The 57,627-nt window shown below is 56.8% G+C and carries 42 protein-coding genes and 1 pseudogene; 14 read left to right on the top strand and 29 right to left on the bottom strand.

The genetic code is table 11. The features are described from left to right. Nucleotides 1-604, bottom strand: a pseudogene (locus ACK1VC_RS19355) (glucose-6-phosphate isomerase); the annotation flags it as partial. Between the two features lie 512 nt (nt 605-1,116). Between ACK1VC_RS19355 and ACK1VC_RS19350 the strand changes: the two are divergent. Then, a complete protein-coding gene (locus ACK1VC_RS19350) occupies nt 1,117-1,728 on the top strand; it encodes a lipopolysaccharide kinase InaA family protein (protein WP_231995318.1) in 612 nt (203 codons plus the stop codon). Between the two features lie 109 nt (nt 1,729-1,837). On the opposite strand, the gene ACK1VC_RS19345 is transcribed toward ACK1VC_RS19350, so the two are convergent. The 10 genes from ACK1VC_RS19345 to ACK1VC_RS19300 form a co-directional block, all read right to left on the bottom strand. Further along, nucleotides 1,838-3,856, bottom strand: coding sequence for a polysaccharide biosynthesis protein (locus ACK1VC_RS19345; RefSeq protein WP_016485397.1), 2,019 nt, complete (start codon nt 3,854-3,856; stop codon nt 1,838-1,840). Nucleotides 3,857-3,961: 105 nt separating this feature from the next. Then, nucleotides 3,962-4,966: an MraY family glycosyltransferase gene (locus ACK1VC_RS19340; RefSeq protein ID WP_016485396.1), complete on the bottom strand. Its 1,005-nt coding sequence runs from the start codon at nt 4,964-4,966 to the stop codon at nt 3,962-3,964. Beyond that, nucleotides 4,963-5,934 carry a UDP-glucose 4-epimerase family protein gene (locus ACK1VC_RS19335; RefSeq protein ID WP_191087371.1) on the bottom strand — a complete coding sequence of 324 codons (972 nt, stop codon included), beginning with the start codon at nt 5,932-5,934 and terminating at the stop codon, nt 4,963-4,965. The genes ACK1VC_RS19340 and ACK1VC_RS19335 overlap by 4 nt, the downstream gene beginning before the upstream one ends. A 71-nt stretch (nt 5,935-6,005) precedes the next feature. Beyond that, nucleotides 6,006-7,115, bottom strand: a complete 1,110-nt coding sequence (locus ACK1VC_RS19330) for a glycosyltransferase family 4 protein (RefSeq protein ID WP_070087013.1) — start codon at nt 7,113-7,115, stop codon at nt 6,006-6,008. Continuing rightward, a complete protein-coding gene (locus ACK1VC_RS19325; RefSeq protein WP_191087370.1) occupies nt 7,112-8,254 on the bottom strand; it encodes a glycosyltransferase family 4 protein in 1,143 nt (380 codons plus the stop codon). The genes ACK1VC_RS19330 and ACK1VC_RS19325 overlap by 4 nt, the downstream gene beginning before the upstream one ends. Continuing rightward, on the bottom strand, nt 8,251-9,147 hold the full coding sequence (locus tag ACK1VC_RS19320) for a GDP-mannose 4,6-dehydratase (protein ID WP_016485392.1): 897 nt from the start codon (nt 9,145-9,147) through the stop codon (nt 8,251-8,253). Before ACK1VC_RS19320 ends, ACK1VC_RS19325 begins: the two co-directional genes overlap by 4 nt. Beyond that, complete coding sequence (gmd, locus tag ACK1VC_RS19315) at nt 9,147-10,178, bottom strand: GDP-mannose 4,6-dehydratase (protein ID WP_016485391.1); 1,032 nt, start codon at nt 10,176-10,178, stop codon at nt 9,147-9,149. The genes ACK1VC_RS19320 and gmd overlap by 1 nt, the downstream gene beginning before the upstream one ends. Before the next feature lie 397 nt (nt 10,179-10,575). Further along, a complete protein-coding gene (locus ACK1VC_RS19310) occupies nt 10,576-11,991 on the bottom strand; it encodes a TolC family outer membrane protein (RefSeq protein WP_031311952.1) in 1,416 nt (471 codons plus the stop codon). Beyond that, nucleotides 11,988-13,313 carry an HlyD family type I secretion periplasmic adaptor subunit gene (locus tag ACK1VC_RS19305; protein ID WP_023047784.1) on the bottom strand — a complete coding sequence of 442 codons (1,326 nt, stop codon included), beginning with the start codon at nt 13,311-13,313 and terminating at the stop codon, nt 11,988-11,990. The genes ACK1VC_RS19310 and ACK1VC_RS19305 overlap by 4 nt, the downstream gene beginning before the upstream one ends. Before the next feature lie 12 nt (nt 13,314-13,325). Beyond that, a complete protein-coding gene (locus tag ACK1VC_RS19300; RefSeq protein WP_191087848.1) occupies nt 13,326-15,137 on the bottom strand; it encodes a type I secretion system permease/ATPase in 1,812 nt (603 codons plus the stop codon). A 533-nt stretch (nt 15,138-15,670) separates the two neighbouring features. On the opposite strand from ACK1VC_RS19300, the gene ACK1VC_RS19295 reads away from it, so the two are divergent. The 8 genes from ACK1VC_RS19295 (at nt 15,671) to ACK1VC_RS19260 (ending at nt 27,387) form a co-directional block, all read left to right on the top strand. After that, the gene (locus ACK1VC_RS19295; RefSeq protein WP_096425728.1) at nt 15,671-16,552 is read left to right on the top strand and encodes a hypothetical protein; all 882 of its coding nucleotides are present in this window, start codon (nt 15,671-15,673) and stop codon (nt 16,550-16,552) included. A gap of 17 nt (nt 16,553-16,569) precedes the next feature. Continuing rightward, nucleotides 16,570-17,997 carry a DUF4214 domain-containing protein gene (locus ACK1VC_RS19290; protein WP_016485386.1) on the top strand — a complete coding sequence of 476 codons (1,428 nt, stop codon included), beginning with the start codon at nt 16,570-16,572 and terminating at the stop codon, nt 17,995-17,997. A 145-nt stretch (nt 17,998-18,142) separates the two neighbouring features. Next, entirely contained in the window at nt 18,143-20,614 is a 2,472-nt protein-coding gene (locus ACK1VC_RS19285; RefSeq protein ID WP_191087369.1) for a glycosyltransferase family 2 protein, read from the top strand. Beyond that, nucleotides 20,614-23,043 carry a glycosyltransferase family 2 protein gene (locus ACK1VC_RS19280; RefSeq protein WP_197884501.1) on the top strand — a complete coding sequence of 810 codons (2,430 nt, stop codon included), beginning with the start codon at nt 20,614-20,616 and terminating at the stop codon, nt 23,041-23,043. Before ACK1VC_RS19285 ends, ACK1VC_RS19280 begins: the two co-directional genes overlap by 1 nt. A 41-nt stretch (nt 23,044-23,084) precedes the next feature. Next, complete coding sequence (locus ACK1VC_RS19275) at nt 23,085-24,689, top strand: aldolase catalytic domain-containing protein (protein ID WP_016485383.1); 1,605 nt, start codon at nt 23,085-23,087, stop codon at nt 24,687-24,689. Next, the gene (locus ACK1VC_RS19270; protein WP_191087367.1) at nt 24,686-25,381 is read left to right on the top strand and encodes an acylneuraminate cytidylyltransferase family protein; all 696 of its coding nucleotides are present in this window, start codon (nt 24,686-24,688) and stop codon (nt 25,379-25,381) included. The genes ACK1VC_RS19275 and ACK1VC_RS19270 overlap by 4 nt, the downstream gene beginning before the upstream one ends. After that, the gene (locus ACK1VC_RS19265; protein ID WP_191087366.1) at nt 25,378-26,061 is read left to right on the top strand and encodes an HAD family hydrolase; all 684 of its coding nucleotides are present in this window, start codon (nt 25,378-25,380) and stop codon (nt 26,059-26,061) included. The genes ACK1VC_RS19270 and ACK1VC_RS19265 overlap by 4 nt, the downstream gene beginning before the upstream one ends. Nucleotides 26,062-26,307: 246 nt before the next feature. Next, entirely contained in the window at nt 26,308-27,387 is a 1,080-nt protein-coding gene (locus tag ACK1VC_RS19260; protein WP_191087365.1) for a hypothetical protein, read from the top strand. 149 nt (nt 27,388-27,536) lie between these two features. Here ACK1VC_RS19260 and ACK1VC_RS19255 read toward each other — a convergent pair whose 3' ends face one another. Next, the gene (locus ACK1VC_RS19255; protein WP_023047793.1) at nt 27,537-28,547 is read right to left on the bottom strand and encodes a hypothetical protein; all 1,011 of its coding nucleotides are present in this window, start codon (nt 28,545-28,547) and stop codon (nt 27,537-27,539) included. Continuing rightward, nucleotides 28,544-31,987, bottom strand: coding sequence for a glycosyltransferase (locus ACK1VC_RS19250; protein ID WP_191087364.1), 3,444 nt, complete (start codon nt 31,985-31,987; stop codon nt 28,544-28,546). Before ACK1VC_RS19250 ends, ACK1VC_RS19255 begins: the two co-directional genes overlap by 4 nt. Nucleotides 31,988-32,567: 580 nt before the next feature. Here ACK1VC_RS19250 and rfbB point away from each other — a divergent pair. Genes rfbB through rfbC form a run of 4 tightly spaced genes read left to right on the top strand, consistent with a single transcriptional unit; the run spans nt 32,568 to nt 36,008 of the window. After that, the gene (gene rfbB / locus ACK1VC_RS19245) at nt 32,568-33,668 is read left to right on the top strand and encodes a dTDP-glucose 4,6-dehydratase (RefSeq protein ID WP_016485376.1); all 1,101 of its coding nucleotides are present in this window, start codon (nt 32,568-32,570) and stop codon (nt 33,666-33,668) included. Next, on the top strand, nt 33,665-34,567 hold the full coding sequence (gene rfbD / locus ACK1VC_RS19240) for a dTDP-4-dehydrorhamnose reductase (protein ID WP_016485375.1): 903 nt from the start codon (nt 33,665-33,667) through the stop codon (nt 34,565-34,567). Before rfbB ends, rfbD begins: the two co-directional genes overlap by 4 nt. An 11-nt stretch (nt 34,568-34,578) precedes the next feature. Next, nucleotides 34,579-35,460, top strand: a complete 882-nt coding sequence (rfbA, locus tag ACK1VC_RS19235) for a glucose-1-phosphate thymidylyltransferase RfbA (protein WP_191087362.1) — start codon at nt 34,579-34,581, stop codon at nt 35,458-35,460. Further along, nucleotides 35,460-36,008 carry a dTDP-4-dehydrorhamnose 3,5-epimerase gene (gene rfbC / locus ACK1VC_RS19230; RefSeq protein ID WP_016485373.1) on the top strand — a complete coding sequence of 183 codons (549 nt, stop codon included), beginning with the start codon at nt 35,460-35,462 and terminating at the stop codon, nt 36,006-36,008. Before rfbA ends, rfbC begins: the two co-directional genes overlap by 1 nt. 312 nt (nt 36,009-36,320) lie before the next feature. On the opposite strand, the gene ACK1VC_RS19225 is transcribed toward rfbC, so the two are convergent. Further along, on the bottom strand, nt 36,321-36,620 hold the full coding sequence (locus tag ACK1VC_RS19225; protein ID WP_016485372.1) for a YceK/YidQ family lipoprotein: 300 nt from the start codon (nt 36,618-36,620) through the stop codon (nt 36,321-36,323). A 149-nt stretch (nt 36,621-36,769) separates the two neighbouring features. Between ACK1VC_RS19225 and ACK1VC_RS19220 the strand changes: the two genes are divergently transcribed. Then, entirely contained in the window at nt 36,770-37,915 is a 1,146-nt protein-coding gene (locus tag ACK1VC_RS19220) for an acyltransferase family protein (protein ID WP_083283720.1), read from the top strand. Nucleotides 37,916-38,078: 163 nt separating this feature from the next. Here ACK1VC_RS19220 and ACK1VC_RS19215 read toward each other — a convergent pair whose 3' ends face one another. The 15 genes from ACK1VC_RS19215 to ACK1VC_RS19145 form a co-directional block, all read right to left on the bottom strand. Then, entirely contained in the window at nt 38,079-38,471 is a 393-nt protein-coding gene (locus ACK1VC_RS19215) for a GtrA family protein (RefSeq protein ID WP_016485370.1), read from the bottom strand. Further along, a complete protein-coding gene (locus ACK1VC_RS19210; protein ID WP_016485369.1) occupies nt 38,468-39,412 on the bottom strand; it encodes a glycosyltransferase family 2 protein in 945 nt (314 codons plus the stop codon). Before ACK1VC_RS19210 ends, ACK1VC_RS19215 begins: the two co-directional genes overlap by 4 nt. Further along, complete coding sequence (locus tag ACK1VC_RS19205; RefSeq protein WP_095117075.1) at nt 39,409-41,049, bottom strand: DUF6311 domain-containing protein; 1,641 nt, start codon at nt 41,047-41,049, stop codon at nt 39,409-39,411. The genes ACK1VC_RS19210 and ACK1VC_RS19205 overlap by 4 nt, the downstream gene beginning before the upstream one ends. A gap of 40 nt (nt 41,050-41,089) precedes the next feature. Further along, nucleotides 41,090-43,621 carry a glycosyltransferase family 4 protein gene (locus ACK1VC_RS19200; protein ID WP_095117073.1) on the bottom strand — a complete coding sequence of 844 codons (2,532 nt, stop codon included), beginning with the start codon at nt 43,619-43,621 and terminating at the stop codon, nt 41,090-41,092. A 6-nt stretch (nt 43,622-43,627) separates the two neighbouring features. After that, nucleotides 43,628-45,019 (bottom strand): class I SAM-dependent methyltransferase, encoded by a 1,392-nt coding sequence (locus ACK1VC_RS19195; protein ID WP_016485366.1) that lies wholly within the window; start codon nt 45,017-45,019, stop codon nt 43,628-43,630. Next, nucleotides 45,019-46,233: an ABC transporter ATP-binding protein gene (locus tag ACK1VC_RS19190; protein ID WP_016485365.1), complete on the bottom strand. Its 1,215-nt coding sequence runs from the start codon at nt 46,231-46,233 to the stop codon at nt 45,019-45,021. The genes ACK1VC_RS19195 and ACK1VC_RS19190 overlap by 1 nt, the downstream gene beginning before the upstream one ends. Further along, nucleotides 46,230-47,024, bottom strand: coding sequence for an ABC transporter permease (locus tag ACK1VC_RS19185; RefSeq protein WP_016485364.1), 795 nt, complete (start codon nt 47,022-47,024; stop codon nt 46,230-46,232). The genes ACK1VC_RS19190 and ACK1VC_RS19185 overlap by 4 nt, the downstream gene beginning before the upstream one ends. 2 nt (nt 47,025-47,026) lie before the next feature. Then, nucleotides 47,027-48,388, bottom strand: coding sequence for a phosphomannomutase/phosphoglucomutase (locus tag ACK1VC_RS19180; protein WP_016485363.1), 1,362 nt, complete (start codon nt 48,386-48,388; stop codon nt 47,027-47,029). Between the two features lie 134 nt (nt 48,389-48,522). After that, nucleotides 48,523-49,965 carry a mannose-1-phosphate guanylyltransferase/mannose-6-phosphate isomerase gene (locus ACK1VC_RS19175; protein ID WP_016485362.1) on the bottom strand — a complete coding sequence of 481 codons (1,443 nt, stop codon included), beginning with the start codon at nt 49,963-49,965 and terminating at the stop codon, nt 48,523-48,525. 315 nt (nt 49,966-50,280) lie between these two features. Then, nucleotides 50,281-51,714, bottom strand: a complete 1,434-nt coding sequence (locus tag ACK1VC_RS19170) for an MBL fold metallo-hydrolase RNA specificity domain-containing protein (protein WP_191087360.1) — start codon at nt 51,712-51,714, stop codon at nt 50,281-50,283. A gap of 102 nt (nt 51,715-51,816) precedes the next feature. Beyond that, nucleotides 51,817-52,080: a lipopolysaccharide assembly protein LapA domain-containing protein gene (locus ACK1VC_RS19165; RefSeq protein WP_016485360.1), complete on the bottom strand. Its 264-nt coding sequence runs from the start codon at nt 52,078-52,080 to the stop codon at nt 51,817-51,819. Between the two features lie 19 nt (nt 52,081-52,099). After that, the gene (ihfB, locus tag ACK1VC_RS19160; protein ID WP_016485359.1) at nt 52,100-52,396 is read right to left on the bottom strand and encodes an integration host factor subunit beta; all 297 of its coding nucleotides are present in this window, start codon (nt 52,394-52,396) and stop codon (nt 52,100-52,102) included. A 510-nt stretch (nt 52,397-52,906) separates the two neighbouring features. Beyond that, nucleotides 52,907-54,583: a 30S ribosomal protein S1 gene (gene rpsA / locus ACK1VC_RS19155; protein WP_003252673.1), complete on the bottom strand. Its 1,677-nt coding sequence runs from the start codon at nt 54,581-54,583 to the stop codon at nt 52,907-52,909. 124 nt (nt 54,584-54,707) lie between these two features. Next, nucleotides 54,708-55,394: a (d)CMP kinase gene (gene cmk / locus ACK1VC_RS19150; RefSeq protein ID WP_016485358.1), complete on the bottom strand. Its 687-nt coding sequence runs from the start codon at nt 55,392-55,394 to the stop codon at nt 54,708-54,710. Continuing rightward, on the bottom strand, nt 55,391-57,627 hold a 2,237-nt coding region (locus ACK1VC_RS19145), incomplete at its 5' end, for a bifunctional prephenate dehydrogenase/3-phosphoshikimate 1-carboxyvinyltransferase (protein WP_449118019.1). The genes cmk and ACK1VC_RS19145, both read right to left, overlap by 4 nt.

Genomic DNA, 57,627 nt, shown 5'->3' with positions numbered 1-57,627 from the left:
CGCGCAGGTTGGCCGAGAGCTCGTGGAATTCACTGCCGTCGATGTTCGCCAGGTAGTGGCAGCGTACGCCACGCTGAGCGTAAGGCAGTAGCGCTTCGGAAACCAGCTCGGGGCCAAGGAACGAGCCACCGATGCCAATGTTGACCACGTCGGTGATCGGCGTCTCGTTGTAGCCGCGCCACTGGCCACAATGGATGCGCCCGACCAGTTCAGTGATTTGGTTGAGCACCTTGTGCACTTCCGGCATGACGTCCACGCCGTTGACGCTGAGCTTGTCGCCCACCGGCCGGCGCAGGGCGGTGTGCAGCACCGGGCGGCCTTCGGAAGCGTTGATGATTTCGCCGCTGAACATCGACTTGATGGCGTCCTGCAGGCCCACTTCGTTGGCCAGGTTCACCAGCAGGTCGCGGCTTTGTTCGGTGATCAGGTTTTTCGAGTAGTCGAGGAACAGGCCGCAGCAGCTCAGGGAGAACTGGTCAAAGCGTTGGGCATCGGCGGCGAAGGCTTCGCGCATGCTGAAGCCTTGCATGGCTTTGCGATGTTCATTCAGCGCCTGCCAGGCGGGCATGCGCGTTACATCATGGGGGTTACGGTAATACGACATTGCAACTCGGTTCCTTCATGTACATCGTTCCTTGAATAGCCCCACTGCAGCGGGGCCTGGGTAGCAGCAACTGTTTGGCCCCTGAACTGAAAGACTGCTTGGTGCTTGCGTGCCCATGTAAAGCAACCTGGCATTGTATGTGCTGCTAATAGCCGGTTGCCAGCCATGAAGGTGACTTCTCCCGCTCATCGTGCAGAATTGTAAAAAAGTGTACGGAATAAGGCAGAGAAATGTATCATTGGATCCATTAGGCTGATGGCATTTTGATTCCATAAGGATGTGACGTGGTAGGCGATCCCCGGGTTTGGCAAAACGAGTACCCCCATGTTGTGCGTTATCGTGATGCCACCCTGCATTTTCAAACCGTCCTCCCCAGCCATACCCGGCAAGCTATCGAGCAGTTGGTGGAACAGACGCCAACCGCCAAACGCGTGAGTGCGCCGCTCCCGTGTAGCGCCAGCAAGCTTTTTGCCAAACGCGAAAAGCTCGACTCACTGAAAAAAAAATGGCGCATGCAACGTGGTAACCCAAAGCGCAACGGGATGTACGACTGGCCCATTGAAGAGCTGATTAACACGCGTGAAGCGGCCAAGCGAGGCGCCCGGGTACCGGGGCTGATCGGTTATGGATACACCAGCTCGAAACTTGGGCTGATCCAGGACTTTTTCCTGATTACCGAGTTGCTGCACGATCACGTCGACGGGTTGAGCAAAGCCCGTGAGGCGCCCGCAGCAGTGAGCGCCGTGATAGAGGCTACCTTCGAGCTGCTGCATGCATTGCACCGCCGAGGCATTACGCATATGGACCTGTGGGTTGCCAATGTCATGCTGCCCCAACAGGGTAAAGCTCGCGCCATCGACCTGGAAAACTGCTTCTTCGGCCAAACGGATTACCCGGATGAAATCCTGGGCTTCCAGTTTGGTTTTATCTACTTCCGAGAGATTTATCGGTACATCACCGAAGCGGACTATGACAGCGCGGTAGAGCAGGCGCTGGCCACGTATTTCCCGAACATTGGTCGCGCGGGTTTCGACCGCATTTATGCATTGGCCAAGCATCAGGAGGTGGGGCGCCTGGAGCGGCGTGACATCTTCAACAACGGCGTACTGCAGAGCCGTTGGTAGGGCCAGAGCGGGTTTAAGCTGTAGCGACGAACTTGCCCCAGGGCAGCGGTTAATCAATCAAGGCGGTTATGCGGCCATCGCCGGCAAGCGGGCCGCATTAGCTGCCGCCCTATCGGTCCAACAGCCCTTGGCGCCGCTGCAGATACACCCAATCCACAATTTCTCCCTGAGGCGAGTAACCACTGACCAGTTCTCGCAACAACTGTCGCACACGGGTGAAGTCATCGTCGGCAACCGCAGCCAGCAACTGGGTCAGCCGCTCACGCAGAAAATCCCACGCCAGGAAATCTTCGTTGGCGGCCATGATCATCGGGTGGGCTGTGGGCGATACGTCATCGCCGATAAGCAACTCTTCGTAGAGCTTTTCACCGGGGCGTAGCCCCGTGAAGTCGATGGCGATATCGCCCTGCGGGTTGCCCTGGCTGCGCACACTCAGCCCCGAGAGGTGGATCATTTTTTCGGCCAGCTCGACAATGCGTACTGGCTCACCCATATCCAGCACGAACACATCGCCGCCCTGCCCCATGGCACCGGCCTGCACCACCAGTTGGGCAGCTTCGGGGATGGTCATGAAGTAACGGGTAATTTTCGGGTGAGTTACCGTCAACGGCCCACCCGCCTTGATCTGCTTGTGAAACAGCGGAATCACCGACCCGGAAGAGCCCAGAACGTTGCCAAAGCGCACCATGGTGAACCGGGTCTTGTTCACCCGGGCAATCTTGCTGCTGTCTCCATACATCACCGGTGCCGCCTCGCGGCTCAGCGCCTGCAGGATGAGCTCGGACAACCGCTTGGTGCTGCCCATGACATTAGTCGGCCGCACGGCTTTGTCGGTGGAAATGAGCACGAAGTTGGCGACACCGGTCTGCAGTGCTGCCTGGGCAGTACACAACGTGCCATAAACATTGTTGAGAATACCTTCGGCGATGTTGTGCTCGACCATCGGCACATGCTTGTAGGCTGCCGCATGGTAGACCGTATCGACGCGCCAGGTGGCCATTACATCAACCAGGTGCTGCTGATTGCGAACCGAGCCCAGAATCGGCAACAGCCTTACCGATAGCGACTCACGCAAGATGCGCTGTTCCAACTCACTCAAAATGCTGTAAAGGTTGAATTCACTGTGATCGAACAACAGTAGCGTGGTAGGCCCCAGCCCGATGATCTGGCGGCACAGCTCGGCACCTATGGAGCCCCCCGCCCCGGTGACCAACACGGTTTGCTTGTAGATGCAGCGCTCAAGCAGCCCTTCCTGGGCGGGAACCGGGTCACGCCCCAGCAGATCGGCGATGTCTACGTCCTGAATGTCATCCACTTTTACCCGGCCACTGGCCAGGTCGGCGAAAGCTGGCACGCTCCGTACGTGCAATGGGTAAGGCTCAAGGAAAGAAAGAATTTCCTTTCGTCTTGCGCGTGAGGCCGAGGGTAGCGCCAGAAGAATTTCTTGAGCCCCCGTTTCCTTGATCATCTGTTGCAAATGCTTGGGCTTGTAGACTTGCAAGCCCGAAATGACACGGTTGGCAAGGTCGCTATCGTCATCGATAAACGCCACGGGCCGCATCACCCGCCCCATTCGCAGCGCAGCCAGCAGCTGATTGCCTGCCGTACCCGCTCCGTAGATAGCTACTTTGATCAGGCCGTCATCGCGATTGGCAAACGGAATCTGATGAGCCCCGGTGAACCAGTCACCCAGGAAATACTGCCGCATGATCAGGCGCAAACCGCCGATGATGACCATGCTCAACCACCAGTAATTGAAAATGATCGACCGCGGCACAACAACCTGATGGTTACTGTACCAATACACCACCACCGCCAGAATGAGCGATGACAGTGTCACAGCCTTGATGATGGTGACGAGGGCATCATTGCCAAAATAGCGCATCACTGCCCGGTACATGCCAAACCGTATAAACAACGGGATGGCCACCGCAGGAGCAGCCACGAACAGCCAGGCGTGCGTGACGATGGGGTTGTACATTTCATCGAGGCCCAAGCGCACGATAAAGGACAGCCACAACGCGAACCAGATCAGCGAGATGTCCGTACACACCTGAATGAGCCGCTTCTGACGCCGGGACAGATTGACCAGATACTGGCGCATTCTGTCTTTCTTCTCGTCGCTCATTCGGCACTCCTCAGCGCAAAAGAACCTCGTTTGAATGACCTGAGCGCTGGCCGGCCATACCACGGCGTTAGCAGCTCTCTACGATGGCCTCCTTGCCCGCCCATCCTATTCCTTTTTCCCTGCATGGTAGGTGACCGCCAAGACTATGAGAGGCACATAAGCGACCAGGGTTCCCGTGGCGCCATCAACCTTGAAGAGCACCACCGCCAGCGCTATTGGCAACAGCCAAGCGAGGTTGATCGCCGCCACCGCCAGGCTTACAGGCCGATGGCTGCCGTGGTGGCGCGAAGCATACTGATAGGCATGACTACGATGCGCTTCGTAAACCTTTTCACCGCGCAACAGGCGACGCCCCAGGGTAAATGTGGCGTCGACTACAAACACACCCAAAAGTATTAACCACCCCCAGAATAATAGCGGGTTTACCGAACCCGCCATCAATGCCAGCAAACCCAGCACGATGCCGAGGAAGCCACTGCCTGCATCGCCCATGAAGATGCGGGCGGGCGGGAAGTTCCAGCACAGGAAGCCAACCACGGACGCCGCCAGTAATAGCGGCAGCCATGCAGCCTGAGCATGGCCGCTAACCCAGTAAAGCAAGGCCCCGCCTAGACATACGCAAATGGCCTCAATACTGGCAAGGCCATCGATGCCGTCCATGAAGTTGTAAAGGTTGAGCAGCCACACCAGATACAGTACCCCTATGATGCTGCTTAACCAGACCGGCCCCAGCGCCAGGCCGAAGACAGAAAGAGGCGGCATCCCGCCAAGCCAGGCAAGCCCCCATCCGGCCGCTGCGAAATGCCCCAGCAAACGCCACCGTGCAGCGATGTGCCCGTGGTCATCCATGAAGCCGATCAGTGCAACCAGCCCCCCCGCACCCAGCAAGCTGACCAGCTGTACCGGAGCGATGGACCCGGCCCAAGCCAGGCCAAGCATGGCAACCAGCATCGCCACCACGAATGACAGGCCACCACCACGGGGGGTTGGCAAGGTATGCGAGCTACGAGCATTGGGGATATCCAGCAGGCTGCGCGACAGCGCATAGCGGCGCAATACTGCGGTCATACACCAGGACGCGACGCCTGCCACGACGATCAGCCATATCATACGCGGCGGTTTTCCAGAAAAGATCGAGCGGCCATGTTCAGTCCTTGCTCCAACGTGTAAGGGGGGCGCCAGCCGAGCAGTTGCCGGTTTTTATCGATGTCCACCTGCAGCGAGCCGAGCAAGCGCTGGGCAAGGTCCTGTCGGCCAAGCAGCCGGGCTGCCCAGTGCAACAGGGCTGAGGACACAGGCAAAAGCCGGGCGGGCCTGCCCAGTGCACGGCCAAGCGCACGCAACAGATACGCCAGCGAGACATCTTCGCCGTCACTGGCCAGGAAGGTTTGGTTAGCGGCGCCCGGGTGGTCGATGCAAGTGATGATCAAATCGACCAGATTGGCCAGCGACACCAGGCTGCGACGGTTATCAACCGCGCCGAAAGGCAGGGGCAAGCCCCGTTGCACGCAGCGCATCATGCTGCGGAAATTGGCTTTGACACCTGGCCCGTAAACCAGCACCGGGCGGATGACCACAACCTCCATGCCGGTAGCTGCCGCCAGTTGGCGCAACCCCTGCTCCGCTTCATGCTTGGACACGCCGTAAGCATCCTGAGGTGCCGGTGCATCGTCGGCGCACAGGGGCCGGCCGGGCTGACTCGCCTCACCATTGACCTTGACCGAACTGATGAAAATAAAACGCCGCACACCAGCTGCCGCTGCCTGACGGGCCAGGTTGAGGGTGCCCTCGACATTGATCCGACGGAACTCGGCCAAACTATCGGCGGCGGTTTCTTTCATCACATGCACCCGGGCTGCGGCATGCACCACAACGCTGACACCTGCCAGTGCCGGTGCCCAATCGGTGGTGGCAGCCAGGTCGCTTACCGTCACAACCTGAACGCCCGTGGTATCTCCGCGGCCAGTGCCACGCAAAGCCGCACGGGTTGCGAAGCTACCCATCGTTGCCAGCCGACTACAGACTGCGCTGCCGACAAAACCGCTGGCGCCTGTAACAAGAATGGTGCGTCGTTCCATGAAATCAGATCTCAATTTACCCAAGTGCCGTCAAGGCTGAACGGCAGCGTAGCCCATCGAGTGGGTAACGCTTACAACAGGCGACGGTAGAGGCCGGCATACGCACTGGCCATTGCCGATGCGGTAAATACTTCCTCGTAACGCTGCAGTGCCTTGGCGCCCATGGCTTGCGCCAACGTCGGGTCATCCCACAAGCGTTGCATGGCCTGAGCCAGCGCTGCAGCGTCACGCGGCGGCACCACAAGACCGGTCTCGCCAGCCAAATTGATGAAGGTGGTACCAGAACCCATTTCACAGGAAATCAACGGTTTGCCATACATCGCCGCTTCCAGCAGTGAGATGCCGAATGACTCGGAGCGCAGGTGGGACGGGAAGGCAAATGCATAGCACAGCTCAAGCAACGCTGCCTTGTCGTCATCTCCAAGGCCACCCAGGAACTGTACGTTGCCAAGGCCCTTCTGCTGCGCCTGCGCCTTGAGCTGCGCCTCAAGAAAGCCGCCGCCCATGATCACCACCGGCAACCGATTGATGTGCGCGGCTTCCAGTAGATAATCCAGCCCTTTGTAATAGCGCAGGGCCCCTACGAAGAGGAAGAAGCGCTCGCCCAGACGTGCACGCCAATAAGCCAGTTTTTCAACCGACGCCTTGGGATAGGTGCCACGGTCGAGACCGTAGGGAATAATTTCGACCTTGTCCTTGAACCGCGTCAGCACTGGGCTGTGCGCAGCATAGTTGGGCGAGGATGCTACTATCCGGTCAACGCTGGCAAAAAACCGGTTCATCAACGGCTGATATAGCTTCAATAGCCACTTCTGCTTGACGATGTCGGAATGGTAGCTGACCACCGTGGGCTTGTTCAGCCGCGCCAGGAAATGCACCAGGTCCATGTAGGGCCAAGGGAAATGGTAATGCACAATGTCAGCCTGGGCGGCCAACTCGGCAAAGTCCTTCATGGCCGACAACGAAAAGCCGGTCGAGGCCACATGCAAATCAAGCTTGGATCGGTGCGTTACATGATTGCCCACTGTTTCATTGCGCGCAGCGCCGCGCGGGCTCAGGTATAGCACCTCGGGTTGCACGCCATGGGCCTGAGTACCTTCTGCAATCTGAAAAATGACTTGCTCGATACCCCCCATGGAGTCGGGGTAATACGTTTTAAAAAAATGCAGGACCTTGATCATCGTTCCCTGACCGATTTATAGACCTCGATGGTTGCCTGTGCACAGCGCTCCCAAGAGAAACCCCCGGCATGCTGCAGCCCCTGCTGCACCGCAGTTGCGCGCCAGGTTTCGTCTTCCAGGCCCTGGCACAACAATGCAGTCAGGCCCTCCACGTCGTCGGGCGAGCACATCAACGCCGCCGGCCCTGCAACTTCCGGCAGCGAAGAACTGTTGGAACACACCACAGGCACCCCTGAGCTCATGGCCTCGAGTACGGGCAAGCCAAACCCTTCATAATGGGATGGGAAGGTGAACAGCCGTGCTCCGGCAAACAGCAGGGGCAAGTCTTCGCTGGCAACAAAACCGAGATAGCGCGCCCAGCCTTGCTGTTGTGCCTGGGCAATGCGGCCGTGGATCGCCTCGCTGCGCCAGCCATGGTAGCCCGTAAGGATCAGCGGCCAGCGCTGGCGCAATGCAAGAGGCAACCGACCGTAAGCATCCAGCAGGGTCTCGATATTCTTGCGCGGCTCAATGGTGCCGACGAACAGGCTATAGCCACCCGGCTCAAGGCCATGACGCGACAGCGCTTCGCGCAACGCTACATACGGACGGGGGTGGAACTCTGGCGAGCTGGCCAACGGAACGGTGTGAATACGCTCAAGCGGCCAGGCAAAATAGTCCGCCAATTCCTGTCGGGTATAGCTCGAATCGGTGATGAGCGCATCTGCACGCTCAAGTGTCAGCTTGAGCTCCTTCTGCAAATAGCGGGCAATTTGCGGCGCATGGCAATGCGCCCAGGTGAAGGGCGACAAGTCGTGGAATGTCGCCACGGTACGGCCGGCGAACTTTGGCAGGTAGTAATTGGGGCTGTGATAGATGAAGTCATCATGGCCACGCAACGCACGCTCACGCAAATACGGCATCAAGCGCCGATAGGCCTCCACTGCCAGCGCATTTTTTTGCACCAGACGCTTCAAGCCATGCACGGCATCCGATTTATCGGTAGCCTCAGGCAGCGCCTGCAAGAATCTGCGCCCGGCGAACAAGCGCAACTCTTCTAGTTCGCTGCTTTGTTGCAGGCGGGAAGCCAGCTCGTAGGTGTAGCGCCCGATACCGGTAAGAGGGAAGCGCACCGGCTCGACAGAAAGGATGAGCTTCATTTACCAGCAAGCATCCATCCCAAGGTTTCATCCAGCGAGGGTGTTTGCCAGCCGGGCACCAGCGCTTTCAGCAAACTGTTATCACCGCACAGGGTCTTGACCTCATTGGCGCGAACAAATGCCGGGTTAACCTGTACTTCGATGGAATGCCCAGTGATGGCGGAACATTTGCCAATAACTTCACGCAGCGAGTGGGTAGAGCCCGAGCTTACATTGACCACCTGCCCCAACGGGCGCGCCTCGATCAGGCCACGATATGCCCGCACGACTGCACGTACATCACTGAAGTCCCGCCAGACATCGAGATTGCCCAGCTCGATGGTGTCAGCCTTGCGGCGGAAGTGCGAAACGATCTTGGGCAGCAGGAAGTTGTCTGCCTGCCCAACACCGGTGTAATTGAAAGGACGCGTGATGACGATAGGCAACCGGTCACACCACAGCCGCGCCATGTATTCCATGGCCAGTTTGCTGACCGCGTAATCATTGGCGGGCGCCGGTGGGGTCTGTTCGCCCAGCATCCCTTCGGAAACGTTGCCATACACGTTGGCACTGCTGGCAATCAACACACATTCTGGTGTTTTGCCGCAGGCTGCAATGGCTTCGAGCAGGTTCCGTGTGCCTATCAGGTTGACTTGATAGAACGCATCGGCGGCACCATGCCCGACAAAAGCTATGGCAGCCAGATGCAGGACGACATCTGGCTGCAGTTCGGCCAGCAACGCGCGCAGGCCCGGCCCATCGGTCAGATCGGCCTGACGATAGTCGGGGGCCTGCAAAGGCTGGCTCCCAGTCCCGAAAACTTCGTAGCCACTGGCCCGCAATTCGGCCGCCATGTAACGGCCGGTGAACCCGTGAATACCTGTAATCAGCGCGCGTTTACTGGCCATTTGCATCAGAACGAGAACCCTTTTTCGTTACGACGCAGGTCGGCTTCGACCATCATGCGGCACAGCTCTTCCAGGCTGGTTTTCGGTTCCCAACCCAGCACTTGCTTGGCCTTGTCAGGGTTGCCGATCAGCAGCTCGACTTCGGCCGGGCGGTAGAATTTCGGGTTGATGACAACCAGTACCTTGCCGCTGGCTGCGCAGGTACCCTGCTCTGCCTCGTCCTTGCCGCTCCAGTTGATTTCGATGCCGGCAGCCTTGAACGCCATGGACACGAAGTCACGTACGGTTTCGGTGCGGTTGGTGGCAAGCACGAAGGTATCAGGCTGTTCAGCTTGCAGCATGCGCCACATGCCTTCGACGTACTCTTTGGCAAAGCCCCAGTCGCGCTTGGCATCGAGGTTGCCCAGCTCCAGCTTGTCCAGCAGGCCCAGCTTGATCTTGGCCACCGAGTCGGTGATCTTGCGGGTCACGAACTCACGGCCGCGCAGTGGCGACTCATGGTTGAACAGGATGCCGCTGGTGGCAAAGATGTTATACGACTCACGGTAGTTGATGGTCATCCAGTGAGCGTACAGCTTGGCCACGCCGTAAGGGCTACGCGGGTAGAACGGGGTGGTCTCGACCTGTGGAATTTCCTGGACCTTGCCGAACATTTCCGAAGTCGACGCTTGATAGAAACGTGCCTTCGGATTGACGATACGAATGGCCTCGAGCAGGTTCACAGCACCCAGGCCGGTGATTTCGGCGGTGGTCAGTGGCTGTTCGAACGATACGCCAACAAAGCTCTGCGCAGCGAGGTTGTATACCTCGGTGGCTTCCGTGGTTTGCAGCAGGCGAATGCTGGCCGACAGGTCGGTGAGGTCGTACTCGACCAGGTGCAGGTTAGGGTTGGTGTGAATGCCCAACTCCTCGATGCGCCAGAAGTTAACCGAGCTGGTACGACGATAGGTGCCATAGACTGTATAGCCCTTTTCCAGCAGCAGTTCCGCCAGGTAGGCGCCGTCTTGACCAGTGATCCCAGTAACGATTGCTTTCATGCGACTTAACCAACTCCGATAGTGCCGTGCGGGCATGTGTTAATAGGTTTGACGCGGGCAGTTCCAGCCACGCATTTTCGGTTCCATGCCGAAGTATACATAGGTCGTACGCACTACTCGACTTACAAAGTACTGGCGCGACACACGCTGGCAGCTATGAGCTCGCCTGGAACGACCCAGGGCCGGTCAGGCGCCGCAGAATGGCGTAGGCGCCATGGAGGGGAGCATAAGTTCCACGGCCCAAAGCCGCCACAACAAAACGTGTAGGAATATTCCGAATCGGACGACTGTTGCTTGCCCGCCCCTGGCTATGGAGGCGGGGAAGATATCGAGCGCAATGGGGGGGCGCTCGATTGGGCAGACGCTGCAACACCCCGGTTGAAGGCCCGCAGCCCGATCAGCTGCGAGCGTCCACCCGCGGAACATCGCCACCCGGCAAGCTGGTTTCCGGCACCGGGCTCAGCCACACATTGACGTTATCCACACTTTCCTGATTCAGCTCCCCCGCCCAACGGTTGAGCAGGAACAGGTTGGTGATGAAGTCGTACTGCGTCTTCAACAGATCGCGGCGCGCCTTGAATTCGTTCTGCACGGCAGTGAGCACATCCACCGCATTGACCACACCGAAGGTGAACGCCTTCTGCGCCGCAACGCTGGACTGCTGCGCCGATGACAGCGCATTGCGGTTAGCGCGAATCTTCTCGACCGCAGCCTGCGCAGTCAGATAGGCGGTGGTGGTTTCCTTGACCACCTGACGCCGTACGCCTTCCAGCTGTTCCTCGGCGGCCAGCTGGTCATCGTAGAGGCCACGCACCCGCGCGGAGGTAGAACCACCGCTGTAGATCGGGATTTTTACCCCTATAGAGGCCACATAGCTCTCACTGCGCGGCGCCTGGGTGTTGTCGTAGCCTTGGTCGTTCTGCTGCGCACTCAAACTCAACCCCAGCTGCGGGTAGTGCTCACCTTTACCCTCACGCACCGCCGCATTGGCCGCCTCCGCCCCACTTTGATACGACTTGAGCAAAGGGTTGGTTTCAATAGCTTGGGTTACCCAGTTCTGCAAAGGCCGGGTGGGAGCTTGCAATGCTACATCGTTGCGCACTCGGCTGAGTGGCTCGGTAATCGGCCGGCCGACGATTTCGGCCAACGCTTCGCGACTTACTTGCACCTGATTACGCGCTTCGACTTCTTGCGCAAGCAAAAAGTCCACCCGTGCCTGCATATCGAGCTTGTCGGTGATCTTAGCCATTTGCCGATCGAACATGCTGCTGACGCGGTCGAGGTTTTTCTGGGTTGCGCGGCGCTCCGCCTGCACCAATTCCAGCTCATCGTCGGCGGCAAGCGCTACAAAGTAGCGCTTCGCCAAGTCGACGGTAGCTTCTGCAAGCGCATCTTCAGCCTCATGACCCTTCTGATCTTTTACGCTTTTGGACTTCTGGTAACGCTCCCACGCCGGCTTGTTGTACAGGTACTGGGTGAGGCTGAGCGAGTAAGTTTCAGTATTGTAAAGGTCGCGACTAATCTCGTTCTCGCGCAGGATGCGGCTTGAGTTGGCGTTGGCCGACACCTGTGGCAACAAGCTACCGAGCGCTGCCCGCTGCTGCTCGCTGGCAGAGCGCGCGCGCGCGTAAGCGGCGAGGACCCGTGGGTCCTCCAGGCGCGCTTCACGGTACAACCCCGCCAGGTCCAACGTGTACGTGGATGCCGAAACCCCTTTCGGCTGCTCACCTACCGCCCCCTGCCCTTCCACGGCCACCGCCTGCCAGGCGACCATGCACATCATTAATCCAGGTAGCAAACGCAGCACAATCATTCCTCGATCAGCGATTCAGCGAACATGTTGCGCGCCGGCTTCAACAGGTACTGCAGCATGGTGCGGTCGCCTGCGTTGATGAGGACCTCGGCTGGCATGCCAGGTTGCAGCTTGCGGTTGCCGAGTTTTTTCATGCCGTCTTCGGTGACTTTGACGCGGACCAGGTAGTACTGGTCGCCCGAACGCTCATCGACCAGGCTGTCAGCCGAAATGCGGGTCAACTTGCCTTCGATGACCGGGGTGGTGGCCTGGTTGAACGCGGAGAAGCGAACGTCCGCAGTCTTGCCCAGCTCAAGCCGGTCAATGTCTCGCGTGGCCACTTTGGCTTCCACCACAAGCTCCGACTGAGCTGGCACGATATCCAGCAAAGGTGTGGCAGCGCTGACCACGCCACCAATGGTGTGCACTTTCATGTCCAGAACCATGCCGCTTTCCGGTGCACGGATCACCACACGGGAGAGCCTGTCACGCAGCGCCGCTTCCTTTTCCTGCAGATCGAACACTTGGGCTTGGACGTCGGACAGCTCTTTGGCCACGTCAGCATCGAACTTCTTCTTCAACTGCACGATCTGCAGCTCGGTCTCCCCGATCTGCAGCTTGGTCTTGGTAATGCTTGACTGGTGGTCAGCCACTTCAGTCTTCAGCATGTCGAGCTTGCGCTCCTGCTCCAGCAAACGCTGGTTGTCGACAAAGCCCTCGGCCAACAGCTCTTTCAGCTGTTTGATTTCGCCGGAGTACGACTTGTTCAGGCCTGCTTTGGTGCGGATCATGTCGTTCAGACCGGCGATCTGCTGCTGCATTTGCTGGATCCGCTCACGGTTGACCGAGATCTCACCCTGCAAAGAATCGTGGCGGGCCTTGAACACCTGCTGCTCGCCGGCCAACGCTTCTTGCGCTCGGTCAGAATCGGTACCCTCCATCGTCACTGGCGGGATCGAACCCAAGCCGTCACGCTCTGCACGGAGACGTGCCTCTTTATAACGTGCGACAATCAATTGGTTTCGAGTGGACTCATACTCCGCGCTCAGCTGCGACTCATCCAGTACAATCAGCGGGTCACCCTTCTGTACCAGATCGCCATCACGGGCATGAAGCTCTTTGACGATGCCACCCTCCAAATGCTGCACGGTCTTGCGGTAATTCTGCACGGTTACCACACCGGTGCCGTGCACGGCATTGCTCAGAGGCGCGAAAGCCGCCCAAGTACCAAAAATACCGAACGTTACAAAAACGATGGTCAGCCCGATGCGGCGAATACCGCGATCCGATGTAGGCATGTCATCGAAGTTGTGGTCGAACGTTGTGATCGCTTTACTGCTCATCTAGAAATCCTTTCAAGCGCCAGTGCTGGTGCTGGCGGCTGGTACAACGGCAGTGGGCGCAACCGGCGTAGCGGCAGGCGTGTTAGGCGGGGTAGTAGGCGACTGAGCCGCAGCCGCCTGGGCGCCGCGCTGCTGAAGCTTGGCTTGCTGGGCAGCCAGCTCGGCTATAACACGGTCGCGCTCGCCGTACAGCGAAATGGTGCCACCAGCCATGACCAGAATGCGGTCCAGGCGCGTAAGGATATTGGGGCGGTGAGAAACAATGAACACGGTCGCGCCGGTTTCCTTGAGCTTTTGCAGGGCAACGCCCAGCGCCCGCTCGCCCACATCGTCAAGGTTCGAATTAGGCTCGTCGAGTACGATCAATCGCGGGTTGCCGTAGATGGCGCGAGCCAGACCGATACGCTGACGCTGACCTCCGGAGAGGTTTACCCCTTCGCTGCCGATGACCGTATCGTAGCCGTCCGGCAGCATCAGGATCATTTCGTGCACACCCGCCATTTGCGCGGCCTGCACGACCTTGTCAGGGTCTACCTTGTCGAAACGCGCGATATTCTCGCTGATGCTGCCCTCGAACAGCTCAATGTCCTGCGGCAGGTAACCCACATAAGGGCCGAGGGCTTGCTTGTCCCAACTGGCAATATCCGCACCATCAAGGCGGACGACACCATGCTGGGGCGGCCAGATACCCATCAAAGCCCGTACCAGGGTGGACTTGCCGGCTGCACTTGGGCCGACGATGCCGACGATGGAACCCGCGGGGGTTACGAAGCTGATATTGCGCAGTACTGGGGACTTGGCGCCCGGCGGCGCGACGATGAGATTTTCAACCTGGATATGACCTTCAGGCGCGGGAAGCGGCATGCGCTCAGGCTCTTTATTAAGGTCGTCCATGACTTTATTCAGACGGTCATACTGCACCTTGGCAGCGACAAAGCCCTTCCAACTGTTGATCATTTGATCGATAGGGGACAGCGCCCGACCAAGCAACAAGGAACCAGCCATCAACAGACCTGGATTGATTTCATGCTGAATGACGAGATAAGCACCTAACGCCAACATGACCGATTGCGACCACATGCGGAACATTTTCGAAATAGAGCTAACGACCCCGCCCTTATCGCTAGCCTGTGATTGCAGCATCATCACGTAGCGCTGACGCTTCGCCCAACGGTTCATGAGCGTTTCCAGCATACCCATGGACTCGATCACTTCGGCATTACGCAGCGTCTTAGACGTGATCACATTGGAAGCTACGTTTTCTTTGTTCGCTATGGCTAGAGCCTGACCTGTCACACGGTGATTAATCACTGCAAAGACGGCCAAAATTGATCCACACGCCAACGTCATCCACCCAAACCACGGGTGGAATAGGAACATCACGGCCGTATAAATGGGAAACCACGGAGCGTCGAAGAATGCGAACACGCCCGCTCCCGTGAAAAACTGTCGCAAAGACGTCAGGTCATTCAACGACTGCGCTGTAGCATCAGCCCCCCCACTCTGGAGTGACCGCTTAAAGCTGGCTCTGTACACATCCCTGCTCAACAGCACATCTAGCCTATTGCTTATACGCACCATAATCCGCGACCGAACCCATTCGAGCGAGCCTAGAGTCAGCAACAGGACGGTCAGGATCAATGTCAGCATCAACAAAGTTGACGTGCTGCCGGACGGCACGACGCGCCCAGAGACCTGAATCATGTATAAAGTAGGCACTAGCATCAGCGTGTTGACGAAGAAGCTGAAGAAACCGACCGAAAGGAAGCTGCTTTTACAAGCTTTGAGGGCAGCCTGCAGGTTATTTTCGGGTTGTGAACTCATGGTATCCATACTGAGGTAGGCGAAAGCGGCGGGCAGTGTAACACCCACATCGGGACAGCTGCGTGTCAGATTGTCCGGAAGACGACTCGTTCCGTGACCAATCGCCTGAATCATGAAATTTCTAACGAGAAATCTGGCTGGAATTTTCCAGCCTCTGCACGGGTGAGCATCAGGCGACCAACGGTTCTCCTCGCAGAAAAAGCAGTTGAAGCCATGTCAAAAAAACCGCACCATGCGAACATATTGCGCTAAAGAATCCGTAAATCTCTGATTTTCCGCTGCTTATAGGTAAAATTTTTTAATCCCTGCGTTCCGCTCAGGTATTCCAAACAGCCTGCCCCGAGTGCTAACAAGATTGCTAAGTTCCCAGCGGATATGAAATTTTTTTTAGAAATCGTGGTTGACAACATTTCCCTCGGACGGCATCTTCGCCACTCGCAGGGAGCCATCACTGGCCGTTTGGTGCACGCACGGGTTTGAGCAAGTTAGCTACCAGTGTTTTTGCTTAAAAGGAGCTTAACAACGCCATGTCTATGCCTTCGCAGACCCTTGACGGCCTGAAAATCAGCTCTCGGGTTACGCTGCTCGAGCCGGGCATGTATATCTTCCGCTACGCCTCGCAACCCCCTGCCGACAAGCCGGTGTGCATTGCCCTGCAGCAAGCACCGCTAGGTAAAGGTTCTATCGACTTCTTCCCTGCCGAGGGCGTCAGCAAAAACATGCTGACCAAGCTGGGCGACACCATCGTGGCGCGGGTCAAAGGTGGCGTTACCACTGTCTTGATCACCGAGTACCACATGTTTGACGAAGTGATCGACCCCATCGACCTTCGCATCGACCGTATCGACACTTCGCCTGCCATAATGCGCACCTATGCGGTGGTCGCCACCGCCGAGCCAGCACAGACTATTGCTGCGAGCACTAAGCCACTGCCCATCATGCTTACAGCCCACCTGAAGAACGCGGGTGAGGTGGCATCGAGTGAGGGCTGGGTCGGCGCTCCAGGCACTGACGACTTCATCGAATCCTTCGCCGTCGACTGGGCAGAAAAACCGGTCGGCGTAGATCTGCTCTATACCTGCATGGTGGCCGGCTCTGGCCCCTGCCGCAATGTCTCCACTGGCACCGTTATCGGCGCCCGCGCACAGGGCCTGCCCCTGCTGTGCGTCGGCTTCAGCCTGGTGGGCCCATTGCGCAAACATTACGAACTTACAGGCCTGGTTGTGTTCGGCAATGCCGAGCCACAACGCTTGGTCGCCAATCAGATGATGCATGGCCCCACCGGCAACGAGCCGTTGGTGGCGCTGCATATCGCCCTTACCCCCGTTACGAAGATGAACGCTGCCCGCCTTAAGTCTCCGTGGGAAAACTCTGCAAGTAAGCAGAACACTATTGCAGCGGGCCAAATGGCCTGAAGTAACAGGAATACACAATGCAATACGATAATCCCGTATCGAGCAGCGATCTGCTGGCAACCCTGACCGCCGACAGCGCCAACCTCTCCGACTCCACTATCGCAGCTATTAACAGCCTGCTGAACCTGGATAACGTAGACACCGTTGACGTTGCTGGCATCACCGGCACCACCGTTCAGCTGCCACAATCCGGCACCGCAAGCGCCGTTCACGGCACCGTTGCTGGCGTTAAAGGCGACACAGTCGTTGTTGACCTGGCCGCTGCTGAAGCCGCTGGCGCTAGCGTTTATCACCTGCAGAGCGATGCCAACCTGGTTGTGAACCTGGAAGGTCAAGCTGCTGCTGGCGCTGCCGACGTACAACTGTTCGCTGCCCTGGCAGTCGACACCTCGGCTATCGACCTGGTAGTTACCACCGGCAACGGTGATGACGTGATCACCGTCAAAGGCGACCAGAACACCCTGATCGACGCTGGCGACGGCAACGACACCATCGTTACTGGCAACGGCGACAACGTCGTTATCGCTGGCGCTGGCAACAACAACGTGACCACCGGTTCGGGCAATGACACTGTCATCCTGAGCGGCAGCAACCACGCTGACATCGTCAACACCGGCGCAGGCTACGACGTTGTCCAGCTGGACGGCTCGGCTGAAGACTACGACTTCGCAGTCGGCAACAACTTCACCGTGAACCTGACCGGCAACCAGACTGCTGCAATCAGCAACGCTGAGTTCCTGTCGTTCGCCAACGGCGACACTGTGGCCCTGGCTCACAGCGACGACGAAGCTGCTGCCCTGCGCCTGTACCAAGGCATCCTGGGTCGCGACGCTGACCTCGACGGCGCTAAAGCCTTCGTTGAAGCTGTCAACGCTGGCACTTCGCTGAACGACATCGCCAACACCTTCCTGAACTCTGACGAGTTCGGCGGTGCCAACAACGCTGCTGACATCAACGAGCTGTACAAAGCTCTGCTGGGTCGTGACGCGGAAGAAGGCGGTTCGGCTGTATGGCAAGAAGTTCTGGCCAACGGCGGCTCCCTGGCTGACATCGCTGCTGCTATCGCAGTATCGGCTGAAGCTCAGGAACTGGACGCTTCGAACGCTACCTTCGTTAACGACCTGTACGTGAACGTACTGGGCCGCGACGCGGAAGAAGCTGGCCTGAACAACTGGGTCGACGCTCTGTTCAACGGCGCAAGCCGCGCAGAAGTTGCCCAAGCCATCGTTGGTTCGTCGGAAGCTTCCGACAAAGCCAACAGCGACTTCGTCGACGCTCTGTACCAGTCCGCACTGGGCCGTACCGCTGACGAAGCTGGCAAGGCTGCCTGGACCGAAGCACTGGCTGCTGGCGTTTCGCACGCTGACGTGGCCCTGGGCATCGTTGGTTCGGCCGAAGCCATCGACCACATCGACAACGTCGTTGTACTGCACGGCCAAGTTTAACTAGCCCTGCTTTGACGTTGCATATGTCCGGCCTTCGGGCTGGGCATATGCCAAAGGGGCGACTTTCGGGTCGCCCCTCTTTTTTATTTGTGTAGCCAAGCCAAAGCTTATGTCCATACACCTCGATCATGGGCGAGAAACGCTCATGGACATTTTCCATCGCCACCGCAATGCCGGTGAACATGAACTTGCCGCCAGCGTACTGGAGCGGGCCATGCAAATCGTTGAGCACCGGCCGGAAGCGTTGATATGGAAAGGGATTGCGGCTCTGCCGCGTAACCCGAAGCTGGCCTTTTTATTTCTTGTAACCGCTGCACAGCTGCTACCAGAACGCGCCGATGTTAAGGCACTGGCAGGCCGCGCCCTGCTGGCACAAGGGCACGCGGAACTCGCCACTCGCTATCTCACCATGGCATGGCAGAAACTCCCCGGGGACGCCACGCTTCGCATGCTGCTATGGCAAGCACGCAGCCAGTCTGAAACACCGGCCAAGCTACGCAGCATGATTCTTGCCCATTTGCCTGAGATCAATTCGCCCAAGGAACTGGCGCAGGTACTCAAGTTACTCACAGCGCAAACTGGCGCCGCTGGCACAGTAGGTGTGGTGCATTACCTGGAGCAGCAGCGCGAAGTGCAGGGCTGGGCCATTGATCTTGGCAACCCGCACGCTCCGGTTTCATTAAAGATTGAGGCTGGCAGCGCCAAGGTTGACGCCGTAGCCAATATACCCCACCCATTACTTAGCGCTGCCGGCCTGCCGACCACCCATGGCGGCTTGCGCATACGCGTGCCAAATCCCACCGCCGCTGTGCATATCCGCTTTGCGGACAATACACCGCTACTGGGCAGCCCTGTGTTTGCGGCGCCGTCATTTGTGCCGCCTCCAGAACACCCCAGCCTGGGTGTGCAGCAGCACGTAGATGTACTGATACCGGTTTATAATGGGCTGCACGAAACACTTGAATGCATCAACAGCGCCCTCGAAGCTCGCAAACTTAACCGCACGCCTCATCGCCTGGTCGTGATCGAAGACGCCACACCCGTGCCGGCTCTGGCGAAAGCGCTGAAAATGCTGGCCGGTAAAGGCAAAATCACGCTGGTGAACAACGCTGTGAACCTGGGTTTCATCCGTACCATGAACCGTGCGATGGCACTGAGCCCTGGCCGGGATGTGGTATGGCTGAATGCCGACACACGGGTACAGGGCAACTGGCTCGACCGCTTGCGCAACATCGCTCTCAGTAGCGCAGATATCGCCTCTGTCACGCCATTCACAAACAATGGCGAGCTGATGAGTTTCCCACAGAGTCAAGTCAGCCATGCCATGCCCAATGCTCGTGACCAGGCAGCGCTGGATGAACTGGCCAAACATGCCAACATCTCTCCCGTCGAGATCGAGACTGGCTGCGGCTTCTGTCTGTATATAAAGCGTGCAGCGCTCAACCAGGTCGGCTACCTGGATGAAGTTCACCTGGCCAGAGGTTATGGCGAAGAAACCGACTGGTGCCTGCGTGCGCGCAGCTTTGGCTGGCGCCATATGGGCGCGCCCAATGTATTCGTGGCTCATCAAGGCGGGATTTCTTTCGGGGCAGAAAAAACACTGCGCGTAGCACAGAACAACGCTATCTTGCGCCGCCGCTATCCAGACGCTTCGGCACGCTATAATGCGTTCTGCCTGCGGGACCCGATCAAGGCTGCCCGGGGCGCGCTACAGCGTGCCCGCCTGGCCCGCTTCGCACAACAAAGCGATGAACGAAAAGCCTCGCAATGGCCGATGGAGGCAAGTCATTCGCTGCACATTCACGACGGCACAGGGGCTGATTCTATCCTCTCTCTTGTCTGGCACCGGGACAGCCATCGCACTTGGGTCACATTGAAAGCCCCGCTTGCCCCCTTGCCTTTGGAGCTTGACTACGAGATGCCTGGAGAATTCTCCGAGCTGGTCAAGAACCTGGCCGCGCTGCCACTGAAAGACATCGTGCTCGAACACCAGGTCCAGTGCCCCTCCAAGCTCTGCGATCTGCCTTCACTGCTGAACATTCCTTACACAATCGTATACCGTGACGGCCATCTGCAAGGCCTGGACGCTACCTACGATTGGCAGCGCTTTGCCAACCAGGCAGAAAGCGTGGTTTTACCGTGGCAGTCCTGGCATAGCGCATTCGCCGAGGCGTTCCCGCAAGCCAACCTCGTGATTCAACCATGCGCCGAACTGCCCACGCCTGCAACCAGCCAACCCAATATACTGCTGATCGGCGACGCCCTGGATGATCCAGAGATCATCCAGACCTGGGTTCGCCTTGGCAGACGCATCACTCGAGAGCGGTTACCGCTTACGCTACTGGTCAAACAAGACACACCGTGGCTTAAAACCTTATCTGCAACCGGTGCGGTTCAGGCACTACCCCAAGTGAACGGTTTCAGCTTGCCGGAGATTGCCAAGGCGACCGGATGTGATGCAGTGGTCAGTCTTGCCCCTTCTCCTGGCGAAAAATGGCAAGCCCCGGAACTTGCCAGCGAGTACGATTTGCCGTTGTATACGCGTTGCCATTCCCTAGGCACTGAAGCAAGGGCGAACTGTGTAACCCAATTACCATTTTCACTGAGCCAAGCCTGATGACACAGAACGTCCTCAACGAGCGGCCGGCGGGTCAGAAACCTGTAGCGCTCTCCTCATTTCGTGGCTGCATCAACGGACTGTACGGGGATGTTCTGCAGGGGTGGGCTATCGATATCACGCAGCAAGATCAGCGGCCTGTCATCGAGGTGTTCGTTGATGGGGCCAGTGTCGCATTGGCCAGAGCAGACCAACATGAGCCCAATGCTCCGCACGGCGATCAATTCCATGGCTTTACCGTGCAACTGCGCCAGAGCCTGCTGGCAAATGCCAACCGAATAACCGCTCAAATTGCTAATACAGGCATCCAGCTCGAAGGTGAGATTGAGCTCCCTTCCCAGCCTCCACAAGAAACTGCTGCCGTAGCTTCACAGGTATGGCATACGGGTGGGTTGCGCGTCGGCGGCTGGTCTTGGGATCCACAGGCGCCGCATCGCCATGTGGAAGTTACGCTACGCGAAGGTAGCCGGGTTGTCGCCCAGGTCACTTGCAATACCCACCACCAGGCACTCGCGTATCGCGCCACAAGTGATCACGGTTTCACGATAGACCTGCCGTGGGAACTGGCAGATGGCAAGTTGCATGTCATTGAAGTGACCAATGACCTCGGACAGTCACTATCAGGAAGCCCGATTCGTTTGCGCTGCCGCCCGGAGGGCCTGGAAGGCCTGTTGCATCAGCTTGAACTGAAACCCGATTCTGCAGTGCAGGCCCTGGTGGCAGAAGTTGCGAAGGAGCAATCATCGCGCTTGCCAAAAAGCGCAGGATGGCAGCACTACCCACGATGGTACGACGCCTTCCAGAAGCGCGAGCCTATCGCTGCCACCCCGTCCAGGTTCACACCCGGCCTGTTGCTGCTCAGTGAAGGTGACGCCGCCCTGGAACAAATCAGCCTCGATAGCCTGGGCGATGACGCTGAAAGTGTCCATCAGTTGGCGAAAGCTGCCCCGGCCGACCTCCTCCCCGCCGTTGAACAACTGCTGGCAGCCGGCTGCGACAGCATTATCCAGATCGCTGCAGGTGACAGACTGGCGCCCCGAGCCATCGCACAGCTTTGCAATTTGCTGGAGGATGGTTGCGCTTGGGCCTATGCCGACTGTGACCGCGACGGACCGCAAGGCCAACGTAGCCAGCCATGGTTCAAGCCGGTTTGGGACATTGACCTGTTCATTGGCGCAGACATTTTCTCTGCTGGCGCAATTTTCTCTGCCGCCATTGTCAAAGAGGCTTTGGTTCTGCTCAACGCAGGCCAAAAGCAGTCAGCCATTAACCGCCACGATCTAATCGCCGGTATAGCACTAGCTACGGAGCTAAACGGCCGATCTGTAACACACCTGCCTCGGGTTCTCTACCATCGCTCTAGCGATGTCTGTACAAGCCCGGAGCAAGCTGCGCCCTCAAAGCAACGCAAGGACGCCGTGACGTGGTTATGCCAAAGCCTCGCACCAGGCGCGCAGGTCAGCGCCGTACCAGACTACCCTGCTCTGCTCAGGGCTCACTGGCCGCTCCCTGAGCAACTGCCACGTGTCAGCCTGATCGTACCCACACGTGACCAGTACAAGCTGCTGCACGCCTGTATCGAAGGCCTGTTGAACAACACGGATTATCCAGACCTGGAGATCATTGTTGTCGACAACCAGTCGACTGATCCGCAGACATTGGCCTACCTCGCCGAACTCATTCAGCGCGGCGTTAAGATTCTTGCGCACCCACACCCCTTCAACTACTCCACGATCAACAATCGCGCGGCGAGCGTTGCCACGGGAGAGCTGATCGGCCTGGTCAACAACGATATCGAAATCATCGAAAGCGGCTGGCTGAAAGAGATGGTTTCGCAGGCACTGCGCCCCGGAATCGGCGCAGTGGGTGCCAAGTTGCTGTGGCCCAACAGGATGGTCCAGCATGGTGGCGTAGTTGTTGGCGTCAATGGCCTCGCTGCCCATGCCGGCAACACCTTGGAGCAACGAGATGCCGGGTACCTGGGGATGAACCAGGTTACCAGGCGGCAGAGCGCGGTTACGGCGGCATGCCTGCTGCTCCGCAAGTCGTTGTTCGACTCGATTCAGGGATTGGATGAACGAGCGTTTCCTGTGGCGTTCAACGATGTCGATTTATGCTTGCGCATTCATGAACTTGGCCTGCGTAATCTATGGACCGCCTTCGCGCAATTGATCCATGCCGAATCCGCCAGCCGAGGGAAAGATATCTCGCCAGAGAAAATGGCACGCGCCCAGCGAGAGCAGCAGTTGTTTACAGAACGATGGTCCGTCAGCTACAGGGATCCCTACTACCATCCCGCATTAAGCCTGGACTATCTGACCGGCCCCTACGGGGGCTTGTCATTGCCGCCAGAACCAGAATATTGCGCCCCCAGAAAATTGGCATCCAGTGAGATTCATGGTCATATCTACTTGGCTGATCCTTCCTGAAGCGCCAATACAATCACCCATCAATACAGGGACACATTGACATGAAGCATCTGGACTGCACACTTCGAGATGGTGGTTATTACAATAACTGGAACTTCTCCGAAGCGCTGATTGCACAGTACATAACCGCCATGCAAGCGGCTGGCATTCAAACGATTGAACTGGGCCTTCGTTCGTTAAAAAACAGCAGTTTTAGCGGCGCCTGCGCTTATACCACTGATGCCTTCCTGAGCACCCTGGATCTGCCCCCCTCCATGACGATTGGCGTGATGGTTAACGGCAGTGAACTGGTCGGAAAAAACGCGGGGCAGCAAGCACTGCAGCTACTGTTCCCCAGCCCGGCGAGTGAATCGCCGGTTGACCTGGTGCGTATTGCTTGCCACGTTCATGAGTTTGCAGAAGCACTCCCAGCGGCGAGCTGGCTTAAGGAACAGGGCTACGATGTAGGCTTTAACCTGATGCAGATCGCGAACTGCTCAGAAAGCGAAATCAAAGCGCTGGCTAAACTTGCAAACAACTACCCGCTGGATGTGCTGTATTTTGCTGACAGCATGGGGAGCATGTCCCCTGATGAAGCGGCACAGATCATCCAGTGGCTGCGTAGTGAGTGGCAGGGGGCCTTGGGGATCCACACCCATGACAATCTCGGCTTGGCGCTTTCCAATACCTTGCGCGCGATGGATGAAGGCGTTACCTGGGTCGACTCTACAGTCACGGGCATGGGCCGAGGGCCCGGCAACGCCCGCACCGAGGAGCTGGCTATCGAGATTGCTGCACGCACTGGGAAACCCGCGAATCTGATACCTTTGATGACGCTTCTTCGTGAGCACTTCAAACCCATGCAAGTTAAGTATGGCTGGGGGACCAACCCCTATTATTACCTCGCTGGAAAATATGGTATCCACCCAACCTACATTCAAGAAATGCTGGGTGACTCCCGCTTCGGCGAAGAAGATATTCTTGCGGTCATTGAATACCTTCGCAATGAAGGCGGTAAGAAGTTCAGCGTGCATACACTTGATGCCGCCCGACACTTTTACCGTGGCGCGCCCACAGGTCAGTGGGCACCGCAGGATCTTTTCGCCGGCCAAGATGTATTGCTTCTAGGTACGGGCCCTGGCGTAGCGGCGCACCGGCAAGCGTTGGAACACTTCATTCGCCAGCATAAACCGGTTGTGATGGCGCTGAACACGCAGAGCTCAATTGCCGCTGAATTGATTGATGTCAGGGTCGCTTGCCATCCCGTCCGCCTTCTGGCCGATTGCGAGGCACATATCGAACTGCCTCAGCCTTTGATTACGCCCTACTCCATGCTACCGATGGATGTGCAGGGTGCGCTCGCCAATAAAAACGTTCTTGATTTCGGCCTGAATGTTCAGCCCGATAATTTCACGTTCGAGGACACCCATTGCACTATCCCGACCTCGCTAGTGGTAGCGTACGCCATGGCTGCCGCCAGCTCTGGCAAAGCTAAACGCATTCTCATGGCTGGCTTCGATGGGTATCCTGGCGAAGACCCGCGAAATGCTGATACCAACAAGCTTTTGAGGCAGTATCAAGACACCCCGTCCAGCACGCCGCTGCTCTGCCTGACGCCAACTCGATATGACATTAGCTGCCAAAGCATTTATGGGCCACTGAAATGAAATATGAAAAAACGACGTGTTTTCTGCCCTGCCGAAAAGGCAGCGAACGCATTCCGAATAAAAATATAAAACCATTTGGCGGCCACGCATTCGGCTTGATTGAAATCAAGTTGAAGCAACTGCTTGAAGCTGAGGCTGTTGATGCCATCGTGCTGAGCACCAACGACGAAAGCATCCTTGACTACGCCTCATCGCTTCAAAGTAATAAAATCACACTCCATAAGCGACGAGAAGAGCTGTCTTCCAGCCAGACCAGCACTGACCAGTTGGTGGCGCATGCGCTTGAGTTGATCGGCGAAGGTAATATCTTGTGGACCCACGTTACCTCGCCCTTCCTCAGCGCCAGTCATTACAACGAAATCGTAAAGCTTCACAATGAGAAAGTACTGACCGGGTACGACTCCTTGATGACCACAAATTTGCTGCACGGCTTCCTCTGGCAAAATGGCGAAGCCATGAACTATGACAGAAACGTAGAGAAATGGCCGAGAACGCAAACCCTCAACCCCGTACATGAAGTAAACAGTGGTGTATTCCTTGCTCATGCAAGTATTTACAGGGAGCTAGATGACCGAATTGGTCGTAAACCCTACCTTCATCCACTGGGCAAACTGATCAGCCATGACATTGACTGGCCGGAAGACTTCACCATCGCAGAATGCCTGCTAGAAAAAGGTTTGGTTACCCTATGAAGAGTATTAAATCGAATCTAGGCGACTACGCCACCCTGGTTTTTGACTGCGACGGCGTGCTGCTAGATTCGAATAAAGTGAAAACCCAAGCCTTCTACCAAGCAGCGCTGCCTTACGGCGAAATGGCCGCCCAGGCTCTCGCTGATCACCACGTCGCTAATGGCGGGGTTTCACGCTATAAAAAGTTTTCATATTTCTTAGAACACATAGTCGCCCAACATGTTGAAGGACCTACATTAGAGCAGCTTCTACACCGCTATGCTGAGCACGTAAGGAGCGGCCTGCTCAGCTGCGATATAGCGAGTGGCATACGGGAGCTTCGAGCAAAAACTCCGAATACTCGCTGGTTGATCGTTTCTGGCGGTGACCAGACCGAACTCCGTGAGGTTTTTGCACAGCGAAAGCTTGCTGAGATGTTTGATGGCGGCATATTCGGAAGCCCAGATGCTAAAGAGGAAATTCTTGCGCGCGAGCAACGCGACTCAAATATTGTATCCCCTGCCCTCTTCATCGGCGACAGTAAATATGACTTCAAGGCAGCTCGCGAATCGAATTTGGATTTCCTTTTTTTGAGTGACTGGTCCGAAGTTAAGAACTGGCAGCAATGGTGCCATGAGAATAATATATATGCCCTAGGCAATATTTCTTCTCTGCTCGAAACCTGCACCCATCCTGAATAGAGAACGCATTAAATTATTACGCATTGGGCAGCGCCACTCCAGGCACTGCCTTGCGGGGAATACCCTGCACCCTCTGCGCTTTGTAAATTTCATTTCAACTTCAGCGCCCCAACCGAAAAATTTATTTCAGAACTCAGCCTCAGTCAAAGGTAAAAACCAGAGTCTAGCAAACCAAGTCAAATCCTGATAAACCATCTATGCCTACTTAGCATTATTATTTTTACATTTTTATGATCGGACATTAACATGATTATTGGCCCCTCGCACGTAGTACGCTGGCAAAGGCTGAGAGATTTTTTTGAAATCGATAGCCCGTTTCATGGAGTCGGTGGTCTCCCGATCTGGCATGATAGTATCGAGCGCTGCTCAAGAACAAATAGCCCATTCATCATGGTAGGTGACTTTAGATTCGGCAACACTTATCACCTGACGCATAATGAAAGCGACGCCTTCATTGTAAAGAAAGAATTTATAAACCCAGAAATAGACAAGCTCATGTATGACAAGTCTATTGAAAGTCTAGAAACTCTTCAAAGAGATGATATAAGGCTAGTTTTCTGGTGCCTATTAATCAGAGAATATAAAAATATCAATGAGGATAAATATTTCAAGAACAGCACATACCAACACCCCATTTGGAATCTACCCGAAATTGAAAACAAATTCAGGAACAGCATAAAACTTTCTGACATACTTCATTACGATCTTAACTTTTTGTTTATTGACTCCAGCAATCATCCTTCAATTTTTGGTTATTACTTCCTCAAAAAAATCCACGAAGGATTGACTTCCAGCCAAGCACTAACCTTGGCTCTGAAGGCAAAAAAATCGTTTTTCAAAATATTTGATTATTACAAAAACGACAGCTTTATTGTATCGGGAACCACTAACACATTCAGACTCATCAAGGATTACCTAAGACGAGGAATTCTTGACACAACAACAGTCGGCGGCTTTCATGTCAGGGAAGCTGATGAGGCTCTTTTTTCATCACATAAATATCATAAAACGCTAATCTATTTTGCAAAAGAAGAAGATTCCAAACCGAACGAAGCCAGTCTTACCTTCTTCGACAAAGCGCCATATCAAAATAAAGTACTCATCATAAAAAGAGACGGCAAGACCTTTTTTTACAAAGCATTTAAGCAAGAGAAGCCAACACTATGCTTCGTAATGATTAATACTACTGAAGACGAAGAAATAGCTGGCGATATTTACAACCTTATCGGACTTGCGCAAGTACTTTATCTATCAATGGCCTTAATCAACAAAGATGGCACCATTAAAACCAATCCGTATTGCAAACTTAAATCAATATTATCATAACTACACATCAAAAAGCCTGAGGCGAGCGATTTCACATCCAAAAAACCGGTCGCCTCAGCGAAGCAAATTTATAAAGAGCTCATTGCAAATCTGCAACGAGCCATTTAATTTTCTAGGATATCAAGAGCAGGTAGACTCTGAATACCCTGCTATGAATTAAGCGCCATTTCAGTCACGTCAAAAAACTCACTTTTAAATTTCGACCGCGAACTTTGAAACCTTGAAAATACGGGCGCGAAGCTTATTTTTCCACTGTACTTGATATCAGCATACCGGGACTCGGAGGGTATCCTGCCTAGACTTTTAGCAGCACATTTCATCGCTAATTCCCCGAGATTCAGGAGCGCATGGCAGTCCGATATCTGCCCCAGAACCCAATCATTCCTAGAATGGAATGTATCGTTTATAGCTTTTCTCGAAAAATCAAATGCAGCAAGGAACTTCCAACCTGACTCTTTATTTCTACCAACAAAGGCAAGTATTGCAGCCTTTAGAATCAAGCACTGACAATAATTCCAATAGCTGAGCTGGTTTAGATTGGGCTCATATCTGCGCAGCGCCGAATCGATTACCCACTCAGCATCTTCAACACGGTCATTAAGGAGAAGCACTAGGGCAAATGCTGTCGCTGAGGAAATACCCCAGCGCGCAGTATTAGGGGTACAATATTCTACCGCGTCGTCAAACTTTGTCTTTGACTCCAATAGAACACCAATCACCCACCCCCGATACTCCGGGGCCTCAAGGTACTTATAGGAAATCAAAGTTATTAATGCGCCGTAAAAATGGTTGTTCACAGGCATAATTGACAGGGCATTGAATGCAACGAAAAATAATTCGTTATTTTCCATGCCGCGAGTAGCAGCGTTGATTATGGCGCCTGTAACATAGAACTCATCAGCGAGCTTTTTTTCATCCAGCCTATATTTTTCAAAGGCTCCGGCTAACTCCAACTTATGTTCATCAGAAGCAAGTTGCAGACTTTCATAGACCGAAAAATCTCTGATATTGACCTCAATGGCTACCTGCTGAGGATCGCCAGCGTCCACCCATTTGAATGGCACCTCCCGCTGCGCCTGGCTAAGATTTATAAATTTGGAAGCATCGACGCTCGCAAATTCAATCACGACTGAGGACAGCCCTATATTTGTCACTTTCATTTTATAAGCTTCCTTCCTACTGCATGGCCATCTTTCAAGGTCATGTAGAGCTTCTTGAGGTCCATAGCTTGGCTAGCTGAGGTTCTCCTTACCTCTGTGTCGGATGCCGCCTTGTGTTGGGCAATTGAGCTACTGATATGCTTTAACGTTACTACTAAGGCTTCCGTACTAGGCTCAATAACATAACCATTCTTATTTGGAACAATGTCTTCGCCTATGCCTCCCATGTTACTGGCGACCGCCCAGCATCCGCTAGCAACCGCTTCACGGGTTACAAGGCCGAAGCTTTCCGGCCACATCGATGGCGCAAAGAGGACATCCATTTTCCCATAAAGGTCTACGATTCCTTTCTGGCTTACGCGACCGATAAAGGTTACTGGCACTTTCCCCCACTGAGAATGATGTTCATACCCCTCTTCCTTGGAATGGTCAACAATCAAAAACTCAAGGTTCTCAGGCTGACTCTGAAGCACTGCTTCCTTAAGCAGATAATACCCCTTGTGCTCCGACATTCCGCCGATATGCCCGCAGACAACCCGCTTGGTGTAAGAGGTATCTTTCTGCGTCCACGGAATGTCACTGGAGACGCCATTAGCTACAACTTCTATCTGCGGGATACCGTTTCGACGATAAATGTCTGCGAACGCGTTCGACACGGTCAGCACCCTCGAAGCACTGTGCAGGAGGTCTTTCAGATCGCGGCGTCGCTCGATGGAATCTGCCAACTTCATATTCGTTGGCATTTCTATGAGCTCGTAAGGGTCAGGATGCCCGTCAGGATAAACTTTTGAGTTATGGTCGACCAAGAACTGGAAATCCGAGATCCACCAGGCATCGTGAATAGTGACCATGTAAGGAATTTTGGCATCTCGTGCCGCTTCCACAATCGAAGCTGTCAAGCGCTGGACGCAATGGAAGTGGATCAAATCGGGTTTTTCCAGCTCCAGGAACTCTTGGAACAGGCGATACATCTCTGGGTCTTTAGGATGCCAATCCATGTGCTCACGCCACAGGGTTGTAGACCGGTAGACCCGGCAGCCCTCATAGGTGTAGACAGTCATCTGATGAGCGGGTCTGCACTCGACATCCGCTGTGAACACACAGACATCGAAGTCCTCGGCGTAAGCGCTTCTGAACTCTGAGAAGTTATCAGCCACAACACGCGTGGCACCACCAATCGCCTGCGGTGGGAAAAATACGTTGACCAACGCAATTTTTTTCCTCGGCTTGGCTTTCTGAATGCCACTTACGAAATCATCGAGCGTAGCTGCCAGCGTACTTCCAAGCGCCTGCAGGCTGTAATCGTCCTGGGCCCGTTTCTGAGCGGCCTGGCCTACCTGTTGCCGTAAGGCTTGGCTACCAGCGAGGTTTTTTAATGCCAGGTACCATTCTTCTTCAGTCGTGGCAAGGAAACCATCTTCTCCATCTTTGACAACATCACGGTAATTGGCCGTGCTGCTCAAAACCGATGGGATACCAAAACAGCCTGCTTCAAACCATTTCAGCTCGCTTTTACAGGCATTGACTTTGTCATCGTGCAACACCGCGATATTGATATCCGCTTGCTCAAGCAGCGACCAATAACCTTGCACACTGTCCATGGCCGGCAACTGGGTAAACTGCTGAGCGTATTTTGCGGTAAATGACACTGGCAATCGCAGGTAACCCACAACGACCAAACGAGCCTGAGGGGTCTCGCTAAGCACACGCTCAATCGCAGGCAGCGCCTGTTCGATAAAGTCGGTGTTGTGTGCTTGAGTACCGCTGCCATAGAAGATATCGATGGTCTTCTTGTGCGATTTGTCGTTTGTGCGAATCTGATTCAATCTGTCCAGGCCGTTGCGATGCAACCAGCACTGTTTTTCTCTCACCAGCTTGGCGAGTTCCGAACGCAGCGGCTCAGTGGATGCGATCCCCTGACGGCAAAGTCGCGCAGCGGCATTGAACAACGCCATGCCGCGCGTGAGTTCCCGGTGTGTGGCCAGCGAGACATAGCCACCATAGCTATCGATCGACGGCGGGTACTCCGGAACAAATAGCAGATCATCAATTTCGTACAGGCTGAGCTTACCCGTTGCGTTGACTTGAGCGATGGCCTTGATAACTTGAACTACCGCTGGCACTCGATAGAAGATCACCACATCGTGCAGTGCTAATGCATTTTGGTTCTTGTCCAGCTCGGTCCAGCTTATGGCAGTTACCTGCTTGCCAACTGCTTCCAGCTGTTCAATTTTCTGCTCAATGCGGTAGCGCACGCACTGGGCGATGTGGAAGTCACCAACAATTAAGACACGATCGGTATTCAAATTGCCCAAGGGCGGCAGTGCGGGCAAATCGTCTGCGGCGCTTTCCGACAGATCACCGTAAACAGGCAGGTACGCTCGATACAAGTCAACCGCGTAAGCGTAGGCCTCATTGATCAAGCTCTCCCGGTCCAGCATATCCACTCGGGTCATGAGCTTTGCGTGTAAGTCACGCCATTTCTGCTCGGCCAGACGCTCGAGTTCGTCTTGCTGGGGACGGTGATTCGGGTTGGTAGCAATACCTGCAGAAAGCACCCGAATGGCTTCATCTAGCTGATGCAGCTTAGCCAAGCAGTGCGCTCGGTTGAAGGCGGTCCACACCGGCGGATTCGGCAATTGCGCGGCAGCATTGAAGTACTGCAAGGCAATACTGAAGTGACCATCCTCCATGTAGCTACCGCCTAGACGGTTGAATACCTCAGCACTCGGCGCGATGCTCAAAGCCGCCTCAAGCAGGATTCTGCCCTCCTGGACCTTGTGCCGGGACAGGTAATGCATACCCAGTTTAGAGAACACTACCTGGCTTTTCTGAGGCGTCTCGGCGAGATCAACAGGGATAACATCCTGCCCCAGGAATATGCCCATGACCCGCTGTGGTTCAACCTCAAGGCCGCGCTTGGCGCTCCGTTCAATGACGGCGGAAAGGCTGAACCCGTTCGGTAACAGCTCTGGTGGGAGCTCGTGCTTCTTAGCCCAGGCATCGGGGGTAGGAAGTCGCCCCTCCGCCCGTCCGAAGCGTTGGAAATGTGCTTCCGCAATCGCTTGAGTTTCAACGCCGCCGGCTTTGAGGTCAGGGTAAAGGGTCAGGTAAAAATCCAGGTCTACTTTAGCAACATCCGGCCTGACCATGACGGCGCTGTCGGCCGCATTGAGCACTGCTTCAGCGATAAGCTCCGCATCACCACTTTCGTGCGAAGCCGAGGCATAACGGCCTTCTTGATAACCGAACGCATGCCAATGCTGCTCGAGCGCATCGTCCGTGAGCGAAGACAGGTCTGGGTATCGATTCCGATAATAAGCCAGATCCAGCACGAATCGCCTTGAGCCAGTCTTTTTCTGGGTGGCGGGTACTGAATTTCTCTTAACATGCATGCTCGGCTGCACATCTACGCTCGGCAAGCCTTCCTTAACAGACATTTTTCACTTTCCTATGAATTTTCAAGAGCGCCAGACCGCTGAAACATGAAGAATGACGTCTAACCTGCCGAGCCCCGAGCCTATTATATTTTTTGTTGGGTTGTTCAACATGAATGCAAGAACTGCCATCACTCTAATTCCTATTTCAGGAATGCTGACAAATAAAAATGACACTTTTCAACCCCCGGAAACGAACCCGCCCCCTGAGGCGCGCGCTGCACTGCCATGCCCACCGAACTGGAACCACAAGATAGCGGTAGCTCAAGGCACTCCAGACTTGCCTGCACTCAGGTCAATCTCCGTGAGTTGCATTGCTCAAACAGCTGTTTGTTGCATGGACACCTGACGACTCCCTGTTGTGTCATGGCAACCATGAGGTCACCTTCCACCGCTGCAACGGCTCCTCCTCGTCCAGCATGAGCAGATCGGCACGGTCAGTACCGGCACCCAGCAGTGTATTTTTCGACATCAGGGTGGTCTAATTCCGGGCAGCGCTAGCAGCTCGCCTTGCGTTGCCGGGGCGAAGTTTCTCAGCGTCATCTGTCTACGACAACACCTTTTGTCCAATTAGAGCCAAATTATGATTCTAGTAACAGGCGGAGCCGGCTTCATCGGCTCAAATTTCGTACTGCAATGGTGTGCGAACAATGAGGAACCCGTCCTCAACCTCGACGCCCTGACCTACGCAGGCAACCTGGCCAACCTGCAGTCGCTGGAAGGCAACCCTCAGCATCGCTTCGTCCAAGGCAATATTTGCGATGCAGCACTGCTGGCCAAGCTGTTTGCCGACCATCGCCCACGCGCCGTGGTTCACTTCGCCGCCGAATCCCATGTAGACCGCTCGATCACCGGCCCCGAAGCGTTTGTCGAAACCAACGTGATGGGCACGTTCCGCTTGCTTGAGGCCGCCCGGGCGCATTGGAACAGCTTGGAAGGTGCAGAGAAGGAGGCCTTCCGTTTCCTCCATGTCTCTACCGACGAAGTCTACGGCACTCTGGGGCCAAACGACCCGGCGTTCACCGAGACCACGCCGTACGCGCCGAACAGCCCGTACTCCGCCAGCAAGGCAGCCAGTGACCATTTGGTACGCTCGTATTTTCATACCTACGGCATGCCGGTACTCACTACCAACTGCTCCAACAACTACGGGCCGTTCCACTTCCCGGAAAAACTGATCCCGCTGATGATCGTCAACGCACTCGCCGGCAAGCCGCTGCCCGTCTATGGCGATGGCCAGCAAATCCGCGACTGGCTGTATGTCGAAGACCACTGCTCGGGCATCCGTCGCGTACTGGAAGCCGGTGCGTTCGGCGAGACGTACAATATTGGCGGCTGGAATGAAAAAGCCAACATCGACATTGTGCGTACACTTTGCGGCCTTCTCGACGAGATGGCACCTGCGGCATCGCGCCAGGTGATCAACCAGAAGACCGGCGAGCCTGTCGAACAGTACGCAGAGCTCATCGCCTACGTAACCGACCGCCCAGGCCATGACCGCCGTTATGCCATCGATGCACGCAAGATCGAGCGGGAGCTCGGCTGGAAACCTGCCGAAACCTTCGAGACGGGCATTCGCAAGACAGTCGCTTGGTACCTGGCCAACCAGGAATGGGTAAAAGGTGTCATGGACGGCAGCTACCGTGACTGGGTGGCACAACAATACGGGGCAAATAAAGCGTGAAAATCCTGCTGTTGGGGAAAAACGGGCAAGTAGGCTGGGAGCTACAGCGCGCCTTGGCGCCGCTGGGTGAGGTCATCGCGCTGGATCGTCAGGGGGCCGAAGGCTTATGTGGCGACTTGTCCAACCTGGACGGCTTGGCCGTTACGGTTCGTCAGCTGGCGCCGGACGTGATCGTCAACGCTGCTGCCTACACTGCAGTGGATAAAGCTGAGAGCGATCAGGCACTGGCCGCAATGATCAATGCCGAGGCTCCTGCTGTATTAGCACGTGAAGCAGCAGCTTTGGGCGCCTGGCTGATTCATTATTCCACCGATTATGTATTTGACGGCAGCGGCAGTCAGCGCTGGGAGGAAGCTGCGCCGACCGGCCCCCTTTCGGTCTACGGCCGTACCAAGCTGGAAGGCGAGCATGGCATACTCGCCAGCGGCGCCAAGGCCGTGGTACTGCGCACCAGCTGGGTGTATGCTGCGCGCGGGCACAATTTTGCCAAGACCATGCTGCGCCTGGCGGCGGAGCGTGAGACGTTGAGCGTGGTAGCAGACCAATTTGGCGCACCCACGGGCGCTGACCTGATCGCCGACGTTACCGCACACATCCTGCGGCAAATCTTCAATGGGCAAGACAACCGTCACCTGGCAGGGATTTACCACTTGGCTGCGTCAGGTGAAACCTCTTGGCATGGTTTTGCTCAGTTCGTGCTGGCGCACGCTCAACGCACTGGCGTAGCGCTGAAAGTGACAGCTGATCAGGTTGCTGCAATCAGCACCGAAGCTTATCCAGTACCTGCACCACGTCCGCGCAACTCGCGCCTGGCACTGGGCAAGCTGGAACACACGTTCAATTTCAAAATGCCGCTTTGGGAGCAAGGCGTGCAACGTATGCTGGACGAAATCCAGTAATAGGGACTCTCATGGCTCGTAAAGGAATTATTCTGGCTGGCGGTTCGGGTACACGACTGCATCCGGCCACACTTTCGGTTTCGAAGCAGCTGCTGCCGGTGTATGACAAACCGATGATCTACTACCCGCTGAGCACCCTGCTGCTCGCCGGGATCCGGGACATCCTGATCATCTCCACCCCGCAAGACACTCCGCGCTTCGAACAGCTGCTGGGCGATGGCAGCCAGTGGGGCCTGAACCTGTCCTACGCAGTACAACCAAGCCCGGATGGCTTGGCCCAGGCGTTCACCATCGGCGCAGACTTTATCGGTAACGACCCGTCAGCGCTGGTACTGGGTGACAATATTTTCTACGGCCATGACTTCCAGGCTCTGCTATTGAATGCAGACAAGCGTGAAGCCGGGGCTTCGGTGTTCGCTTATCACGTGCATGACCCAGAACGCTATGGCGTAGCGGAGTTTGACGATAGCGGCCGCGTACTGTCGCTGGAAGAAAAGCCGGCTGTTCCCAAGTCGAGCTATGCCGTTACCGGCCTGTATTTCTATGACAACCAAGTAGTCGACCTGGCCCGCGATTTGGAGCCATCTGCGCGCGGCGAGCTGGAAATCACCGACCTCAACAATCTTTATCTGCAGCAACAACAGCTGCAGGTTGAAATCATGGGCCGGGGTTATGCTTGGCTGGACACCGGCACGCATGACAGTCTGCTGGAGGCTAGCCAGTACATCGCAACCATGGAGCGCCGTCAGGGCTTGAAAGTCGCCTGCCCTGAGGAAATTTGCTACCGCGCTGGCTGGATCAACGCTGAGCAACTCGAGTGCCTGGCTCAACCACTGCTGAAAAACGGTTATGGCAAGTATCTGCAAAACCTACTGAAAGAGAAGGTGTTCTGATGCAAGCCATTGCGCTGGATATCCCTGAAGTCGTGCTGTTTACCCCCAAGGTTTTTGGCGACGAACGTGGTTTCTTCTACGAGAGCTTCAACGCCCGTGTCTTCAGCGAAGTGACCGGCCTGCAGCCCGACTTCGTACAAGACAACCACTCGCGCTCGGTAAAAGGCGTGCTGCGTGGCCTGCACTATCAGCTGGCACCTCACGCCCAGGGCAAGCTCGTACGTGTGGTGCAGGGCGAGGTTTTCGATGTTGCGGTGGATATCCGTCGCTCGTCCCCTACCTTCGGTAAATGGGTAGGTGCGGTATTGTCGGCCGATAACAAGAACCAGCTGTGGATCCCGCCAGGGTTCGCACACGGGTTCGTCACGTTGAGTGAAACCGCAGAGTTCCTCTACAAGACCACCGACTTCTACTCGCCGCAGTGTGAGCGCTGCATTGCCTGGAATGATCCGGCAGTGGGTATCGAATGGCCTATCGACTTCGCACCAAGCCTGTCTGGCAAGGACCAGCTTGGGGTCGCATTGGCTGACGCCGAACTGTTCGAGTAACAGCTCTCGCGGGGCAAGGCTGCGGTAGCGCAGCCTTGTCTCGGGCTATATTGCCTGGCAGCCTCTTTTTTGGGTCTGGCGGTTTTAATATTGCTCCAGAGGCCCCTCATAGCCTCGCTAGTCATCAGAACTCCCCTCCCTCCTTGTAGGCTATTTCCCAAAGATACCCGCTGCGCCGGCTTTTGATTGCACTCGCTAATCATGGGCCTTAGGCTCGCGTGGCCGCTACGATTCGCAGCATCCGTTGATACACTGATTGTGACGAGGGTTGGCTATTTGGCGGCCCGACAGCTCAGCGGCTTTGCCTGGAATTCAATACTCCAGTCGGCGAATGGGTACGTTACCCCGTTCATATTGCTGATAACCGGTATAGGGAAGAACTATGGTATCGGCAAGGCTTGACGCTGCCATGTCAACCAGGACGGGGAACGGTGCCCAGTGGGCGCCCGATCTCGCTGGAGCGTTCAGGCTGCAAAACTGATACGCCACACCGCTGTAGGCCCTGGGGATGCTGTGGCAGTCACTTTGCCATTTCGCCAGGTCATCTACCGCCTTGGCTTCGCTGAAAACGGTGTGTACAGTTCCGCAGCCTGCAAGCCCTGCGGCCAGCATTACACCTATCCATGGTCGCATGGGGATTACCTCTGGTTTCGACAGAGCCAAGCTTAGCGCGTTCTGTATGCAGGTTACAGAATGCCAGCAATGAGCTTCTCCTTGGTCCGGGTGATAACTACAATGCCACCATCTCCAGGAGAACCGGCATGCAACAAGCTTCAGACAGAGCGCTTTTCGCCAACCAGTTAAGAGGCGTGGCGGTGATCGCCGTGCTTATCGTTCACTGGTGCGGTGTTTATTGGTTTTCACGGGACGTGGTGGCGTCCTATATTCACGCCCCCATCGTGGAGGGGCCCTCGTCGAGCATGATCTATTGGCTGACGATCCCAACCTTCAACTACGGACCCTTCGGCGTTTCGGTCTTCTTCCTGATTAGCGGCTTTGTCATTCCGTTTTCGCTGAATCGTCTGGAGCCGGTGAAGTTTCTGATCGCGCGCTTTTTGCGCATCTACCCGACCTATATCGCTGCTTCGCTGATCATGTTGGCGCTGGTCTACTTGTCCAGCCGATACTGGGGTCAGCCGTTTTCGATGGCGCTTGACCGGCTGCTCGCCAACCTGCTTCTGCTGCAAGGCAACTTGCATTATCCCTCAATCGACATGGTCAACTGGACCCTGGCCATTGAGATCAAGTTCTACATCATCGCCGCGCTGCTTTATCGCTCGATCAAGGCTGGGAATGCGTTCCCACTGATCTTGTTCGCCGTGGCGGTGCTCGCAGCGTGCGAGGCGCTTCCGACATTGCTGGCCGGGAGAGAGCTGCGCGTAGGCCTGGTTGAATCGCTTGAGACCGAGTTGATGTGCGTAATCTTCATGTTCATCGGCACGGGCTTTTATCATCATTACACCGGTACCTATACGACTCGACAATTGCTGGCCTATGCAGCAATTATGATGCTGGTGTTTTTGCTGTGCTGGCCTCATACCGACTGGGATGTACAGATGCCATCGGTGCCGCAGAACTATGTTTACGGCTTGGTGCTGTTTAGCTTCAGCTACATGATGCGCAGGTATTTCCGCCCGTTTGCTCCGCTGGATTTCATCGCCAATATCAGTTACTCGATCTACGTGACGCATTCGATCATTGGCTACCTGTCTCTACGGATTCTGATGGACCAAGGGTTGTCATTCCCAGTATCAGGGTTGTTGACGCTGATCTTCGTGCTCACGCTTGCCTACGCACTTTATCGGCTGGTCGAGGTGCCTACCATGCACCTGGGCAAGCGGATTTTCGGGAAGAAAGCCAGGCCTGCGCCGGACGGCGCTGTGAACCTGGAGCAAGCGACGAAGTAGGCTGCGTGGGCGTGGGCTGCACCGGCTGTGCCGGTGGTTTGCGGGCACGCCCTCCCCCATTGAACATGACATGACTTATAGATTTGGCAGGGATTCTGTGGGAGCGGTGTTATCTGCATGACAGCACAGCCCAATGGGCCGTGCTTCTGCAGCACGCAGGCGATCAGGCTGCCGGTTTAAACGCCCAAAGCTTCATCACCAGGTAATTCAATACCGGCACCACGAAGATCACCATCGCCAGGCCCACCGCGTAATGCAGGCCCAGGTACTCCACCACAGAAGTGATCAACAACGTCAGGCCCAACGACACCAGCGACACCGCCAGGAAGCGCCGATAACCCAACAGGCTGGTTGGCGTCCTGAAGGTAAACCGGCTATTGAGCATGTACGACATTATGTTGGCAAAGCAGAACGCGATGCCATTGGCGACAAACGCTGGTGGCGCAAGCACCTCCATCAGCGCTATCACAATACCTGCATGCACCGCAGTGTTGGCAACGCCAACCAGCCCAAACCGTATGAATTCGTGATAACGCGCCGGGATGAGGTTTGTCACTTGATCACATCACGTACGATATAAACAGGCCGGTTTTTCGACTCGGTGAAGATACGTCCCACATATTCCCCCAGTACACCAATACCAATCAGCTGCACGCCACTGGCAAAGAGTACTGTAATCATGATCGAGGCGTAGCCGGGCAAGTCCACGCCAAAGAACAGGGTCTTGATCAGCAGATATGCCGCGTAGACAAACGACACTGCCGATACCAGGCAGCCCAAGTAGGTCCAGATACGCAACGGTACGGAGCTGAAGCTTGTAATCCCTTCGATGGCGAAGTTCCAAAGCTTCCAGGTATTGAAGCTTGAGCTTCCGTGTTCGCGGGCGGCCACTTTATATTCCACAGTCGTGGTCCGGAAGCCCACCCAAGCGAACAGCCCCTTCATAAAGCGGCGGCTTTCGGGCAACGTCTTCAAGGCATCGACAACCTTGCGGTCCATCAGGCGGAAATCGCCCACATCCGCGGGTATATCGATGTCCGAGATCCGGTTGTGCACCTTGTAAAAATAGTTGGCCGTGAATTTCTGGATCGGCCGGTCGGTTTCGCGGTCAACACGCTTGGCCAACACCACCTCGGCGCCCTGCTCCCACTTTTCGACCAGTTCCAGGATGACTTCCGGCGGGTGCTGCAGGTCAGAGTCGATCGGCACAATGGCGTCGCCCGTGGCAAAGTCGAGCCCGGCAGAAATCGCCGCCTCCTTACCAAAGTTGCGCGACAGGTCCACCACGGTCAAGTACGCGTAATCCGCCTTGGCTTTGACCAACTGATCATACGTGTGATCGCGACTGCCATCATTCACGGCTATCACTTCCAGCTCGTAGCGATCAGCCAGGCTGGCGAATACTTCATTAATACGCTGAAAAAAAGCGTGCACCCCTTTTTCTTCGTTGTAAAAAGGCGACACCAGCGAAATCGTGCGCTTGTTCAGTTCGGTCATGGGTTCACCTGCCCTGCTTGGCCGACGCGGCAGACATGAGCAAAGTCGAGCACTTTGCACTCAGGCTGCCGATTTGATGGGAAAAGCTGCTTGACCTGATCAACTTGTGGGAAGTCGCCGGTATTAAACACGTACATGGAATTGGCAAAATCTGACGCGGCAATTTCTGCCTGGGTGCTCTCGGTACTGCAGTTGGCGTTGGAGCGGGCTACGTAACCAGTGTTGATCTTGATGTTATGCACGGCCGCGTAACGCATGATCGGCATCAGGGTCTGCAGCACCTGGTCGCCGCGCCCACATTTGAATTTGGGGAAGAAATACAGATACTCGGTGTTGCTCGCGGTCTGCGCATTCCACTCGGCCTGGTCAAGCACCGGCTCAGCCGGGCGGTTGGCCACCGCAACCAGCAGCCGGCGGAATGCCGACAAGTCGCTGATCTGCACAACAAGCATGACCAGCATACAAGCGGCGAACAACTTAGTACTCAAGTGGCGGTACAGATAGGTAATCGAGAAGATCACTATACAAAAGCCTACCGGCCAGAAGAACCGCCCAGAGGCACGGAACTGGGAGGTAATAGGGCTCAGAATCGACGGGTAGTCGATTGACACCAGGTGGCTGGTACCCAGATAAATCTCGTTGGAAAGCGCGTAGAGGGTAAACAGCGCCATCAACCAGGTGAGCGCTTTGTGTCGGCCAAACGTGTCGTCACCGTCTTTGCGCTTCAACACCAGGCTCAATACAAAGGCCATTACTACACCCAAGCCCAAGTAGTTGAAACCCTCACCCTGTCCTGGCATTTCCGGGTTAGGGAAGTGCAGGTATTTACCACCATGCAGCGGTGACAGCAGGTTCATCGAGAACACGCCGAAGCCGCCTTCCTTCGAAACTGCCGCCTCGCCCATAGGGAAGATGGTAAGGAAGAGGCTGGCGCCAATGACCACGAATGGCACCAGAGCGCGGGCAACGAACGCCGGCTTGAAGCGTTCAGCGCTGCCCAGGTGGCTCGCCAGATAGATGGCGCTGGCCATGGCGAACAGGTAGATGTTGACGTAGAAGCCAGCAACCAGCAGCACGCCCCATGCCCACCGATGCGCCTGGCCGGTGTTGCGGCTACGCAGGTAAAGCGCCAGGGCGCACAGCACGATCCACTGCGACATCAGCGACACATGCGCAATGCGCGAGGTGAATTCAGGCATGCTCACCAGGCAGAACACTGCTGCGGCGAGCGCCAACCATGAACGCACCCGCAGTTCGCGCATGATCCACCAGGCGCAAATGGCCTGGGCGACGAAACACCCGGCGATCCATACACCTAACGGGTTGAAGGGAGCAAAGCTCTTGGGCACGAACACTTTCAGCAATAACGCATACAAGGGTATTGCGTCGACGAAGGTAGCCCGGGTGCCCTGCGGGTAGTTGATGCTGTCAAATGCCAACAGCGGGAAGCTAAAGGGGGCATTGAAGAAGGCATTAAAACCCGCGAAGTATTGGGTGACGTCTTCTACTTCGGTTTGCCAATACGAATTGGTGCCAAGGATGAAATCCAGTGGAAAGTGCCGCAGTACAAAAAACAACCCGAAGGCCACAGCGAACGCAAAGCCGGCTCGGCCTGTTGAGTCAAGCTTGAAACCCATTATCCTGTTTTCCCAACCATGTTTTTTCAGGGCGCTGCGATCAGAACGCATGCTTGCTGATTTCGTCGATCAGTTGCTGCGCGCTGCCTTTCCAGGTCAGCCACGGCATCTGTACCGATGTTGGATGCTCGCCAGCGGCGTGCAACGCCAGCCACGCAGCGATGCTGTCGGCCACGTTACGCGCGTCATTGCCAGCAAAGAACCAGGCGTGCTCCCCCGCCACTTCACGGAACACTGGTAGGTCGCGTGCGATGATCGGCAGCCCATGCTGTGCGGCTTCGATCAGCGGCAGGCCAAACCCTTCTCCGTAGGATGCTGCGATAAGGCAATCACACGCTTGGTACAAGTGCTCCAGGTACTCATCGCTGGCACCTTCCAGCCAAAGAAGCCGCTTGCCGCGCTCGGCGTGGTTGAGCAGCCTGCTGGCCAACTCCTCCACCAGCCAGCCGTGCTTGCCGACAATGACCAGGTTGGCCTGCACACCTTGCTGCCACAGCAGTTCGAAAGCGTCCAAGGTTTGCAAGTGCCCTTTGCGCGGCTCCAGAGTGCCAACCATGAGGAATGTAGGGTTGGCTTGCAGGGCCTCGACACGCATGGCCGGATCTTCCGGAATGCCCGTGGTCGGTACCGACTGGTCTATGTCGGCGCCGAGGTGGAACACACCGATGCGGAACGGTCTCTCGCGTTTGGGCGCGTTCTCGTCCATCCAGGCCTGCAACTCGTCCCCGACTGCCCGGGAGATGCACATGGCACCGTCATAGCGCGCGATGGTGTTGATCCAGTCGACATAAAACGGGTGCAGGTGATCCGAGAAGAAGTGGCGCATCTGCAAGATCAACAGGTCGTACACCACGAAGAACAGGCTCACGCCATGGGCGCGCAGTGTGTCGAGATAAGCCTGGCGCTGCGGCAGCATGTCCAGCAGCAGGTCCAGGCAGATGTAGGCGTCTCCGGCTTTGTAGCTGATGGCCTCGTCCACATCGTCATCGTTTGGCGTATTCCCGAGGAACTGCGTCGTGAACTGCTTGGCGTAGCGGTAGAACGACTCTTCAACTTTGCTGTAGATCGGCGTGACGTTATAGCCCTCGGGCGGGTTTTTCAGCCACTCGAGCAGAATGCTGCGGACCACACGCTGGATACCGCTCTTGGCGTCGTGGCGGCACAGCTGAGAAATATCCACCAAAAGGTTTGGCTTGCCCGCCGGCCCCTGTAGCGAGTAATCGATCGCCTTGGCGAGGCGCTGCACATCAACTCCGCCCTTGGCCAGTTCACCTGAGGCAACCAGCGCCTCGACCAAGTGCTCGATGCGTTGCTCGGTAGGCAGGTCTTCGTCCACGGGGTGATCGGCCACTGGCGTTTTTTGCACGCACTGCTCGAACGCGGCGATGGCTGCCTTGCCCGTCAAGTCCCAGGAAAAGAGCTTGGCGCGCTCCAAGCCATGCTTGATCATGGCCTCACGGAAGTCATCGTCGACCAACGCCTGATTCATCTTCTGGGCGATAGAGGCGGTATCCAGCGGATCGAACGTGGCCTCATCCCAGCCAATCACTTCAGGCACGCTCGAGGTATTGGCACCGATCACTGGTGCGCCACATTTCATGGCTTCCAATGGCGGAAGGCCAAAGCCCTCATGCCAAGACGGGAATACGTAAAGGCGGCAGGTGTTATACAGCGCCACCAGCTCATCGTCGGTAATGAAACCTGTGAACACCAAGTCATCTTCGGCCAGGCCTTGCGCCAACGCTTCGCCACGGTAACGCTCGATGATGTGCTGGGAAATCTTGCCGGCGAATACCAGTTGCACGTCTTCGATCTCACGCTTGACGTCAGCGAAGGCGACAATCAGGCGGGACAGGTTCTTGCGTTCATCCGCCCCACCCGAGTAAAGCACGAATGCATCGCGCAGCCCGAACTTGGATTTGAGCGCGCTGCGTGCTTCATCGGTGAGCGTGACCGGCCGGAATATCGCGTCTGCCGCGCCCGAAACGTTGAACACCTTGTCCTGATCCAGCGGCAGCAACGACAGTGCTTCCTGGCGGGCACATTCCGAAATTGCCAGCAACACCCCGTGGTCCTTGAAGGAGCCAACGATGCCCATGTAGTACTGCTTGTACTGGGCGTGGTCCAGGTACTGCTGCGGGTTTGTCAGCGGAATAAGGTCGTAAAGCGTGACGCTGACGATTGCGCGCTTGTGCTCTGGCGGACGGCAGATCACCGCATCGTCGATAAAGCCCTCGACCGCACTGGTAATATGCACCACGTCCGGCTGTAGTTCGTCGATGGCAGCCTGGCGGATGAGCTTGGCCACTTCATGCCGACTTTCGTTGGCGGGATTGATGCCCGCCACAGGGCCTTGGGCGTACCAGACCCGAATATGGCTTTGCGGCAACAGGCCAACAAACGCACCACGAATTGCCTCGATGCTCTCGCTAAGCATACCGTTGAGCAGCAGGTAAACCTCGTGCTCGCCGCGATTGCGCACGATGCCTTGAGCCAGGGATACGCTATAGCGACCGATACCACGGAAGCGGCTTTCGGTTTGCGCACCTTGCATGTCAATTACAATACGCATTCGGTATCAGCTCTTCTTCATTGCTGCGTGGAGGGCGCTTTCGATAGCGCGGCCTCGCGGTGTCAGAGGGGCGTGATCGATCACGCCATGCTGCGGGTCAACGACCACACTGGCCGGATCCGGAGCTAACAAGTTGCGTAGTTTGGCACTCAGCCAGGGGCTTCGGTTTAACACGGCAAGTGCCAGACGCCGCACCGCCGGGCGGCGTGCCACCCACAGGCGGGCGTGCGGCGCCGCGTAGCGCAGTTTAAGCCGCAGCCACGTCTTGCCATGGCGAGCCGGCCACAGCACGACCCGCCCAGTCACCCGCAGTGGGCCGGTAATACGCCAAGATGTACTGCTACGCATGGCCTCAACTTGCTGCTCCGCACCCTGGGCACGCATGTGCTGCCAATGGCAGTTCTCCAGTGCCGCCTTGCGTTCCTGGGCCATGGCCTCAGCCTGAGCCTGAGCCTGGTTCAGGGCCTCCTGCAACGCACCGCATTGGCGGTGCAAGGCTTCGGTAGTGGCTTCGTAACTGTCCTTGAGCGCCATTAACTGCTGGGTTTGCTGCTGGCTGACCTCGGCCATCAGCCGCTGGAACTCGGCGGGTTCGAAAAAGGTAGCCCGCACCGCCTCAACACTGCTCTCCAACTGCCCCAGACGACGCTCGATGGCCTGGTCATAGCGCACTGCCATGTCGTCAAGCGACAAACCGTATGACGCTTCGAACACCGCCTCGAACATTTCCAGCTGGTGGGCGTCGGCTTGCTTCTGGGCCACCACAGCATAGTCGGGGCTGGCACCGGACAGCACTTCGCGCACCCCTACCTTGACCTGCTCATCATGCAATGAGGGCGCTTCCTGGAGGCGTACCACCTTGGAACGGGCAAAGCCGGTGTGCTCGGTGAGGAACGACATCAGCAAATTCGGGATTGGCTGATCGTGGGTCGGGTCCAGATAGAAATTGTTGGTACCCACCATGACGTTTTCGGCGTTGGGGGTTTCCAGAATCAACATTCCGCCCGGGCGCAATACGCGCAGCGCCTCGGTGACCAACTCACCCAGCACCGGGAATGGCACATGCTCGGCGATATGGAAGCCACTCACAACCACCTGGCTGGCATCTGGCAACGCTTGCAGGGCCTGCAACGCATCGCCTTTTTGCGCAGGCAGGCCCAGCGCCTGGCAGGCCTCCAGCATGCCGTCATCCAGGTCGACGCCCATCGGCTCGAAGCCTTCGCGACGCATCAACTCCAGCCATTCGCCACGGCCGCAGCCAATGTCGAATACCGGGCAGTCGGTGTAGATTTGCTTCAGAGGTTGCAGAAACGGCAAGTACGCTTCAAGCCGCTGGGTGATGAGCTCCCTCGACCCGCGATAGCGGTCTTCGAAAGCCCGGTAGAAACCAGCATTCATCAATTGCACTCCACGGTCGGCGGGATCCACGCCAGGCCTACGAAGGTTCGTTCGGACATGTTCACTACGTTGAAGACCAACGCCAGGTCACGCCACTCATAGTTATCGGCAATATGGGTGTCGCTCGCATGCAGCGCGATGGCCACTGAATATGAGCCAACGCCCAGGTTTGCAGGAAAGCGGAAACTGTACTTCAGCAATGCACCTTCGGCCAAATTCGTGCGAATGCATTGCAGGTGATGGGTATTGGTGCCGAACACGTCCTGGCCGAGGCGGTCCTTGATCACGTAGCCCACTACCAACTCGGGCAGTGGCGCATTGACCCTGACTTGAATATTCAAGCAAACATCTTCGCCCACCGAGACGTACTCGACCGGCGCACCTTCAGCATTATGCAGCGCTACCGTCTCGATGCTCGCCTTGCCGCTGCCAGATCGGGTCTGCCGGGTACCATCGGACAAGGTCTGGACCTCGACGGTGGCGTTCTCCTTTTGGGCGATGATAGCGTTGTAATAGTCCATCACCTCCTCGGGTGGGCCATCTTTGATCACCGTACCGCCGTCCAACAGGATCGCGCGATTGCAGAGGGCCTGGATCGAACCACGGTCGTGGGAGACGATCAGCAATGTGGTGCCGGCTTTCTGGAATTCCTTGATACGGCCAAAGCTCTTGTGCTGGAAGTAGCTGTCGCCTACCGACAAGGCTTCATCAATGATCAGGATCTCGGGGCGGAAGGCGGTGGCCACCGCGAATGCCACCCGCATCTGCATGCCACTGGAATAGGTGCGCACGGCCTGGTCGAAATACTCACCGATTTCCGCAAATGCCTCGATATCATCAATTACCGCGTCGATCTGCGCGGTGGTGAAGCCCATCAACCCGGCGGCATGATAGGCATTCTGCCGGCCGGTCAGCTCACCATTGAAGCCCATGCCCAGTTCAAGGATGGCAGCGATGCGACCATTGACGTGAACCTTGCCTTCGGTGGGCTGCAAGGTGCCGGTAATCATCTTCAACAAGGTCGATTTGCCAGCGCCATTCTGACCCACCAGGCCTATGGCTTCACCGGCCTGAATGTTGAAGCTGATGTGCCTGAGCACCCAATGCTCGCTACTGGCCTTGACCGGCAGGTAGAACCAGCGAGCGATGCGCTGCCATTCAGAACGGTAGCTGCGGTAGGCCTTGCCTACGTTGTTGACGGCCAACAGGGTCATAGGGAGTCCACCATTTCGGCAGAGGCACGGCGGAACAGGAACAGGCCAGCCACCATCAAACCCACGGCAATGGCGAGCACCACCCCGAGCTGGGCAACTTCAGGCGCCTGCTTGTAAACCAGCACATTGTGATAGGCGGTGACGATGGGGTACATCGGGTTAACATCCAAAGTGCCTTTCAGGTAATCCGGCACAATGTTCACCGAGTACACAATGGGCGTGAACCAGAACCAAACCTGCATCACGATAGGTACCACCTGGCCGATATCCCGCAAGAACACGTTCAGCACACCCAGCACCAGGCCGATACCAACTGCCAGTGCTACCACCAACAGGGTCAAGGGCATCAGCCAAAGCATCTGTGCGTCAGGGGCGTGGCCTAGCACGGCAAACACGATCATTACTGCAACAAACAGCAGCAAATTATTGAGTAAGCACGACCCCACCACGATCACTGGGAGCGCGATGCGCGGGAAGCGCATCTTCTTCATCAGGTTGCCCTGATCGATGAACACCGAAAGGCAGCGCTGGATAATTTCTGAGAACAGGTTCCAGGCCAGGATGCCGGCGATCAGGTACAACGCGTAGGCGTACTTGTTATCGATGCCCGGCAGGCGCGCGCCCAATACGTTGGACAGGATCAACGCATAAATCGCAACCTGGGCCAGGGGGTGGATGATCATCCACAAGCCACCCAGCTTGCTGCGTGCGAACCGGGAAATGAACTCGTTCTTGATGGACGTGAGGATGAAGCCTCTGTAATCCCAGACGCCCCGAAACATGCCAAACATAATTATCCTTGAATCAGGCGGGCGATTTCTGCGACACGCTCAGCGACCAGCGCCTCGTCGCCACGGCTCTCCACGTTAAGCCTCAGCAGCGGCTCGGTGTTGGAACCGCGCAAGCTGAAACGCCAGTCGGCAAACTCAACGCTGATGCCGTCAGTGCGGTCGACGGTGGGCTCATATGGCAGGTAGAACGCCAGGATTTTGTCGATGGTCGCCTTTACGTCAGCCACCTCGTAGTTTATCTCGCCGCTGCAGGGGAACCTGGCTATGCGCTCGTCCACCAGTTGCGCCAATGTCTTGCCGGTGGCGCTCATCAACGCCGCTACAAGCAACCACGGGATATTGCCGCTGTCGCAGTAGGCAAAATCGCGGAAGTAGTGGTGAGCGCTCATTTCCCCGCCGTATACGGCGTCTTCTGCGCGCATGCGTTCTTTGATGAACGCATGCCCGGTCTTGCTCTGGATCGCCACGCCGCCGGCAGCTTGCACCTGCTCGATGGTGTTCCACGTTAGCCGCGGATCGTGAATGATCTTGCTGCCTGGGTGCTTGGCCAGCAGCATTTCAGCGAGCAAGCCAACCACGTAGTACCCTTCGATGAAACGACCGTGGCTGTCGAAGAAAAAGCAGCGATCAAAGTCACCATCAAACGCAATCCCCATGTCGGCGTTGGTATCAATTACTGCCTGACGGGTAAGCTCACGGTTTTCTGGCAGAAGCGGGTTGGGAATACCATTGGGGAAATTCCCATCTGGCTGGCCATTGATAATGGTCATGTGCAGCGGCAACTTAGCGCTGAGCAATTCAAGCACTGGCCCGACGGCGCCATTGCCCGGATCGGCCAGTACCGTTAAAGGGTTGAGGGCAGACACGTCGATGTAGCTGAGCAAGTGGTCGATATAGGCGCTTTTGTCAAAAGCCTCACTGACGCTGCCCGGGATGGCTGCCACCTGGCCAAGATCGCCCGCCTCGACACGCTGGCGGATATCGTTCAAGCCGGTGTCGCCACTGATGGGACGGGATTGTTCACGCACCAGTTTCATGCCGTTGTAACCCTTGGGGTTATGGCTGGCAGTGATCATGATGCCGCCGTCGGCCTGATGATGGCTGGTGGCGAAGTAGACTTCTTCAGTACCGCACAGCCCGATGTCGATCACATTGACCCCGCCCTGGGTCAGCCCCTTCATGAGCGCTAACGACAGGCCCGGGCTTTCAAGACGCATGTCGCGCCCTACTACATAGGTGCGTCCACCCAGTTCGGCCACGATGGCACGGCCTATGCGATATGCCACATCATCATTGAGGTCAGCGGGCACTTGGCCGCGAATGTCATAGGCCTTGAAGCAACGGGTCTGGATAGGTGGGTACATAGGTCTCACTTGGTGCGGTGACACCTGCGCGTCACCGATCAGAACTGGGATAGCAAACAGCCGACAACGGGTTGCGACCACAGGCCGGCCCTGTACCTCGTTGGGCAGCGGCCGACCCTGCGGACCACCTGGATTCAGGCGTCGCAACGACCGTAGTTGTCTTCGAAGCGAACGATATCGTCTTCGCCGAGATAATCACCGCTTTGTACTTCAATGAGTACCAAGTCAATGACACCCGGGTTTTGCAAACGGTGCTTGTGGCCGGCACGAATGAATGTGGACTCGTTGGTATTAAGCATCAATTCCTGGTCGTCATTGACAACCACTGCCATGCCGCTGACGACGATCCAGTGTTCACTGCGGTGATGATGCATTTGCAGCGACAGCGATGCCTTGGGCTTTACTACGATGCGTTTGATCTTGAAACGTTCGCCATCCTCCAGGGTGGTATAGGTACCCCACGGACGATGAACGGTCTGATGCAACAAGTGTGCGGCGTGGCCGTCACTCTTCAGGCGCTTGACGATGTGTTTCACATCTTGGGCATGATCTTTGTGGGCAATCAGGAATGCATCAGGTGTATCGACCACAAGCAGGTCCTGTACGCCAACCAGTGCCGCCAGGCGATCCTCGGAGCTGACATAGTTGTTACGCGCTTCGTAGGCTATGACCTCGCCTTCGAAACGGTTGCCATGCTCATCAGGCGGGGTCAGCTCGCTGACCGCGTTCCAGGACCCGATGTCGCTCCAGCCAATATCGCAGGGAATGGTCGCGACCTTGCGCGAACGCTCCATCAAGGCGTAATCGATGGAGATGTCCGGCACGCTGGCAAAGCTATCGGCGTCCAGGGCAAGGCAACTGTAGTCCTTGGCCGTGGAGCTGCGAGATGATTCCAAGGTAAGTGCAACGGCCTCCAGCACATCAGGCGCATGCTCCTTGAATTCTTCTAACACAGCGCCTACTTGGAAACAGAACATCCCGGCGTTCCAGAAGTAGTTGCCTGCCGCTACATATGACTCCGCAGTTTTGGCGTCAGGTTTTTCAACAAAACGCTCAACTTTCAAACCGCCTTCCAGCAAACCTTCAGCTGTGGCTTCGATATACCCGAAGCCTGTTTCCGGGTACTGGGGCTTGATGCCGAAAGTCACCAACCACCCCTGTTCGGCCAACTGTATGGCTTTGCGAACAGCTTCGGAGAAAGCAGCTTCGTTCTGGATAAGGTGGTCAGCCGCCAATACCAGCATAAGCGCCTGAGGCCCATACGAGGCTTGCAGCTTAAGGGCAGCCGCGGCTACCGCAGCAGCGGTGTTTCGGCCGACAGGTTCAAGAATGTAGCCCTGGGGGAGACCCTTGGTATTAATGGTCCGGTATTCGTCTTCGGTTTTGAACAGCAATTCGCGATTGGTGACAGTCAGCACCTCAACAACACCTTCCAGCCGCGCAGCGCGCAAGAAAGTCTTTTGAATAAGGTTCTGCCCATCAGGCAAAGACATGAACGGCTTCGGATGAGCCTCACGAGAAACTGGCCACAAACGGCTGCCAACACCACCGGATAGAATAACCGGGATCAATTCCATATTTGGATCCTTAAGGCCTCTTAGAATTAGCTCAAGAGGCCGGCATGAGTCTTTTTTTGATCGCTGCCGCGATGGCTCACGACAACGCTTATTTACGCGCCCAGCGTGTGTAATCCTTGGCTATCCATAGGCTCAAGACGCAAGCTTCGACCCTTAGGATACCAGAGATTGCTATTCGTAGCTGCCTGGCTGACAGCAGGCGCCGCAGGGTGAATCAGCATGCCACTCATCGCAGCACTCAGCTCCCGACAGCTCATGTAAACAATAGTGAGCATCAGACAACGTGCTGGCACATCGTTCCCTTAGGACAGGGCTTTAAATTGCAACACGTATGCTAGTCATCCACTTTCTGGCTTTCATCCGCCCCCTCAGGGCAGCGACAAGCGCGGCCTTGGCGGCGGGCTCTCCATGCACCAGCACAACCGTATCAGGCGCTTGATCCATACCACTAGCAAAGTCAACCAGCCCTGCTTGATCAGCATGGCCACTATAGCCGCTGAGCGTAACCACTTTGGCGCGCAGGTCATGCATTCGCCCATCCAGGTCAATCTGCACAAACCCTTCTGCCCCTTCACTCGCCTGTATCACCGCCCCCGGCGTACCCTTGGCCTGATAGCCGACAAACATCACCTCATGCCGTGCATCCCCGAGCATAGCCTTGAGGTAATTGACGATGCGCCCACCCGAGCACATGCCATTGCCTGCTATCACGATCGCCGGTCGCCCGGTGCTTTTGAGGTAATTGACCACCTGCTGATGCCGGGCATGGGTATCCACGCTGATCAACTGGCTGAAATCCAGTGGGTCTCGCCCCTTGGCAAGTCGCGCCCTAGCCTCGGCATTCCAGTAGCCGTGCAGTTCCCGGTACACGCTGGTGATGCGCTGAGCCAAGGGCGAGTCGAGGATGATGGGCAATTGCGACCAGTCGAGCGGGTCGCCATCAGGCCCGGGATCAGCGCCGCCCAATAAAGCCTTGCGATGGAGGATGTCTTCCAGCTCGCACAGCAGTTCCTGGGTGCGGCCTAGGCTAAACGCCGGGATGAGGATGGTGCCTTTGTCAGCCAGGGCGCGATCGATGGCGTCTTCCAGCCGTTGCCTGCGGTCGCCGGCCTGGGCATGCAGGCGGTCGCCATAGGTACTTTCCAGCACGAGCACATCAGCACGCTCCGGCGGCTGCACCGGGCGCAGCAACGGGTTGCCACACGCACCCAGGTCGCCGGAAAACACATAGCGGCTATTGGCCTGACCATGCTGCATGTCGCACTCGACATAAGCCGAACCCAACAAATGCCCGGCGCGCTGCAGGCGAATACGACAAGCCAGACCAGGGCCCTCGACCACCGCGTGCCACTGCTCAAAAGGCAGCGGCACGATAAGGTCACGGATGAATTCGATATACCGGGCTACCTGCGCAGGCTCGCTGCTGATGCTTAGTTTGTAGGCATCTTCCAGTACAAGGGGCAGCAGCCGGGCAGAAGGTTCACTGCACAGGATGGGGCCACGATAGCCGGCGGCCAGCAGCGCGGGAATGCGGCCAACGTGGTCAAGATGAACATGGGTGATGACCAGGGCCTGAATGCCCAGTATGCCGAAGCCGAGTGCCGCGCTTTCCGCACCCGTCGCAGCCTCGCTCCCCTGCTCAAGCCCGCAATCGATCAGCAGACTGGTGGACGGGTCAAGGTGCAACTGGTGGCAAGACCCGGTAACGCCGCGGGTACCACCGTGATGGGAAAGGCTGGGATATTCCATGCTGCACACACTCGCCGGGGCCGAAAATGAAGTGGGCTATTACTCCATGAGGGCAGGTGCATGCATAGGTGAGACTTTCCTAAGAGGATGTAGGAAATTTCCTTAGTTGCTGTTGAGTGCCGCCTGACGGGCAGACTCCCTGATCTTGCGCTTGCTGCGCTGCACGCCATAGGCGCCCAGCAAGGGCCCGACTGCCAGGCCAATGACCAGTGCTGCCAGCACAAGTACGGCAACCGGCATTTCCGGCGCAGCCCAGCCGAACAGAACCAGCGACACGGCTTGCTGGTTCTCCAGCACGAAGAACAGCACCACGGCCGCCAACAGCAGCACGAACACCGCCGCCAGGGCGCGCTTGAGGTTACGCATCAGATTGCTCCTTGAGTGCTCAGGCTTCAGCCTCGTCATCTTCGTTGACCCGGTCGCGCAGCTCTTTACCGGGCTTGAAGTGCGGCACAAACTTGCCATCGAGGCTGACCGACTGACCGGTCTTGGGGTTACGGCCCACGCGCGGGGCGCGATAGTGCAGCGAGAAGCTGCCAAAACCGCGAATTTCGATGCGATCGCCAGTGGCAAGGCATTGAGACATCTGCTCAAGCATGGTCTTGATGGCCAGCTCCACGTCCTTGGGCGAGAGCAGGCCCTGATGGGTGACAATACGTTCGATCAGCTCCGACTTCGTCATATTTTTCCCTTCGTTATCAAGCAGCTAGATCATTGCTTAACCAGTTTGTAGCACGCTGGGATGGATTTGAACAGGGTGGTTCTTGACTTAATAAAAAAATTCAAGATTGAAGTTTTGCAAGAATGGTCTAGCCGGCGGGGATTGACGGGGCCTGGCGAGGAATTTGCGCTGGTGCAACCATCGAGCGCCGCCCGCGCGGCGCATCGCGAGCTGCGCTCGCTCCTACGTTTGTTTCGGGCCAGTTATTTCTGCGGGATTTGCGCGCGGGCGCCTTGGCGCATGGCACGATCTCGCGTCGTACAAACAAGGCGGTCGCGCGCGCCTGCCACAGGTATAACTGGCCCGAAACAAACGTAGGAGCGAGCGTAGCTCGCGATGCGCCGCGCGGGCGGCGCTCGGTCTCACTAGCGATAAACCCCTTACGGCGAACACCTCCACCCCACCACACCACCAACAGAAGCAAAAAAAAGGGCGACCCGAGGGTCGCCCTTTTTACCGATCAAACAGAACTTAGTTCTGCTTGGCCATTGCTTCGCGCAGCAGCGCAGCCATGGTGGTGTCGGCAGCAGCTTCCGGAGCGTTTTTCAGGCTCTGGATAGCTTCGCGCTCTTCAGCGTCGTCTTTCGATTTGATCGACAGGCTGATAACGCGGGACTTGCGGTCAACGCTGATGATCTTGGCTTCGATCTCTTCGCCTTCCTTCAGAACGTTACGCGCGTCTTCAACGCGGTCACGGCTGATTTCGGAAGCTTTCAGAGTAGCTTCGATGTCGTCGGCCAGGGTGACGATGGCGCCTTTGGCGTCAACTTCTTTCACGATGCCCTTGACGATAGCGCCCTTGTCATTGACAGCAACGAAGTTGGAGAACGGATCGTCTTCCAGCTGCTTGATGCCCAGGGAGATGCGCTCGCGCTCTGGGTCGACCGACAGGATGACGGTTTCCAGCTCGTCGCCCTTCTTGAAACGACGTACGGCTTCTTCGCCGGTTTCGTTCCAGGAAATGTCGGACAGGTGAACCAGACCGTCGATGCCGCCGTCCAGGCCGATGAAGATACCGAAGTCGGTGATCGACTTGATGGTACCGGTGATCTTGTCACCCTTGTTGAACTGGCCGGAGAAGTCTTCCCATGGGTTGGACTTGCACTGTTTGATGCCCAGGGAGATACGACGACGCTCTTCGTCGATGTCCAGAACCATGACTTCCACTTCGTCGCCAACCTGAACGACTTTCGACGGGTGGATGTTCTTGTTGGTCCAGTCCATTTCGGAAACGTGTACCAGACCTTCAACGCCTTCTTCCAGCTCAGCGAAGCAGCCGTAGTCGGTCAGGTTGGTAACGCGAGCTTGTACGCGAGTACCTTCTGGGTAACGGGCAGTGATAGCTACCCACGGATCTTCGCCCATCTGCTTCAGACCCAGCGAAACGCGGTTGCGCTCGCGGTCGAACTTCAGAACGCGTACGTCGACTTCGTCGCCAACGTTAACGATTTCCGAAGGGTGCTTGATGCGCTTCCAAGCCATGTCGGTGATGTGCAGCAGGCCGTCGATACCGCCCAGGTCCACGAATGCGCCGTAGTCGGTGAGGTTCTTGACGATACCTTTGACTTGCTGGCCTTCCTGCAAGGTTTCCAGCAGGGCTTCGCGCTCGGCGCTGTTCTCGGCTTCCAGCACGCTGCGACGCGAAACAACAACGTTGTTGCGCTTCTGGTCCAGCTTGATGACCTTGAATTCCAGCTCTTTGCCTTCCAGGTGGGTGGTGTCGCGCACAGGGCGGACATCAACCAGGGAGCCCGGCAGGAACGCACGGATGCCGTTAACGTCGACAGTGAAGCCGCCTTTAACCTTACCGTTGATAACGCCCTTGACCACTTCTTCGGCGGCGAAAGCTGCTTCCAGAACAATCCAGCACTCGGCGCGCTTGGCTTTTTCACGGGACAGTTTGGTTTCGCCAAAGCCGTCTTCGACCGCGTCCAGCGCAACGTGAACTTCGTCACCGACCTTGATGGTCAGCTCGCCAGCTTCGTTGTAGAACTGCTCGAGCGGGATGACGCCCTCGGACTTCAGGCCAGCGTGTACGGTAACCCAGTCGCCGTCGATGTCGACAACGATACCGGTGATGATCGCACCCGGCTGAAGATTGAGGGTTTTCAGGCTTTCTTCAAAGAGTTCTGCAAAGCTTTCGCTCATTTTAATTCCTGTAGATTCGGGCGAAACAAACGCCCATAACCACATTCCAGACAATGTGGGTTCGTTTTAAGTAAAGGAAAGCCGGCAGGACGTTGACTGGTGCCCCTGCCTGCTTTCCTGGCGATCAGATGAGGTCGCGCTGGGCGATCTCGCTTCTGATACGTTGCAACACCTGCTCGATGGACAACTCGGTAGAGTCCAACTGAATGGCATCGGCCGCCGGCTTCAGCGGGGCCACTGCACGTTGGGTGTCGCGCTCATCGCGCGCACGAATCTCATCCAGCAGACTCGACAGACTAACATCTTCACCCTTGCCCTTCAACTGCAGGTAGCGCCGACGTGCCCGCTCCTCTGCGCTGGCAGTGAGGAAGACCTTCAACGGCGCGTCGGGGAACACCACGGTACCCATGTCGCGACCATCGGCGATCAACCCCGGCATATCGCGAAATTCACGCTGACGCACCAGCAGCGCATCACGCACTGCCGGCAGCGAGGCGACCATCGACGCGCCCGCGCCAACGGTTTCGGTGCGGATGACGTTACTGACGTCCTCACCCTCGAGGATGATCTGTTGCAGCTTACCGGGCTGGGCTGCGATGAACTGCACATCCAGATGGGCGGCAAGCCGGGTCAGCAGCTCTTCGTTGGTCAGATCGACGCCATGATTGCTGGCGTTGAACGCCAGCAAGCGGTACAGCGCGCCGGAGTCCAGCAGCTTCCAGCCCAGCTCGCGGGCCAACAGGCCGGCGACCGTGCCCTTGCCCGAGCCGCTTGGCCCGTCGATGGTGATGACCGGTACCAGCGAATTCACGACTTGCCCTCTTCCGCCACGCGGATACCCACTTCGGCGCACAGCGCCAGGAAGTTGGGGAACGAGGTGGCGACGTTGGCACAATCGTGGATGCGGATGGGCGCGCTGGCGCGCAACGAAGCGACGCTGAAGGCCATGGCAATACGGTGGTCACCGTGGCCATGCACTTCACCACCACCCAACTGGCCACCCTCGATGATGATGCCGTCCGGGGTCGGTTCGCACTTGATGCCCAAGGTAATCAGGCCGTCAGCCATGACCTGGATACGGTCGGACTCTTTCACCCGCAGCTCTTCTGCGCCACGCAGCACGGTACGCCCTTCGGCGCAGGCGGCAGCCACGAACAGCACCGGGAATTCGTCGATGGCCAGCGGCACCAGCTCTTCGGGGATGTCGATACCTTTCAGCCTGGCACCGCGTACGCGCAGGTCGGCCACTGGTTCGCCGCCGACTTCACGCTGGTTCTCCAGGGTGATGTCGCCCCCCATCAGGCGCAGGATATCGATGACACCGGTACGGGTCGGGTTGATGCCAACGTGTTCCAGCACCAGCTCGGAACCTTCGGCGATGGAGGCCGCGACCAGGAAGAACGCTGCCGAAGAAATGTCGGCCGGTACTTCGATGCGGGTAGCGGTCAGCTTGCCACCGGACTGCAGCGAAGCTACCGGGCCGTTGCTTTCGACTGTGTAGCCAAAGCCACGCAGCATGCGCTCGGTGTGATCACGGGTAGGCGCAGGCTCGGTGACAGTGGTCTTGCCTTCAGCGTACAGGCCAGCCAGCAGCAGGCAGGATTTGACCTGGGCGCTGGCCATCGGCAGCGTGTAGGTCAACCCTTTGAGCTTGTGGCCACCGCGGATGGTCAGCGGCGGGCGCCCTTCCGGGCCGGTCTCGACCACAGCCCCCATTTCACGCAGCGGGTTGGCCACGCGGTTCATCGGGCGCTTGGACAGCGAAGCGTCGCCAGTCATGGTTACGTCGAACGACTGGCCGGCCAACAGGCCCGACAGCAGGCGCATCGAGGTGCCGGAGTTGCCCACATACAGCGGCCCGGGCGGCGGCTTCAGGCCGTGCAGGCCTACACCATGAATGGTGACGCGACCGTGGTTGGGGCCTTCGATGACCACACCCATGTCCCGGAATGCCTGCAGAGTCGCCAGTGCGTCTTCACCTTCGAGGAAGCCTTCGACTTCGGTGGTGCCTTCGGCCAGCGAGCCGAGCATGATCGAGCGGTGGGAAATCGACTTGTCGCCCGGTACGCGGATTCGCCCGGACAGGCGGCCACCCGGTTGGGCCAGGAAAATCAGATCGTTGGCGTTCATAGCGTCCACATAGGCCCGGCGGGCCAGGATTTTACTAAAATGCTCGCGGGCAACCCGTGCACGGGTGAATACACCCAGCAACTGGTGCCCGTCCCCTTCAGCGATCGCGTCGCGCAAGGCGTCGAGATCGCTGCGATATGTATCGAGTGTGCGCAGGACAGCGTCGCGGTTGGCGAGGAAGATGTCATGCCACATGGTCGGGTCGCTGCCGGCGATTCTTGTGAAATCGCGGAAGCCTCCCGCAGCGTACCGGAAGATCTCGAGGTTTTCATTGCGCTTGGCCAGCGAATCGACCAAACCAAAGGCCAGCAGGTGCGGCAAGTGACTGGTGGCTGCCAGCACCTCGTCATGGCGCTCGACCGACATGTGCTCCACGTCGGCATCCAGCGCACGCCACAGCCGGTCGACCAAGGCCAGCGCGGCCGGGTCGGTTTCGGCCAGCGGCGTCAAAATCACCTTGTGCCGACGGAACAGGGCGGCGTTGGAAGCCTCCACGCCGCTTTGCTCGGAACCGGCGATGGGGTGGCCGGGGACGAAGCGTGGCAGCCGCTGGCCGAAGACCAAACGCGCCTCACGGACGACATTACCCTTGGCACTGCCAACATCGGTAATGATCGCATCGCCCAGATCGAGCCGGGCCAGGACGGCCAGGACTTTTTCCATGGCCAGGATGGGTACGGCCAGCTGGATGACATCGGCACCAACACAGGCTGCGGCGAGGTCTTCTTCGCAGCGGTCGACCACGCCCAGGGCCACGGCCTGCTTGCGCGAAGGCGCGTCCAGGTCGACACCGACCACTTCGCGGCACAGGCCGCTTTCACGCAGGCCCTTGGCGAACGAACCACCGATCAGGCCGAGGCCGACCACGACCAGGCGGTTGATGATCGGCTCAGGTTTGGTTTTTGCTGCTTTTA

It is taken from the genome of Pseudomonas sp. XP2 (assembly GCF_053557975.1).
This window is presented reverse-complemented; position numbering and strand designations above follow the sequence as displayed.

Bases quoted from the DNA above. Each gene is read 5' to 3' on its own strand.
- ACK1VC_RS19350 (WP_231995318.1), top strand. From the start codon at position 1,117: ATGCAACGTGGTAACCCAAAGCGCAACGGGATGTACGACTGGCCCATT.
- ACK1VC_RS19345 (WP_016485397.1), bottom strand. From the start codon at position 3,856: ATGAGCGACGAGAAGAAAGACAGAATGCGCCAGTATCTGGTCAATCTG.
- ACK1VC_RS19340 (WP_016485396.1), bottom strand. From the start codon at position 4,966: ATGATATGGCTGATCGTCGTGGCAGGCGTCGCGTCCTGGTGTATGACC.
- ACK1VC_RS19335 (WP_191087371.1), bottom strand. From the start codon at position 5,934: ATGGAACGACGCACCATTCTTGTTACAGGCGCCAGCGGTTTTGTCGGC.
- ACK1VC_RS19330 (WP_070087013.1), bottom strand. From the start codon at position 7,115: ATGATCAAGGTCCTGCATTTTTTTAAAACGTATTACCCCGACTCCATG.
- ACK1VC_RS19325 (WP_191087370.1), bottom strand. From the start codon at position 8,254: ATGAAGCTCATCCTTTCTGTCGAGCCGGTGCGCTTCCCTCTTACCGGT.
- ACK1VC_RS19320 (WP_016485392.1), bottom strand. From the start codon at position 9,147: ATGCAAATGGCCAGTAAACGCGCGCTGATTACAGGTATTCACGGGTTC.
- gmd (WP_016485391.1), bottom strand. From the start codon at position 10,178: ATGAAAGCAATCGTTACTGGGATCACTGGTCAAGACGGCGCCTACCTG.
- ACK1VC_RS19310 (WP_031311952.1), bottom strand. From the start codon at position 11,991: ATGATTGTGCTGCGTTTGCTACCTGGATTAATGATGTGCATGGTCGCC.
- ACK1VC_RS19305 (WP_023047784.1), bottom strand. From the start codon at position 13,313: ATGAGCAGTAAAGCGATCACAACGTTCGACCACAACTTCGATGACATG.
- ACK1VC_RS19300 (WP_191087848.1), bottom strand. From the start codon at position 15,137: ATGAGTTCACAACCCGAAAATAACCTGCAGGCTGCCCTCAAAGCTTGT.
- ACK1VC_RS19295 (WP_096425728.1), top strand. From the start codon at position 15,671: ATGCCTTCGCAGACCCTTGACGGCCTGAAAATCAGCTCTCGGGTTACG.
- ACK1VC_RS19290 (WP_016485386.1), top strand. From the start codon at position 16,570: ATGCAATACGATAATCCCGTATCGAGCAGCGATCTGCTGGCAACCCTG.
- ACK1VC_RS19285 (WP_191087369.1), top strand. From the start codon at position 18,143: ATGGACATTTTCCATCGCCACCGCAATGCCGGTGAACATGAACTTGCC.
- ACK1VC_RS19280 (WP_197884501.1), top strand. From the start codon at position 20,614: ATGACACAGAACGTCCTCAACGAGCGGCCGGCGGGTCAGAAACCTGTA.
- ACK1VC_RS19275 (WP_016485383.1), top strand. From the start codon at position 23,085: ATGAAGCATCTGGACTGCACACTTCGAGATGGTGGTTATTACAATAAC.
- ACK1VC_RS19270 (WP_191087367.1), top strand. From the start codon at position 24,686: ATGAAATATGAAAAAACGACGTGTTTTCTGCCCTGCCGAAAAGGCAGC.
- ACK1VC_RS19265 (WP_191087366.1), top strand. From the start codon at position 25,378: ATGAAGAGTATTAAATCGAATCTAGGCGACTACGCCACCCTGGTTTTT.
- ACK1VC_RS19260 (WP_191087365.1), top strand. From the start codon at position 26,308: ATGATTATTGGCCCCTCGCACGTAGTACGCTGGCAAAGGCTGAGAGAT.
- ACK1VC_RS19255 (WP_023047793.1), bottom strand. From the start codon at position 28,547: ATGAAAGTGACAAATATAGGGCTGTCCTCAGTCGTGATTGAATTTGCG.
- ACK1VC_RS19250 (WP_191087364.1), bottom strand. From the start codon at position 31,987: ATGTCTGTTAAGGAAGGCTTGCCGAGCGTAGATGTGCAGCCGAGCATG.
- rfbB (WP_016485376.1), top strand. From the start codon at position 32,568: ATGATTCTAGTAACAGGCGGAGCCGGCTTCATCGGCTCAAATTTCGTA.
- rfbA (WP_191087362.1), top strand. From the start codon at position 34,579: ATGGCTCGTAAAGGAATTATTCTGGCTGGCGGTTCGGGTACACGACTG.
- rfbC (WP_016485373.1), top strand. From the start codon at position 35,460: ATGCAAGCCATTGCGCTGGATATCCCTGAAGTCGTGCTGTTTACCCCC.
- ACK1VC_RS19225 (WP_016485372.1), bottom strand. From the start codon at position 36,620: ATGCTGGCCGCAGGGCTTGCAGGCTGCGGAACTGTACACACCGTTTTC.
- ACK1VC_RS19220 (WP_083283720.1), top strand. From the start codon at position 36,770: ATGCAACAAGCTTCAGACAGAGCGCTTTTCGCCAACCAGTTAAGAGGC.
- ACK1VC_RS19210 (WP_016485369.1), bottom strand. From the start codon at position 39,412: ATGACCGAACTGAACAAGCGCACGATTTCGCTGGTGTCGCCTTTTTAC.
- ACK1VC_RS19205 (WP_095117075.1), bottom strand. From the start codon at position 41,049: ATGGGTTTCAAGCTTGACTCAACAGGCCGAGCCGGCTTTGCGTTCGCT.
- ACK1VC_RS19200 (WP_095117073.1), bottom strand. From the start codon at position 43,621: ATGCGTATTGTAATTGACATGCAAGGTGCGCAAACCGAAAGCCGCTTC.
- ACK1VC_RS19195 (WP_016485366.1), bottom strand. From the start codon at position 45,019: ATGAATGCTGGTTTCTACCGGGCTTTCGAAGACCGCTATCGCGGGTCG.
- ACK1VC_RS19190 (WP_016485365.1), bottom strand. From the start codon at position 46,233: ATGACCCTGTTGGCCGTCAACAACGTAGGCAAGGCCTACCGCAGCTAC.
- ACK1VC_RS19185 (WP_016485364.1), bottom strand. From the start codon at position 47,024: ATGTTTGGCATGTTTCGGGGCGTCTGGGATTACAGAGGCTTCATCCTC.
- ACK1VC_RS19180 (WP_016485363.1), bottom strand. From the start codon at position 48,388: ATGTACCCACCTATCCAGACCCGTTGCTTCAAGGCCTATGACATTCGC.
- ACK1VC_RS19175 (WP_016485362.1), bottom strand. From the start codon at position 49,965: ATGGAATTGATCCCGGTTATTCTATCCGGTGGTGTTGGCAGCCGTTTG.
- ACK1VC_RS19170 (WP_191087360.1), bottom strand. From the start codon at position 51,714: ATGGAATATCCCAGCCTTTCCCATCACGGTGGTACCCGCGGCGTTACC.
- ACK1VC_RS19165 (WP_016485360.1), bottom strand. From the start codon at position 52,080: ATGCGTAACCTCAAGCGCGCCCTGGCGGCGGTGTTCGTGCTGCTGTTG.
- ihfB (WP_016485359.1), bottom strand. From the start codon at position 52,396: ATGACGAAGTCGGAGCTGATCGAACGTATTGTCACCCATCAGGGCCTG.
- rpsA (WP_003252673.1), bottom strand. From the start codon at position 54,583: ATGAGCGAAAGCTTTGCAGAACTCTTTGAAGAAAGCCTGAAAACCCTC.